The organism is Bernardetia sp. Wsw4-3y2 (assembly GCF_037126295.1).
In the GTDB taxonomy this organism is placed as follows: Bacteria; Bacteroidota; Bacteroidia; order Cytophagales; family Bernardetiaceae; genus Bernardetia.
In genome coordinates this window covers 4,727,672-4,784,278 of the sequence record NZ_CP147017.1, presented here as the reverse complement: position 1 = coordinate 4,784,278, position 56,607 = coordinate 4,727,672, and the positions used below count along the sequence as shown (strand labels likewise).

Sequence of the window (56,607 nt, the reverse complement as noted above, 5' to 3'; positions counted from 1 at the left end):
TATGGGAATAGTTATAAAATAATTGGTAAGAACTTAGAAAATCATATTTTCAAAATTCATACAAATACTTATCAAGAATTTAGAAAAGGTGATTCATTGCAAGTTGAGATAAAAAAGACTTTTTCATTAGATTAGTTATCAAAAGATTTTCGTATTTTGATGTTTACTTTACTACTTACACTACATTTTGCATCTTAAAAATACTATGAAAATTAAATCTTTAGTTTTAGTTTTTTCTATCTCATTTCCTTTATTTATTTTTTCTTGCCTTATTTCATCTTGTCAAACAGCAAAAAAAGCAGAAGATGCAGAGCAAGAAGATACAGCCGAAAAATTAGCTCAACTAGTACAAAAACACAAACAAGATTCTATACAAAATGCCTTTTGTGACTGTTTGGTAGAAGATAGCATAAGCAGAGAAGAACAACTCAAAAATATTGATAATTTTCTATCTCAAAAAGTAAATATAAATTTTCCTTGTGTTTTCGAAGAAGAAGTAAATTCTAATGTAGCAGAAACAGCCCTTATAAATATGGGGGTAGCTATAAGTAATCGTATTTTGCGTACAAAATTTAGAAAAAGACAGACAAAGACAAATACAATTCTTAAAAGTTATCCTATTTTAATGCTTTTTAATGACGATACAACCATGATTAGGCAGCTTGTTAGTCGTGGTGCAAACTTAGATATAAAAACAAAAGATATAGTTTCACTTCCAGAATATTATATCAGTCAGAATGAGTTACAAAACCTGCAGTTTTGTTTAGATTTGGGAGCAAAAGCAGAAGAGATGAGAATTTTTACAAGTAATGAAAAAATGATAGAAATTTTGATAGAAAAAGGAGCAAAGACTGAAAATATAGACAAAATCACCTTATTTGAAAGCGACAATTATAAAAAGGTAGCAGAAAAGTATAAAATTGACTTGAGTAAAGTCACTTGTATAGAATTCAATCAAATAATACAAATAAAAAAATTCAGTAAAATTAATTTTGAACGCACAGAATGGCTCTTAGCAAATGGAGTTTCTTCTTCTTGTATAAATAGTTATTTTTTAGAAAATGTAATTGATGAAAATTTTGATGGTAGAATTTTTAGTACAAGAACCAAGAGAAAACCAAATCAGCATACAAGAAAAGAATGGATAGAAATGTTAGGTAAATATGATGTAAACTGGAATCAATGCACTTCTTTTGGAAAAAATCCTTTAATACTTGCTGTGGAAAAACACGATAAAGAACTCATACAAATGCTTCTAAATCAAAATGCAGATATAAATTTTGCTTGTAATTTTGCAGGACAAAAGAAAACAGCTAAAGATATTTTAGAAAAAGAAATAAAATATGCAGAGGAAAACGAACTGCGTAAAAAAGAAAGAAAACAAGAAAATTACAGCAAAAAAGAAGCAAACAAACATGCTGATTATATGAAAAAGCTAGATGAAATTAAAGTATTATTAGAACAAAAATAATTTCATAAAAACCTTATAATAAATCTCTAAAAAATCCATTCAATGGTTCAATATCTTTTGTTTCTCGTTTCAGATTACTGGCATAAATTCCACATTCTGAAATTTGAGCTTCGATAAAAGAATGAATAAAAGCAGGAACTTCTATTCTGTCTCCTTCTTTTGCAATTAGTTTGTCTTCCCAAAGATTTTCGATAGCATCTTTGACAGATTTTTCTTCTTTTGTTTGCAGATTATTTACTAAATATTTGAACTCCATGGGAGCAGCTTCATTTCTTGTTTTGATGTAATAAGCAGCCAAAACAGGACGCAAAATATAGAAATATTTTTTGATAGAAATTTGATTTTCTTCTATCTTTGAAATCATTCCTTTTGCAATTCCGAGATAATGAAAAATAAGTGTTTTGGCAGAAAAATAGTCTTTTGAAAGTTGCCAAAGTCTATTTCTAAATGCTTCACTTTCTTTGCTTTGTCTGTAAATAATTGGTGATTGTAACCATTCAAAAGGAGTTGCATTTGATTTTACCAAAAGAGATAAGGCTTTTTTGATGTCCCAAGCAGATAAATCTACATCTTTATCAAAAAACTTATCAATAGAATCTAAAGGAGAATTGACAGATAAATACTTTTCTTTTTGGTGGACAAACAAAAAACGAACATCATAATCACTATCGGGCGAACCAAATCCCCACGCACGACTGCCACTCTCACAGGCATACAAAATTCTAATATTATTTTCTGTTTCTACCTTTTTCAGACATTCTTCAATATAAACTTGAATGTCTTTTGGAATAGAATTTTCTAAATTGGTTTGCATGGAAATTAGTTTTTAAATAGAGAATCTTCAAAATCTTTTTAGGGCAAATACACAAAATTCATTGCTAACTTTCTAAGATACTCTACATCATAAATAGTGATTAGTTATTAATGAAAAAGCATTACTTTTACATTAAATTACTTGTACCTACAAAGATAATAGAATAACTTTAGAAGTTAGATGTCAAAAATTAGAAATAACTTATTAGTTTTGTTGAAATTTTCTTCATTCCTTTTTTCCAAATTATGATTGCTCAAACATTAGAAACACCCTACTATGCCGTTGTTTTTACATCTATTTTAAATGATGAAATAGCCAAAAATCAATATTCAAAAACAGCTATTCGAATGGTAGAACTAGCAAAAGAACAGGAAGGTTTTTTAGGAGTTGAGTCTGCTAGAGAGGAAATTGGAATAACAGTTTCGTATTGGAAAGATTTGGAATCGATAAAGAAATGGAAAGTTCAATCTGAACATACTTTGGCTAGAGAAAAAGGGCGTACAGAATTTTATAAAGCCTTTAAAACTAGAATTGCAAAAGTAGAACGAGATTATGATTTTTTTATCTAATTGTTTTTGCTTTGCTATACCAAATAAACAAAGGCAAGAAAGTTATAAACTTATAATTGTAGAACAGTTTCTAATATCTAAGTGTTAGGGCATGATAATTAATTTCACTTCCTAATTGATTAATGCTTAAATTTACCTCATGGAAAAAGAAATGGAGAGTAAGAATAATAAGACGAATAAACAAAAAGTAAACTGGATAGAAAAACTCAAAACTCGTTGGCAAGTAAATTCAGCTTGGCAGGTTTGTGTTATTCTGATTGTTTTTGCTCTAACAGGTTTTACAGTTATGTATGGCAAACGTTGGTTTTTCGGAATCATTGGTTTTGATGAAACAACACCTTGGTATATCAAAACTATTGTTTGGATTATTCTTATTTTACCTATTTATCAAATTGTACTCCTTTTTTACGGTGCAATTTTTGGACAATTTAATTTCTTTTGGAACTTCGTAAAACGTACTTTTGGTAGAATTTTCTTTTTTCAAAAAAAATAGTTAAGAATCAAATACTAAGGCAAAAAAACACAATAAACCAGTTATGCAACGCAAAAAGTTAGATTTAGCACTACAAGGTGGAGGTTCTCATGGAGCTTACACATGGGGAATTTTAGAACGCCTTTTAGAAGACCGAAGAATAATTATTGATGGAATTTGTGGAACTTCAGCAGGAGCTATGAATGCAGTCATTACAGCAGCAGGATTACAAAAAGGAGGACGTTTGGGAGCTATTGCTCATCTAAATGACTTTTGGAGAAGAGTAGCACACCTTCAAAATTTTGGAATGATAAAACCAAGTGGTTTTGATAAACTCTTTAATAGTGGAATGTTAAAGTTATCTCCCATCTATAATATGATGGAAATGTTTATGATGCAGTATTCTCCTTATGAGTTTAATCCACTAAACATCAATCCATTGCGTTATATTTTGGCTGATATGGTAGATTTTGAAAAACTCAAAAATACACGTTACAATAAGCTATTTATTTGTGCTACCAATGTAAGAACAAGTCAAGCAAAGGTTTTTGATAATGAAACAATGTCTTTAGATGCTGTTTTGGCTTCTGCGTGTTTGCCTTTTCTTTTTCAAGCTGTTGAAATTGATGGAGAAGCCTACTGGGATGGTGGTTATATGGGAAATCCCCCTCTTTATCCACTTATTGATAATACTCGTACTTCAGATATTATGATTGTACAAATAAATCCAATTCGAATTCCACATGTTCCAAAAACAGTAGAAGAAATTAGAGATAGAATCAACGAAATTGCCTTTAACTCTAGCTTAATACACGATATTCGTCAGATAAATTTAGTCCGAAAAATGCTAGACCGAGGAATAAATATTGATGGAAAATTTAGAGATTTATTTATTCATAATATTGCTCCAGAGCGTTTGATGGCAAAATTGAGTTCAAAGACAAAAATGAATGCAGAACTTAGCTTTCTATTAAAACTCAAAAAATACGGAAAAGCTGCTGCCGACCGTTGGCTAAGAGAAAATTTTGATAAAATAGGAAATGAATCTACTTGTGATATTGAAGAAGTATTTTTGAGTAAAACAAAAATCCCTATTGCACAACATGATGTAGCAATAGATTTAGATGATACAATTTAGTCAAATCCAAAATCTAACTATTCTTTCCAACTGTTCTTTTTGAGACAAGAGTTGGATAAATCACATGTAACTTTTACATATCATTTTTAGAAATAATACTTGGATCTATAATAAAAAAGTCAATACATTCTTGTCCATTGAAATCTACTTTTTGAGCATATTCCCACACTGTTTTTATTTTTTTACTTTTTGTAACAACCCTGAAAGTAGCCGAATAATTATTTCCTGTTGCTAGTTTTTCTTTTGTAACTTGAGCAAGTTTTGGCAGGTCGTCTTTATGGATAAATCCACCAAAACCATTCTTTTTGATAAAATTAGCATCGTAACCAATTAAGTCTTCACCATATTCATTGACATAGACAATTTCTAATTTTCCCCCCAATGTAGCACGTCCTACTAATGCAGGTACTTCATCAAGAATACTCAGTAAGGATTCTAAGAATTTTTCTCTTTTTTCTAATTGATCTTGATGTTTTTTTAAATCGTTTATATTTTGTTGGATTAATTTTTCTTGCTCTTTTTGGGTTGTAATATCATCACTAACAGCTGTAATTTTGGTTACATTGCCATCTTGGTCTTTGATAGGAATATAAAATGTTTTGAGAAAAATAATTGATTTGTTTTTGGCTTTCAGTTTTACAATTCGTTCAGTATATTCTCCTTCTACAGTTTCTTTCCAAAGATGTTCGAAGGTTTCATTCCCCTCTAATTCCTCAAAATCAGAATAACTATGCCCCATGACTTCATCCTCATGATACCCTGTGATTTCTTCAAATAAATTATTAACTGTCAGAATATTTCCTTCTTTATCAAAATCGACAATGATATTAAAATCATTGATAAACTCATGAAAATCTTTAAACTCTCTTGTTTTGTAATCCAGTTCTTCCTGTGCTGTCTGCAAATATTCCATGCTAATACGCATTTCTTCTTCTTGCGCTGTCATTTGTTCTAACAAGTTTTCCAATTCAATTTGCTGATTTTTGGATTCAGTAACATCATAACTCAATTTAGTTACTTTTTGAAGCTCATTTTTTGAATTAAGAGTTGGTGTATAACTTCCTCGTACCCAAACTGTTTTTCCTGTATTGTATTTTCTTTCAAAAGTTCCCTCTACAGTTTTTCCTTCTCTCAACTGTTGCCAAAGGTTTAAGTATTCTTCTTTTAAAGCTGTTTGTTTTTCTATTAAATCAGAGTGATGTTTTCCTATCAGATCTTCTTTGTCTTCATACCCCATAATCTGCAAGAAATTATTATTTACTTGAAGTATTTTGCCTGTATTATCCATTTCTAACATAGCTACCGAATTATCAATTGCTCTTAATTGCTCCTGACTCTGACGACTTGCAGAGGTTGCTTTTTCTCTAGCTTCTTCAGTTTCTTTAAGCAATCTCTTTAACCTAGCATCTTGCTTCATCTGACGTGTAATATTATGTCCGATGGCAATATATTTATAAATTTTCTTATTTTTATCTCGTACAGGAGCAATAGTTAGGTCAATCCAAGAGTGGCTTTTATCTGGGCGTTTAGTCTTGAATACTAAATGTCCTATTTCACCAAGTTGTACTTGCGCCCATACTCTCTCCCACGATTGCAAATGCTCTTGTTCATCTATTAATGTTGATAATTTCAGTCCATCTAAATCATCTTCATATCTACGAATTGCATCAGTAACACGCTCATTAGCAGAAATAATACGTCCCTTACTATCAAGTTGAATAAGTAAAGCAGAAAGATTTAGAGCTTCCAACTGTGCTGTGACTTCGTTTTTGATATACTCTGTTTCACGCATTTGCTTGGCAAGTTCTTCCTGCGTGCTAGTTAGTTCTTCTACATTCTGACGCATCTCTTCCTCTTGAGAAGCAATTTGCTCTGCATTTTCTTGAGACTCTTCTAATAAACGTTTGTTTTCTTCCTGTGAACGAAGGGCAATCATAGTGGCTGCAATACGACTAGAAATTTCTTCTAAAAAACTACGTTCATGTTGTGAGAGAGGACGCAAAAGGGCAATTTCCAAAACACCTACCAAATCTTCACGCAGTTGCAAAGGCAAAAGCATAAGACCCTGTGGAGGAGCTTCGCCAATAGCTGATTTTATTTTAAAAAAATGAGGAGGAGGATTTTTGAGATAAATTGGATTTTGAGATTGGGCTACCTGTCCTACCAAACCATCTCCAATTAATATTTTTTGATTTAATTTTTCAACATCATCGTAGGCATAAGCTGCTGTTGCCTTTAAATAAGGTTCATGCTTATAAGAATCTTTGTGTAAAGAATAAAAAATACCTTGATGCGCTCCCAAATAAGAAACAACTTTATTGAGAACTTGCTGTGAGAGTATACTGAGTGATTCACTAGAAACCAAAATATCACTAATCTGTGCTACTCCATCACTTCGCCATTTATTTAATCTTTCATTTTCTACAAATGTAGTTAAGCTATTTCTCATATTTAAAAGAGCTTCTCCCATTACATCATTTTCAGCAGGTTGAAAGTCTGAATTAAGTTCGCCTTCTGCAATCTGATTTGCAAATTCTAAATTACCTGAAAAATTGAGTTGTTCGTTGAGATAAATCTTGTTTCGTGCATCTTGGTCAGTTTGTTTTTTAAGATAACCTGCAAAAAATACAGCTATGGCAAGTTCTGCACCACCTAAAAGAGAACCAAAAAAAGCAACTTGAGAATCTAAATTTTCTATGTTTAAAAAATAATTTTTAATTCCTTCTTGTCCAAAGGCACTATACAGCACAAAGCAAATAATATTATAAGCTCCAATTATGGAAGCATAAAAAACTAGAATACGCCAATTTTGATAAAATACTAAAACAGTTAGAGTAATAAAAAACACAAAATGAATATAGAAAGCTCCATGCAACTGTATCAAATACAAAACTCCCATAAGTGCCAAAACAGCCGTCAAGACATAACGAGAATCTTGAGGCATTACAAAACGTTTAATCAAATGATAGCTCAAAAAAGCTCCTGCACTAGGCAAAAACCAATATACTTGTACAAATTCATCGTAAAAAACAGCCAATACACCACTAAAGCCCATATAAATAAGTAAAAAACGTTCCATTACAGAATCAATATAATGGAAGGCTTCCTCTTCATAGGCTTCTAAGAGTGCATCATCTGGAACAAAATTTTCGACGTTGATATATTGCTTCATTTTATATTTTTACTATTTCTTTTTGTATGTGTAGTTTAATACACTGTTTCAAAAGTTTTACAATGTTTTTTGTGTGTTCAACTCCCCAGAGTTGAACGAAACGCTTCCTCAGAAGCGTGATTCAAGCAAATAAATCACGCTTCTGAGAAAGCGAAACATTCAGTTCTGAGGAAATGAATGCACAACAACATGCAATAAAGCTTTTGAAACAGTGTATTTAAGAACTTAATTTACAACTTCATTTTTTGAGTTCAAAATAAAATTTGATTTTATATCATAAATGTGAGCTTCTAAAATTAAAATACAAAAACAGCTCTAGCAAAATTTATCTTTTCACTAGAGCTGTTTTGATTTTTATCCTATAAAAATAAATTACTATTTTATTCTCCACTTCCGTTTGGTAAAACAGTTCCAAACAAGACTAAAGCTTCTGAAGAATTTGAAGCATTTGAGATAACAGTAATTACTTTTCTCTGTTGCCCTGCTTTATGAGCAGAGTTAAAACGAACAATTATTTTTCCTTCTTCATTGGGTGCAATAGGCTCTTTTGTCCATTCTGGAGCAGTACATCCACAAGTGGTTCGAATATCTTGCAGCATTAATGGATAATTTCCCGTATTTTTGAATGAAAAGACATATTCAACTATTTTACCTTCTTCAACTTCACCAAAATCATGTTCCCGATTTGCAAAAGTGAGTTGTGCTTGACGGTCGTCAGCTTTTTTGATAAAAGTAGTTGTTTCTTTCTTTGTTTCTGTATCTGTTTGTGCTTGAATAGATTGAACAGACAAAAAAGTAAAAATTCCTAAAAGCCATGCAAAAAATATTTTTTTCATAATTAGTTGAGTGTAATTTTATTCTTAATTAAAAGATTTATATTTAAAACCTTATATTCTTAAACTTTGTTTCTAATTTTAAAATTAATAAGAATAAGTCAATTATTTTGCCATAAAAATAAATTTAACATTTATAGTTATAGCTAATATACGCTTCTTATTTTATCTATCATTTTAACTATTCTATTAAAAGCTATGAAACCTATTTCTAAATTGATTTCTCGTTACTTACTTTTTTCTATCTCTTTACTTACTACTTCTTTTTTATTTACATCTTGCGAGCTAAATGACGAACGAGTAGGAGGCTTTCCACCAGAAGGACAAATTTGGGTAGAAGTTGAAAATCAAGACTATACCTTTTCAGATCCTAGTGGAACAATTCCTTCTCTTTTAAATACATATTCTGAGGTAGCAGGGTCTCTTTCTATTTATCGCTCTACTACTTCTAATTCAACTGTTATTAGTAATTTTCGTGTCCTTCTTACTCGTTTTGATTTTGATAATACTACTCCTAGAAAACTAGACAAAGAAAATGTACGTCTTGAGTTTTCTCAAGGTAATATAACCTACATAGGTGCTGCTGATAAAGGGGATGTTCAATTTGAAATTTTGAGTATAGAAAATGATGTAATGAAGGCTAATTTTAGTGGAACACTAGAACATAGAGAAAACCCAAATCAACAAATAAGAATAAGAAATGGAGCTTTACATATAAAAGTCAGGAGAGAATAAGCAGTCAAAACTCAAAAAAGACCTTAAAACAATCCTATTTTTTAGTTAAAAAACTAATAAAAAAACTATACTTCTCTAAAAATCAATACTTTATATCTTTAAAAAAGAAATAGTGTATTGATTTTTTTGTTTAGAATCAAATAATATTTTGTAGATTTGTGCTTTCTGAAAATAAGCTGAAATATTAATCAAAAATTAATCTTTTCATTTATGTTAGAAAAAATTAGTAAGGTCTAGAATACCTACTTCCACACTCACTAACATTATATTTTTTACTAAAATCCAATTATATGGACTTTAAACGTAATTCGCTATCCTTTCTTTGTGCTTCACTAATTTTTACTTGTGCTGCTTTTACAGTTTCTCCTTCAGAAATTACTAAGCCTAACTCTAAATCAACAAATAAAAATAATAAAACGAAAAAGGCAAAAAAACGTTCTCATAGTCTTATTGTTGCCTCTACCTCTTCAAATTCCAATTCTCATAACTCAGTCTCTTCTTTCAATTGTTTTCAAACTCCTTTAGATTTATTACCCACTTTTCATTTGGTAAATAAAGACACTATTCTTGCAGAAAGTACGACTGTAGAAACCATTTCTAATGATTTAGAAACTCAGCAAGATGAGCAAGAAGATCAAAACGACATTTTTGCTTTACTTGACGAAGAAGCAAATCAAAAAACAAACGAAAACAATCTTGAGTTAGATGTAGAAGAGGCTAACTTTTTTGACTTTTCTAGTCCTAACAATATTGCTGTTAGCCCACAGTTGTTAGAAAAAGTAGTTATTAGAGATAATTTTGTAACTTCATTAGTTGATATTGCTGTGGCACAAGAAGGTGTTCCGTATGTACATGGAGGAAAATCACCCAAAGGTTTTGATTGTTCAGGATTTGTATCTTATGTGTATAGTCAATTCAAAATCAATCTTCCAGCTTCTTCTAGCTCGTATGACCATGTAGGTAAAAAAATAAAATTAGAAGATGCTCAAGTAGGTGATATAGTTTGTTTTACAGGAAGAAATTCTCGTTCTGGACGTACAGGACATGTTGGAATTATTGTTGAAAAGAATCCAAATGAACCTATAAAATTCATTCATGCAGCATCAGGAAGCAGAAGACAAATTACATATAGTACAATGGAAAGTAGTTATTACAAACCTCGTTTTCGTTCTGTGCGTAGAATTTCTGCTCCAGTTTTGGAAGAGATTTTAGAAAATGAAACTATTGAAAGTGCTGAATAAGAAATTTTGATTTATTTGTTAGAGTATTTTTGTAGGTTACAAGTAATTCAATAAATGTTATCACGGTTAATTATTCATGTGTGTTCAGCTTCGCTGAACTACGTCGTTATCAGAACTGAACAAAAACGCTTCCTCAGAAGGGTGATTAAAGCACAAAGTAACGCTAATACACAAAAACACCTTATATAAAAATAACCGTGATAATGTTTAATGTAAATGCTTTTTCATTAATAACTAATCACTAAAAATTAATCACTATTTATGACTATTAATCAAATTCAAGACGAAATTATAGAAGAATTTGCACTTTTTGACAATAAAAACGACCAATACGGTTATATTATAGAATTAGGAAAAAAATTAGACAAATTACCTAAAAGTGAATATAAAGACGAAAATTTAATTAAAGGGTGTCAGTCAAAAGTATGGCTTACTGCCGAAAAGTCAGAAGAACAATCAGAACTACAAATAAAATACATTGCTGATAGCGATTCGACACTTGTCAAAGGTTTGGTAAGCCTTTTGATGCGTGTATTATCAAAACAACCAGCAAAGGAAATCGTTTCATCAGACCTTTATTTTATTGACAAAATTGGATTAGGTCAGCTTTTATCTATGAACCGTTCGAACGGACTAGCTTCTATGGTAAAACAAATGAAAATTTATGCGCTCGCTTTCCAAGCAGTTTAAATAAAAATTACGAATTATGAATTATGAAATGGATATTTAATTATAACAGAATCCATTTATAAGAAATAATTTTCCATAGATTTAATAAAAAATGCAAAATACAGAAAATACTACACCAACCGTATCAACAAGAGATAGAGTTATCAATGCTATTCAAAGCATCTATGACCCAGAAATACCTGTGGATATTTATGAGTTAGGTTTGATTTATGAAATTAATACTGTTGAGCTTGTTCCAAATAATGCAAGTGTTCATATTTTAATGACACTGACTTCGCCAAATTGTCCATCAGCAGAACAAATTCCTGCTGAAGTAGAAGAAAAAGTAAAAGCCGTAGTAGGAGTAAAAGAAGTAAATGTAGAACTTACTTTTGACCCTCCTTATGAAGCTGAGATGATGTCAGAAGCAGCTCGTTTGCAGCTTGGTTTTATGTAAGTGAGTTGTGTGTGTCGCTTCGTTAAAACACAAAAAAAGACAAACGTCTTGGCAACCACTTTAAATTTCAATTTCACAATTTTCAATTAATATATTATGTATCCAGAACATTTGACTACGCCTATGAAAGGCGAGCTCGTAAATATAGGTTTTAAAGATTTAACAACTCCAGAAGCAGTAACAACAACACTTTCAGAAGACGGAACTACACTTATGGTTATCAATTCTGTTTGTGGTTGTGCAGCAGGTGCAGCTCGCCCTGGTGTTCGTATGGCTTTAGAGAAAACTAATAAAAAACCAACTCAGTTGGCAACTGTTTTTGCAGGTGTTGATAAAGAAGCTGTTGATAAAGTACGTGAGCTTGCTCTTCCTTATCCTCCATCTTCTCCTTCAATTGCACTTTTCAAAAATGGTGAAGTAATCCATTTTGTAGAGCGCCATCACATTGAAGGACGTTCGGCAGAAGCAATTTCTGAGCATTTGAAAGCTGTTTTTGAAGAACTTTGCTAAGTCAGTTACCAGTTAATTACTGAATACAATTTCATGACTCATCCTGAAATAGTGTTACAGTTTGTTAGATAAATTATATATAAGGAGGCTGTCCGAAAAGGTCAGTCTCTTTTTTATGCAGCTATTTTGAGTATTTCTTTTTCTTGGTTGATTTTTTTGATGCTGCAAACAATTTTTTCCTTTGAGGAGTTTTTTGATGATAAAAAATGCCACAAAAAGACGATTTTTTAGAATTGACATTATTTTTTAGCTTATTGGTAGTTTTTGCCACCATTTTTCTAAAATTATGCCCAAGAGCCATCAGTAGAAACTCCATTTCTACTTTTTCTAATCCCTTAAAAGTAAATCGATTAAATTTATTGTTGTATTTGAGTTGCCCAAAAATAGCCTCCACTTCTATAGTACGTTTGCTGTGCTGTTCTAGTCCTTTTTCACTCATTAATAAATTTCTAGCTTTTTCTTTCAGTTGGTTTAAACGATGATTCACTTGTATTATTCTATTGCCTTCAGCTTTATGACATAAATTACGAAGAGGACAATCTTGACACCTTTTTACTTGATAATAAGACACGTGTGATTCATACCCATTACTTGAAGTACGTTTTCCACTCCTTATTTTCTCCATTCTTTGTCCCATCGGACATACATAAAAATCTAATTCTTTGTTGTAAAATAAATTCTGAACTAGGGTAAACGCACGAAACTTTTTATACTGTTTTCAGTGTGTTTAAACGCACTTTAATTATCAGAGCAGATTCAATCTGCAAAGCTAAAAACTAGCTTGATTTGCTTTAAACGAGTACAATTTTTTTCGTGCGTTTACCCTAATTAATTATTAATCAATAAATAAGTAAGCAAATCATTTATAGGTTAGCAAAATCTGTCTCACACCTCAAAGAAGTTTTGAAAGTTTAAATTTTCAGTTTTTAAATCTTTTTTAGATAGGATTTATTTTGACCATTTATTTTTTTATTCAAAACAAGTAGAATTAATGAATGGTTATACTTTCTTAGAGCAGGCAACTTGAGTTACTATATTTTGGAGGATTAAACTACAAATTGCTTAAGAAGGCTAAAAAAATAAATTTGCATTTTTAGCTATCTATAAAAATAGGACTAAAACCCTGTTTATTAATTTTACTTTTTTACTTAAAAAGTGTATATTATGAAGTTATATTGATTTTAAAATCCTAAAGAAATACTAAGATGGAAATATTTTGTGTAGTAATGGCAATAATAATTGCCCTTTTAGAAGTAGCTATGTTTTATGTAGCTTATAAGTTTTTAGATAAGAAATTTTTATGTGTTATTAGTTCAACTGTTTTGATAGGTTTTGGAATTGCACTTTTTACAAAAAGTATTTTAATGCTCGGTTATACTATTGGAGCTTACTTTTTTATAAGTTTTTTAGTAACTCTTTATGGTTGGCGTTCCCTCAAAGGCGAAACAAAATTGATGACAGTGGTCTTACATATTATTATGATAATTTCTTCTTTGACTTGTCTTTATTTTGAATTGTATACAGCCACAGTTTCACTTTACTTTTTGAATATTCTGATTTCTATATTTTTATTTAGAAAAGATATTTTTAGGTAAAAATTTAATTACTTAAATCAAACCATTCTTAATTTTGTTGGTATTCTTAACTACCAACAAATTTATTTATTATCAAAATCAAAAAAACAACAATGGCATTTTTAAGAGTAGAGCATATTGGTATTGCTATCAAAAGTCTAGAAAAATCAAATGAGCTTTTTGAAAAACTATTTGGAAAAGAACATTATAAAGTAGAAAAAGTAGAACGAGAAGGTGTAAGTACATCATTTTTTCAGTTGGGAGAAACTAAAATCGAACTTTTAGAAGCTACTACACAAGAAAGTGCCGTCTCAAAATTTATAGAAAAAAAAGGAGAAGGAATTCATCATATTGCTTATGAAGTAGATGATATTTATGCTGAAATGAAACGTTTAGAAAGTGAAGGATTTACACTCTTGAGTCAAGAACCAAAAACAGGTGCAGACAACAAACTAATTTGTTTTTTACATCCAAAATCTACAAATGGTGTTTTGGTAGAACTTTGTCAAGAACGAAAAAGTTAGAATAAAATTAATATTTTTGTAGGCTATCTATAAAAACAGGGTTAAAACCCTGTTCAATTGAAAAACTGCCTTTTGTGATTTTTTACAAAGATATGTTTTCAAAAATAGGCTATGAATTATAAATTGGACAGGGTTTTAACCCTGTTTATTAATGCTAATGCGTGAATTTTTCTAAACGAAGTCAAAATTTTGTCATTACAAAACAAATTTGTAACTTTAATTAGAAGTTTCTGTAAAGGAAAATCTAAAACAATCTATCCTAAAATAAAATAGTATTCTCTTGCTCATGATAAACTCTGAGATAAACTCTGATTCTGTTCTTTCTCCTAACGAACGGGTGATTGCTGCCATTTTAGCTGTTATCATTCATATTTTTTTGGCAATTATTCTGTTTGTAAAACCTGTTTGGGAGCGTCCTATTCCTGCTCCTGAGCCTGCTGGTATTACGATGGTTAGTTTTGGAAATGTAGCGACACCTACCGAAACACCTGCACCTTCTCAAACTGAATTTACGCCCTCTATTACAGAAACAGAAACTTCTGAAAACGAAACAGAACAAGTAGAACAAACCCAAGAAGTACAAGATATTACACCTCAAAAAGAAACTCAAACGCCAGATATTCAGACTACTAAAAATGACAATACAGTAAGCGTTCCTGAAACGAAAAAGGATAAAAAAGAGGAAAAGAAGGAAGAGAAAAAAGAAGAAAAGAAAACAGAGCCAAAAGAAGTAAAAAAGGAAGAAAAACAAGAAGTAAAGGAGGAAAAGAAAGAAGAAACACCAACTCCAGTAAAAGAAGAAAAGAAAAATGATGTTACCAATAACTCAAACGAAGATGGAGATTTGAAAACTAAAGACAAACAAGGAAATTCGGACGACCCAGAAGACAAAGGAAAAATAGGTGTGAAAGATGGGGCAGAGATTAGTGTTGTAGGTTGGAGATGGATACAAAAACCTCAACCCAACGATGCGCTAAACGAACAAGGAAAAATAGTATTTGATATTACTATTGACCAAAATGGAAATGTTATAAAAGTAGGATTAGTAGAAAAAAGCCCAACTATTGGAATTGCTACTTATACAGCCTATAAAAATGCAGTTTTAAACACAAAATTTGAACGTACACTTTCAAAACCTGCCACAGAATCAACGATAGGAAGACTGACATTCAATATTAGAGTCGGAAATTAATCTTTTTTTCTAGGACTTTCGAAAAAGCAAAATAGTAAAGAATATTTTTTTTTAATTAAACAGGTTTTAATCCTGTTTATGCTTTCTAATAAGCACAAGACAAAATCTTGTGCTTATTTTTTTTGATAAAAAATAATTTTAGCTTTGTTTTTATAGGGGATTTTGTAAAATTTTAATTATGTTTACATTACTAACCTAAAAAACACACGCATTTTTCTGTAATTATTGATTTTTATAGAAAAGTGGATAAAAAAACACACCATTAATTAATTTTGTGATTTTTCTAAAAAAAAATAAAACATGACTTCTATTCTCAAAAAAGTTAGTCTATCGCTTCTGCTTTCCCTACTGCCTTTATTTGCTTTTGCTCAAACAACTGAATCTACTTCTACTCTTAATAGTGGAGATACAGCTTGGGTTCTGATTGCAACAGCTCTTGTTATGCTCATGACTCCTGCTGGCTTGGCACTTTTTTATGGAGGACTTTCGCATAGCAAAAATACACTCAATACCGTCGGAATGAGTTATGTTTCCTTTTGTGTGGCTTCTGTAGCTTGGGTAATTGTGGGTTACTCACTTGCCTTTAGTGATGGAAACGGATTTATTGGCTATTTGGATAATTTATTTTTAGAAAATATTGGTATCAACGAATTAGCTGCTAATACTTCTATTCCTAAATTACTCTTTGTCGTTTTTCAAGGAACTTTTGCTGCTATTGCTGTCGCTATTGTGAGTGGCTCAGTTGTCGAAAGAGTAAAATTTTCTTTTTGGCTTGTGTTTTCTTTTATGTGGATTTTGCTTGTTTATAGTCCGATTACACATTGGGTTTGGGGAGGAGGTTTTTTGAGTAATAGTGGCGAATTAGATTTTGCAGGTGGAACAGTTATTCATATTAATGCAGGAGTGGCAGGACTTGTATTAGCTCTCTTGTTAGGAAAACGAAAAGATTTTGGTAAAACAACTGAAATGCCTATTTCTCTAACGCTTACTGTTGTTGGTTCGGCTCTTTTGTGGTTTGGTTGGTTTGGGTTCAATGCAGGAAGTGCTTTAGGCGCAAACGGAACGGCTGCAAATGCGCTCTTGGTTACAAATGTAGCTGCAAGTATTGGAGGACTTTCTTGGATAGCCATCGAATGGATTAATAAGAAAAAACCTAGTTTGTTGGGAGTGGCTTCAGGTGCTGTTTCTGGTTTAGTAGGCATTACACCTGCCTGTGGATATGTGAGTGTGAGTGGAGCGTTGGCAATTGGTCTTTTTTCTGGTCTGATAGGTTATTATGGCGTTATCAAACTCAAAAAAGTATTAGATTATGATGATACATTAGATGCTTTTGGAATACATGGGTTAGTTGGTATTTGGGGTTCTCTAGCTGCTGGTATTTTTGCAAATCCTGCTATTAATCCTGATGCTATTGGTGCTTTATATGGAAATATAGAGCAAATAGGCGTACAGTTATTAGCTATCCTAACAGTAATAGCCTATTCAGCTATCGCTACAACAGTTGTTTATTTTGTGAGTGCGTTTGTTACAAAAGGCGCACGAGTAGATGAAATTATGGAAAAAACAGGACTAGATGAAGCCTATCACGGAGAAAGAGGGTTTAATATTCAGTAATTGTTTTTTGTCGTTGGTGGGGACACCAACAACGGCATGGTAATTTTTGAAATAATTACGAATTAATCTAACAAACATACAACAAGTTCCTATTCAATTGTTATGATTGAATAGGATTTTTTTTATTGGAAAGGAATTGTTTTTTTTATAGTTTTATTCTAAATTAAAATCTGTTTGCTTACATATAGAGGTTTATAAAACAAATACATGAACAAAATTACAAAACCAAGTAGAATCCTCAGTCCTGCTTATCGCAAGATTAATGTGACTAGAAATGAAATAAATAATTTCAAAAGTGCATTGAATATCTGTTTGGAGCATATCAAAATAAGCGAAGAGAAAAATGAGAGTGAAGAGAACATAAAAAAATATGTAGGCGATTTTTTGCACCAAGCATTTTATCAAGAGTATTTAATCAATACAAAAGACAAAATTGATTTGGCTATTTATGCAGGAAAAGATGCTACTAGCAATATTAGTGTTTTGATAGAAGCCAAACGACCAAGCAATAAAAGTGAGTTCTTGAAAACAGATAATCTCAATAGAAAAGCATTACAAGAACTATTGCTCTATTATTTGAGAGAACGAGTAACATTAGAAAATAATCAAATCAAATATTTGATTGCTACAAATGGTAATGAATGGTATTTTTTTAAAGGAGAAGATTTTTACAATACATTTTACAAAAATAAAAAACTGCTCAAAGAATATAACGAGTTTGTAAACAAGCAAAAAGATTCTTCCAAAAATGAGTTATTCTACAATGAAATTGCTAAAAAATATATTGAAGAAGTAAAAGACGAATTGCCATTTCTATATATCGATATCAAAAAAGACTTTCAAGAATTTTTGCCTATCGAAAATACTGAGGATGACAAACTGGTTTCTTTGTATAAAGTATTTTCTCCGATTCATCTTTTGGCACAATCGTACGGAAATGATAGCAATCAACTCAACAAGCAGTTTTATTACGAACTTTTGCACATCATCGGACTAGAAGAAGTAAAAGAGAAAGGCAAAAAAGTAATCCAACGAAAAGAAAAAACAACACGAAATGATGGTTCACTCTTAGAAACGACTATTTTTATTTTGGAAGACAGAGATTATTTGAGAAAAGTAGATAATCTCAAAACCTACGGACAGAATAAAGAAGAACAATTATTTAATGTCGCTTTAGAGCTGTGTCTGACGTGGATAAACCGAATTTTATTCCTCAAATTATTAGAATCTCAATTGGTAGTTTATAATCAGGATTCGAAATATAAATTTCTGAATACTGATTTCATTACTGGTTATGATGATTTGGAAGAACTCTTTTTTTCTGCTTTGGCAAAGAAAATAGAAGACCGAAACGAGCGCATAAAAGAAAAATACAATCATATTCCCTACTTAAATAGTTCGCTTTTTGAACCCAATCAATTAGAAGATACAGCTCTGCAAATTTCGAATCTGAAAGAAATTGATTTAGAACTCTATGATAAAACGGTTCTGAAAAATAATTTGCAACGTCTTACGGGTGGCTTGCCTACTTTAGAATATATTTTTCGCTTTTTGGAAGCCTACGATTTTAGTGGAGAAAAAGGCGAAAAAGTAGATGAGAGCAATCAAGCCAAAACGCTTATTTCGGCTTCTGTGTTGGGACTTATTTTTGAAAAAATAAATGGCTACAAAGATGGCTCGTTTTATACGCCTGCCTATATTACGATGTATATGGCTAAAGAAGCATTGCGTAGGGCTGTCGTGCAGAAATTCAATACGCATTATACGTGGAAATGTAGCAATTTTGAGCAGCTAAAAGAAGATTTGAAGGATTATATACGAAATGGCGATAGAGAAACTATCCGAAAAGAAGCCAATCAAATCATTAATTCACTCAAAATATGTGACCCTGCTGTGGGTTCTGGACACTTTTTGGTAAGTGCTTTGAACGAACTTATCGCCATAAAAAGCGAACTCGGTGTTTTGATAGACAAAGACGGAAAACGTTTGAATGCTTATATTCAGATTGATAACGACGAACTGATTATTGAAGACGAAAACGAAGAAATATTTACTTACAAGCCCAAAAATAAAACAAGTCAACGCCTACAAGAAACGCTTTTTCATGAAAAACAAAGTCTGATAGAAAGCTGTCTTTTTGGTGTAGATATAAATCCAAATTCTGTCAAAATATGTAGGTTGCGTTTGTGGATAGAACTCTTGAAAAATGCGTATTATACTAAAGAAAATGAACTTCAAACGCTGCCAAATATTGATATTAATATCAAAACTGGAAACTCTCTGATTAGTCGTTTTGAGCTAGATGAAGATTTGAAAAATGCCTTCAAAAGCAAAGAAAATCCGTATAGTTTGAATGATTACAAAAATGCTGTTCAAGAATACAAAAACACCAATAATAAAGAGCGAAAAAGAGAAATTATCAAAATTATTGATACGATAAAATCAGCTTTTACAGGAACGCTAGACGGAAAATTTAAGAAAAAAATAGCATCTGCAAGAGGAAAACTAGAACAAAAACAAACCGAAGTACAAAACCTAGAAGCATTTGGAGAAAAAATAAGTAAAACTCTAAGTGCAGAACTCAAAAAACTAAAACTAGCTCTAAACAAAGCACAAGAAGAAAAAGAAGGGTTACTAAACAATGTAATTTATCAAAATGCCTTTGAATGGCGTTTTGAGTTTCCAGAAGTATTGAATCAAAAAGGAGAATTTGTAGGTTTTGATGTTGTGATTGGGAATCCTCCTTATGGTTATAGTTTTTTATCAGTTAAAGAAAAAAATATTTTCAAAATTCAATATGACTCTGTACATCAAAAAATGTTTGAAGTATCAACGTATTTCACTAAAAGAGGATATGATATTATAAAAAAAGAAGGAAGTATTGCATTTATTTGTCCTAATAATTTAATTTTTCAATTAACTTTTGAAAAATTTAGAAATTTTTTAGTAGAAAGTACAATCATAAACACTGTTATTAATCTTGGAGATAAGGTTTTTGATGAGGCAGATGTTCCTACTTGTATATTTATAGTTACTAAAGGAGTTAATAATCAGAATGAGTTTATTTATGGAGATATAAGGAAAAATGAGAGTATAAAAATAGATGGATTTCAAAGTTTTAATCAATACCAAAAATATAATCAAAATGATTTAAAATTAGGAGATGGGTTAGTTTTTGGAATCCCACAAAACTTATCTAAACTGATTGTAAAAGTGTCAGAACAATCAATACGTATAGATGAACTGGCTAATACAGTTTCTTATGGTATTGGTTCAGGAGGAGATAGTATTTTTAGAATAAAAAATGATAAAATAGAGGAATATCAAATAGAAGAGAAACTGCTTCACAAGGTTGTTAGTGGAGGTAATATAGTGAGATATAGAATTAATTATGAACAAGAGTTTATAATTTATACTGTAAAATCAACTAAGATTGAAAATTATAAAAACACATTAAAATATTTAGAACCTTATGAAACTAAGTTATCAAATAAAAGAGAAACTAAGAAAGGTACACTACCTTGGTGGTGTTTACACTGGCCCCGAAATATAAATTTATATTCTTCACCAAAAATTATATTAAGGCAAACAGCAGATACAATTATAGCAAGTTTAGATAACGAAGGATATTTTGTTATGGATAGTGTAATGATTATAAAAATAGATAATAAAGAAAAATATCCTTTACTATTAGGGATTTTGAATTCTAAGTTAAATCAATTTATCTATAAAACCATTACTCAAGAAACTGGGAGAGTATTTGCTCAAGTTAAACCTGCAAACATTAGAAAGTTATTTTTCCCATTAAATATTTCTGTCGAAATACAAACTCAGCTAACCAATCTAGTAACCCAAATCCTCTCCTCAAAAAAACAAAATCCGAATTCAGATACAACAGCTTTAGAAACTGAAATTGATATTTTGGTTTATAAACTCTATGATTTGAGTTATGAAGAGGTTTTGCTAATTGATTCAGATTTTGGTTTGAGTGAAGAGGAGTATAATAAAGTATAATGGTTTTTATCTCAACGACGGCTTTCGCCTCGTTGACGGTTGGTAAATATAAACCGTCGTTGAGGCTCAAATGCAGCCGTCAACGAGGATTTTGCCCATAAAAGACAAAACTTAATATTGTCTAATAACCTTATTTTGCAGACAAAATAACCCGTTTTGCAAATTAAGTTTGTTTAAATATTCATAACTATAGACTTTTGACCTATTAATCAGTTAATTAATTTTAATTCTTTCTAATATGAAAAAGTCAGTTGTTTATATTGTTCACACAGCATTTTGGGTGTTATACTTTTTATTGCTTTTGCTGATTATCGCTGCTGCGACAAAAGGGTTTTCATCAAATATACCTTTTGGATACATTGCCAAAGTAGGATTTTCATTTGTTGTGATTCCTTCTGTTATTACATTTTATCTGTGTTATTTCTATCTGTTTACAAAATACATCAAAACAAAAAAAATAGTTTCTTCACTTGTTTATGCTATCTTGTTTTCTGTTGGTTCGGCTCTTGTTGGGGGACTATTTTTAAGCCTGCTTTTTGGTTTAGATATGATGTTTAAAGGTGGTATAAGTTCTTTTCTTGCTCAACTTTTTTCTATGGTACTGATTGGATTGCTTGCAGGTGTAATGAGCATTATTATCAATGGTTTTATTACTTGGTATGATGAAATAAAATTAAAAGAAGAACTCATTATTAAAAATCATCAAATTGAATTAGCCTTAGTAAAAGCACAATTAGATCCCCATTTCTTATTCAACACAATTAATAACATTGATGCCTTGATACTCAAAGACCCAAAAATAGCTTCTGAATACTTAAATAAACTATCAGATATTCTTCGGTTTATGCTTTTTGAAACTAAAGCTCAAAGAATTGATTTATCAAAGGAAATTGAATACATAGAAAAATACATTGCGTTACAAAAAACAAGAACAGCAAACGAGAGTTTTGTGCATTTTACACTAAACGGAAACTTATCCAATCAAGTGATTCCACCCATGCTTTTAATCTCATTTATTGAAAATGCGTTCAAACACACAGCCAATAAAAAAATAGAAAATGCAATAACCATTTCCTTAAATATTGACGATAAAACAATAGTTTTTGAGTGTGAAAATAAGTACAACCCTAAAAACAAAATTCAAATAGAACATAGTGGCATAGGAAATAATTTGATTAGAAAAAGAATAGAACTTTTGTATCCCCAAATATAAACACGCTTTCAAATTATACATTTTTTTTGAAACACTATCTACATATTTTGAATAAGTAGATAGTGTTTGTTTTGTTAAGACAAATCTACATTTTTTTGCTTTAATATACGCTTGCATTTAGCTAAATAATCTTGACTATACTCCACACTCAAAACATTAGCTTCGTGAGCAAGATGATACTCTAAAGCACACTTGTAACACGAACCACAACGCCCAACCAACAATACATTACCAAATTTCATATTGGCACGAACTACATTAGGTTTGCGATAAGGAGGAAGCAAACAAGAACTAAGTTTTGATAGCAAATTAAGCGAATGCTTAATTAACACCTCAAAAGCGTGTTTGTCATTTCTCAAAAAAGAATGAATTTTAAAGTTAGGGATATAGTTTTTATATCCTTTTTCCAACTCTTCAAAACATTCTATTGAATCCGAAAAGTCGGTATCAAATTCAGAAACTTCAAATTTGTAACTATAATGATTACCAAAAGCAAATTGACTAATACCACTCAATAAGCCAAAATCTACCATCTTAGACAGAATTAAAGCGTTTTTGATAGGATGTTCTTTGTATGGCAGTTTGCCTTTGATGGTGCATTTTTCTACTATCAAAGGTAAACCTAACTCCTTAGCTATGTTTTGAGCGTGTTGTAATTCGTGATTATAGGCACGGTTCACACCTGACAAATGATAAAGAACAATATCAAATCCTTTTTCTTTTGCTAAATGAACGGCTGCAATACTATCTTTACCTCCTGAAAAAGCCAAAAGCAACTTATTACTATTCTCTATTTGAATAGTATTTAATTGGTGTTTAAATAGGTATTTAATACCGTTTATGGATTGATTATCCTTTTTGTAAAGTAGGCTAACAAAACCTTCAAACCCTTCCAAAACGGAAGGATTTGATATTAATGGTAGGCTACTCGTTTGTATGAATAAATTAGCGAAATATTCACTAAATATTCCTGTGAAGTTATTTAATTGCATTCTCTAAAAAGTCTTTGTATTGGATTGGTAGTAAGTTCATATTTGCCGTATCTCCTTTATAGAAAACTAAAACGTTTTGATGTAAACGCCCATTCTTACGTGATTTGTTAAAAGGTCTTGACATTCGGATAGGCAATGAGCCAATAGCATTGACAAGAATAAACTCATTATAGTATTCCAAACCAGCGAGTTTAAAAGCATCAATAGTTTCTTGTACTAGATTCTGATATACTCCTGTATCTTTGCATCTTACGTTTGACACAATAAAACAAGCAAAACGATTTTCTTTTAATCGCTTACAACTTTGTTTTATTATACTTCGGTAATTCCTAATAAATTCAAGTGTGGATTGTGTAGATAAGTCTTTTTTATCGTCTGAATATTTCTCTAAAGAGAAATAAGGAGGACAACTAAAGACAAAATCAAACATTTGCTCACTACCCAAAATTGATTCTAATTCCGTACTATCACCAGCTATCCAATTTGGTTTTGGGTATCTACCTTTTGTCTTTTTCCGAATAGTTCTCAAATTTGAATAGTTTGCTTTTACCTGTTCGGCTCTCAAATCTATTCCTAAATATTTTCTTTTCATTTGGGAAGCAACAACACCACGAACAGAGCCACCACAAAACGGGTCTAAAATACTATCATTTTCTTGCGAAAACCAAGTATAAAGAAGTTCGCACAAAAAGGGGTCAAATATACTTGTACCTGTGAAAGTGTGCATTTTCTTTCTTTCAGCTTCATTTTTTATTTCCTCCCAAGTAGGCTCTCTTTTCATTTCTTCACGCATTTTGTTACGAAGTTCATAAATATGCGTTCCTTGTGCAGAATAGGAATAGGCTAAACCTTCATTCCTTCCTAATTCTGACTTGATTCCAAGCTCTGAAATCCATTGTTTTTTTCTTGATTGCCAGTATCCTAATTGAGTGTTAAGAACACTAAAAGGAGGCGCACCGAAGCGATTTTGTAATACGCTCATGTTTTTTATTTTGGGTTTTGGTATATATAATAAGGCAAAAAATAAACCCAACACAAAGCATTGGGTATAAATCTACCTGTAAACTCTATTGTTAAAAATCACGGCTCAGGAACTACAATATCAGCTAAATACGGCTTTATTGTACGAACCGAAGAATACGTTAATTCACTCGTGTCCACATCTGATATATGCAAAAAAGTAGGGCGTTTTAAGCGTATTCTCTCTAAAAAAATATTGTGTAAAATCAAATCAGAACGCATATTTATATCTAAATCTACATTCTCTATAATGAGAAAAGTAGGCTTTACATATTTATCAAATAATGTCTTTTTGTCAGTCTCTACTTCAAACCAAAATTCAGGTTGTTTTGGCGAGTAGCTTTCACAAGTGTAAAGCTCACTAACAAGGGTGTTTTTTAGTGCTAACAAATCCGATAAATCCGAATTTGCATAACCAAACCCAGCAACTAAGTAAACACCTAAATCTTTTAAATATTCTGCATTCATAATTATACGGTGTAAAATCTACCTTCTACAATTCTATAAGCTATGCGAACATTTTCGCACATTTCATCTATATATTGATTTAACCCACTTGGGTCAGTATGAAACTGTAACGAACACTCAACAGTTACTTCATCACCCTGAGTGAAATTACCTTTCAACCTCAAATCTCCACCAAAAACATATTGCGTGCCAGCAGCATCTACTATTGGATATGGGGCGTGTCCGTGCCTTAATATTGCAATAGTCTCATCATCCCCACCATTAGTTATGGTAGCATTTGCACTTGTTATTTCTATTCCATTTTTCCATAACGAAATTGTAAGACGTATCAATCTATTGACTCCATTTGAATCTACATTAGTATTTGGAATAACATTATTGACAAGCTCAGCTTTGAGCTGATCAACACCAAATTCATACTCTCCACTCACAGGAATAGTATAAGTACGACCTAAATTAAAGGTGTTTCCTTCATCAACTATTTCGTTATTAAATTCAATAAAGGAACGTTGATTTGGTTGTGGAGGTAAAATCTGATTTACATCAATTCTACTTTCAAATAAACCCCCACCCGTTCCAGCATAATATTGAACAGGAAAACCCAAATCACGCCAAAGGTTGCCAACACCTCCTGAAACAATTGGATGTGGAGGGGAAAGATAAGACCATTCAAGATGCGAGTTGATAGGATTGATTCTAAAGGTTGGCTCATAGCCATTTCGGAAAGCTGCGAAACGAGCATCTATTTCAGATTTGGTATAGTGAAGATTTGAAATACCCAAGCGAGTATAAAGGATATCTTCTAACCTCAAAATGGTATTATACTGAATACCTCCTACTCCTCCTCCTCCAGCTTGTAAAATAGCTTTTCTTTCTAAGTGAACACTTCTTTGCGTGGTGTCTAAATAGGTAACATCTGTATTGTTTCTTACCGTTTCATTGACTATAAACCAAACATCGTTTACAGATGCTGTGATACTTTGTGCATCTACATAAAACACCTCATTATTATAGAATAATGTTCCAGCCGTTAAAGTTGTTCCATTGAAAACACAACCAGTCAAAATACAAGCCGTGTTTGGAAAAATAAGACCAGCGATAACAGCGTTCAGGCTTTCAATATGACCTTCCTGTATATGCTCATAGTCATCAAGACTATTTGGATGCCCTCCAGTAAATAGTTGTAATTTTTTCATAATCTAATAGTAAATAATTTGGTACGTTTTATCAGCAAGTCGGTATCTATCAATAACAGCTTTCAATTCATTTTCATCAATAACACCTTGCAAAGCAATAGGAACATTAACAATAAAAGTAGCTCCAAAAGAAAACAATTCATTTTGAAAAACGGAATAGTTTTGAGGGTTTCCTTCTGATAAGAATTTCCAATAATTTGAAGGATAACCAAACCCAGTTTCACTTATGTAAAATCTATATTCTTGCGCTATGGTAAGATTAAAAAACACATTATCAATAAAAATTCCTGCCTGACTGTTATTAAATCTTTCGTTCAAAAGAAACTCAAAAACGGCAGTTTGTGAGTTGTAAGATGCTTCTTTTCTTGCTTGCCTTGCATAGATTAAAAAATTAGAATGAAGGGTTTGTAAAGGAGTAAGTAAAGTAGCTATCCAAACACGCCAAAAAGCAACATTCTTAAAAGCTGTTGGTAGTAACCGATTTACCAAGAGTTCAATATTTAATAAATATCTATTCATCGTTATTGATTCGTTTCAGGAATGAAAGTAAGCGTTCCTGTCAAGTTATTTTGAGTATCATTCAATAAAGGATATTCGTCATCTTTAATTTTTGCGTACCCACTTTGCGTGATATAGATTCGTTGTGTTGCTTGCCAAGAACTACCTTGCGAATCTGGGCGACCCTGAAAATTGATAATTTCCACATCGCTAACACCCTGTACATTTTGAATAGAATCTATCAGTTTTATCAAAAAGAATTTACCATCAAACGGTACGTTCGCAATGTATTCATTGACAGCATCAGCAACCTTAATTTGAAGGTCAGGTAATGGATAAATGGCATTGTAATAAATTTTAGCATACAAACGAAGAAAATCGGCTGGCAAAGAACGTGTACCTATAAATGAACCTGCAAACATTAAACTTCTTATATACCCATTAAAAGCTGTTATTTCGTTAGTATCTAAGGCTCTTAATTCATTCGTTTGTTCATCAATCGTAGCAACTTTTATGATAGCATTTGCATTCTCATTCCCCAAACGTACAATAGAAGCACGCTTAATAATACGATTATCTAAATTAATAGTATCATAAACCAAACGCCCCTCTGTAACAACAGGAATATCAGAATACTGAAACTCGTATGCACGCTCTACATACCAAGCCTCTGAACCAATTACATTCGCTGCATTAATCGCATCAATATCAATACGAAGCATATCAAAAATAACCTCAATGGTATAAATGCATGCAGCAACAATATATACCCACAACCTCCAAACCGACACTTGACTATTACTAGATAGCACGTCTAACTCAGATCTTCCTGCCTTTTCAGTATAAATTTCTGCCTGTATTTCTGCTATGCTTCGTGCCATGTTACTTTGATTTAGATTTAGATTTAGATTGCTCTTGCGTTGGTAGAATGAAAACAAAAGGCTCTGTAATTAATCCAAAAGCTCTTTTTAGAGAATCCTGTAAAATATTTTCAGCATCTATCATCAAAGTGTGATTTTTAAGGATTTGCCACATATCCCACTCACCAATCATTTCCTGTTCATTGTTTTCGTTCATTTTCGGTTTTCCTTTTTCAAGAAAAACAGGAAATTGATTTTCATTTGAAACCTCTAGATATTTACTAATTTTTGTATCTGAAAAACGAGTAATTGTGTGTACAACTACCTCAAAACGCATTATCTTATTAAGATAAGCTGTGTTTTGATTTACAATTTGCACTTCTGTTGTTACAGATTCTGTTTTTTCTATTATGATTTTTTCCATTATTGTGTATTTTAAGGGCGATTTACAAGACCTAAATTATATAAGACATCTGATAATTCTGCATTAGTTGGGTTAGTAGATAAAATTTGTTGTGGGATTGGAGTGACTCCGTGAAACCCTAACTTACCGTTTTTAGCTTCTATCATTTTTTTGAGAATAGGGTTTGTACCTGTTTGCTTTACCCAATTATATATATGGACTCCTGCACCTTCTTTACCTTTTCCAGATACATCTGTTTTTGGTCTTCCATCCTTTATTTCTACATAATTTGTTAAAGGAGTGTTATCGTCTGAATTGGTAGGCTCAGGGTCTGCATATCCTTCTAATAGTAAAGGAAGTCCAGATTCTAGCCTATTTATGATAGAATTCGAAACTATTATTTTTTTTGTAATATAGATAGTATTAGAATCTACTAACACAACATTAGCCCCTAAAATCCTCAATGCAATACCCACCTTTCCATCTAAGAGTAAGTATTCATTTGAGAATCCGAACCCTAAATTCGCACTTGTTTTTGATTGCATCTTTTCTGCGTAAACTATACCGTTGGCATCGACCCCTAAAACCTCCACATCAGAAGTATTTTTTACAGAAAATATACGCCCTGTACTACTACTTGCTTTTATTGCAAATACACCTAATAAGTTTAAAATAGAATTTAAAAAATTAAATCCACTACTAGCTGTAAATTTCCCATCTACTCCTCTTGTTTGTACATCGCCTGTTGCACCAGCAGCCGTACCAGCTTCATTTATCTTACTTTCAGTAGTATCAATAAAATCAGTCGAAAACTCACGGTGTTCAACTGCTTTTGTTTTTTCAGTTGAACCAGTGCTTTGTCCTTTTATATAAGCATTAAGTTTAGTTCGTAAAGCTGCCCAAGTTAGAATTGCCATAATTAATAATAGTCTTCTGTTTCGTAATCGTTTTCATCGTAATCTAAAGAGTAAACAGGTATAAATTCATCGCCTGTACGCACTCTGTAATTTCTTTTCTTGTACTCATTTTTAATAACTACACTTTCGTCAAGTGCAGTTTTTGAAATGAGCAGCTCCGTTTCCCCTTCCAAAAAAACGTTCATATTCTCTAAATTCGGATTGTCTAAGAGTAACTGAAAAACAGCCTCAAAACTTCCGTATTCTTGAATAGCAATATCTATTATATTTTGTCCTTCCTCTACTATCATTCTATTTTTAGATTATTATCCGTGATAGATATTTTCTTAGGAAATATTTTATCTCTCTCTAATTGCAAGCGAATTTCCCTTTTAAAATCTTCATTCAAAGGTGCGTTTTGACTTTGCCTAAGACCAACACCACACAAAGGATATTCTCTAAAATCCCCTTTTTGAGAAAAACAAATCGTTTCAATTTCTTGATTTTCAGAATCGCCAATATCAAAATCGCCATTAAAAATAATAGACTCGTGCGTGTTGGTAGTATATAAAATATCTTTTCTCATCAGTGTTTTACTTTTTTGTTTTCTAATGAATTTCGGTTTGTTGTTCCTGCGCTTGTCTGCATTGGTGCAAGCATTGGAGAAACTACATTATTTGCTGGATGCGTATGTGTTTTAATGAGCGTTAAAGCACTGGTTACAGTTTGTTCAATACTATTTAAACGTTCCATCAAATACTCAATTTTGATAAGTCCTCCATTATCGGTTTCAGAAGTTTGAAGATAAATTTCTTCGACTTCCGAAAACATAGAAACAAAACCACTATTTGCTCCCAACATCGTAACCACGACATGCGAACCTACCTTTGGCACTATCCAAAAACCGTTTGTTTGTTTTAATTGGATAGCACAAATACGAACATCAAATAATTCAGCCCCCTCCAAAGGCTGTACATCACACAAGCGATTAACCTTATCCACTTCTGTAACTTTTGCCAAAAACGATTCTACCGAAGCATTACCGTTATCAGTCATTTTTTGTACTGCTTGTTTTATAGTATTCATTAGCTTACTTTTTTATCCAATTCTACATTCTGTCTATACCCATTCATTCCAAAAGAATAAGACACAGATTTTACAAAATATTCTCCGTTACGTTCCTGGATATTTGGGTCTGTTAATTCCACTATATCACAAAACCGAACGAACGGTTCACCAAAGGATTCAAAAGAACCTCTAAACCCTTCATATTTCAGAAGGTCTATTTGCCTAATTGCTTCTTCTTCTAATTGCGCTTTACTCAAATCAACTTTATTGATTGTGCGTAATTCGCCTTCCGTGTCTCCTTTCGTTACCTCAATTTTACTATTATCCTTTGAGGAAATAGAAATTGCTTTTACTTTGATTTTAACCTCATCTTTTCGTTTGTATTCCAAATCCGAATCAATGATATTTTTTTCAAAGTCAAAAGAATGCTTTTTTCTATCATCTGCAGTAAGCAAATAAGGTGTTCCTACATGCAAAACTCCATTTCTGAAAAACGTTTTGAGAGAATAGTTTTTATCCAATTCCTCAAAAACATTTGCTAGTGTTGCGTTCTGAATGCGAAACTTTCCCAAATCAGCCTCAAAGGTTTTTAATTCGCCTTTGTAATAATCAGAAAGCAAACTTTTAACCGTTGCGTTTCTTTGGCTCAACCCCTTTACTTCGGTTTGTTTTAAATTCCACATTGCATCTTCACAATATAATTTTAGTGGGCGTTTTGGCTCAATACGTGTCAAAAAACCCTCAAAAACTAATTCAAACGCATAGTCATATCCCAAAAAAACACGCACAACCGAACCAATTTGAAAGATAGCATTTGCACCCTGCACAACATCCTTTCCTTTCCATTGTAATTTTTTAGGAATCGTTATAGTACAGGTATCTGTTAAACTATCCCAAGAACTTTCAATTTGAACTTCATTGATAAAGTCAAACTCAAAGTTTCCTATTTGAATATAGCTAGTTAGTTGTTTCATATCTCGCCATTATTTAATTCAATAGGTTCATCACTAACAGCCGAAATGCTATATACTTGCGTGCCAATAAAACCTTGTTTAGTAGGAAAATTGTAACCTTCTATTACAATTTCATAGACACCCAAACGATTTAAAGGCTCAGAGATAACCTGTAAACTAACAGGTGCAATCAACACTTTTTCTAAGGCTTTTACCTCTATTTCGGGATATTCCTTTTGATTATCCGAAATGATAGAACCACTAATATTCACTATATAGTCCCCAAGGCTAACGTACTCTTTTACAGTTCCTTTTCTACCCTGTATTTCTGTTTTGACTATGTTTTTAGAGTTGGAAATATCTATCAAGGCATTTTCCAAAACCACCTCATCATAAGTAATTGTATCAGTTCTTGTATCGTAACTACCTGCCTTAAAAATCAAAGGCGCATATATTGGCGTTCCTAATTTTGAAAGCATAATTATTCAATTACTAATTGTGAATCATTGACAGCCGAAGCCAACGCTTCGGTTACTTGCCTTTTTATCTCTCCCATTCCCTCACGAAGATTAGTAGTAGAAACCGTAATTTCGCCTACCAATGTGTTTATGGTAATAGTAAAGTTTTTCGGTGCTTGCGATTGAACATTAGAAACTGTATCAGTTCCACCACTTCCACCAGCTCCCAATCCACTAAGCGAATTACTAAGGTTTTGATTTGTGTTTGTTGGTTTTTGCCCAGCGTCATACATTCCCCAGTCAAACGCATCTGAATTGCCATCTGCATTTGCAACTCCTTTGGTAAGATTACCCAGCGTGTCTAATAAAGAAGTTCCTTTTTTAGATTGCGATTCTTGAAAATCTGCAGAACCTTCGGCATAACCTTTTTGAGCAGATTGTACAATATTTGGCATTTGTTCGGCAATGATAAGACTAGGATTAGCCAATTTTAATGCGCTTGTGGCAGTATCCATAAACCCACTACCTACCTTTTTCAGAGAGTCAAACGCACCTGAAAAGTCGCCATTTGATAAGGCTTCAAATGCACCTACCAAACCACTTACCATATCCATAACGCCCCCAATAGCTGTTTTACCAACTTCATAGAAGCCCATAAAAACCGTTTTTCCTACTTCCCAAATCGCAAACAAACTACCTCTAAAAACTTCACTTTTCGCATAAGCGTAACCAAACAAACCAACAAGAGCCGTAACACCTAATCCAATAAGAAACATAGGATTAGCCAAATTCATAAGTACAAAACCAGCCGTAACCAAACCAACACCAATAGCAACGCCTTTGAAAGCATCGGCAATAACTACCCAGTTATTGTTTACATAATCAAAACCAGTCTTGACAAGTGTAAAAAACGATTTTATAGGAGGTACAAGTTTTTCCCTTGCAAATGCTCCAATAATAGGAATAGCATTTTGGATTTTGTCTAAAAAGGTCATTTCATTTGGATTGAAATCCCCTAAAACAGAATTTACCAATTTGTACCATTCTAGTTTTAGAGAACCAAAAATGTTAGTGGCACTATCCGACAAGAAACCGAATACTTTACTAAACTTACTCGTTTCTTTTGCCAAATCTTCCTGTAAAGCTAATTGTCGTAATTGACGAGCAATGAAAGGATTTGATTTATCAATCAGCTTGTCAAATTCTAAATTCATTGTAGCAAGTGTATCAATGAATTTATTACCAGCATCTTCCCCAGCTCCTCCAAAAATATTTGCAATAGCTTCTTGTCGTGTTTGTTTATCTACACCTTGTAAAGCCTTACTAATATCTTGAACAGCATCAAAAGTAGAAAGACTACCATCACGCAAACCCAACATTGTTTTTTGAACATTCAACCCTCCTTTTGAGAGTTTTTGTAAAGCATCGGAAGTAGCCTTTGGCATTTCTTGTAACCTCAAATTAGCCTCCTTTAGCGCATCAACTCCTTTGTCAGAGTAGATACCCATTTTTGGCTCTAAGGAAAGAAAGGCTATACTTTCTTTTGCTGATAATCCAACAGCAGCAAGTTGTGTAGGATATTCTTTTAGTTTATCCAAAAATTCCCCTCCTGCATCTGCACCAGCAAGAAAGCCAGTTTGAATAAGGGAAGTTGTAACCTCTCCACTTAAACCACTATATGCCTGTGAAAATGCGTTGGCTGCTGTCGTTAGTTCGTTAGCATCTTGTTTAAAGGTTTTTGACGTTGCACTAAGTTTTATACTCGTATTTTCGGCAGCTTCGCCAGTAAGTCCGAAGGTTTGGGAAACTTGTTTTTGAATATCTAAGAAAGCGTTACTTTCTTGTACCAAATCCGACAAACCCAAACCAACAGCAGCCACACCAGCCAATGCTCCACCAACTAACAAACCTTTGCCAAAACCGATAGCATTATCTTTTAGCTTATCAAAACTATTCCCAAGTGAAGAAATAGAAAAAGCTGTCTTTTTAGATTGTGCTACAAATTGACCAAGTTCATTCCTAAGTTTTCCGTTTTCATCTCTATAACTTTTTGCAGCATTTTCAGCCTTGCCAAATGGTTTGGAAGCAAGGTCTTTAAGAGCAATCGTTATATCGTAAAAAGAAGCCAAAAGAAATTATTTTTTAGATTTTAATCCTAAGTGATGATACATAAGCCATTCCGTATCTGCCAATCTTAAAGCAAACTCTAAATCAGATAAGGAATAAGGGTCAGCAATATGCTGGTAGTGACTAATAAGAGCAGCTTGCTTTCTGTGCAAGTCTTCACCTTGCTTTGGCGAAACTCTTAAAGTTTCGCTGCTGATGCGTTTGGGAACTCTACAAGTCTTTGTAACTCCTGACCAGCCGAAACTGTAGCCTGCCAATTATCTAAAATTTCACTATCTGAATGTTCTTTGATAATTGTGTTTTGAGCTAAAATTTTAGCAGCTGACAAAGGGTCTGAAACTGATAATTTCGCCACAACAGAAGCTGTTTTAAAATCCAAACCTTTGAAATAACCAACTAAAAATTCTTTAGTCGTTTTTACATCTTCGTTTGGTACTATTGTGATTTTATAAACCGTTCCATAGGTAGATTTAAGTTCTTTTTCCAGTTTCTCTAATGCAGTATCTACTTTATTTAGTTCTGCTTTTTCTTCTTTAGTTGCCATTTTACAAATAGAGTTTAAAAGGTGTTTGAAATGATTTTAAAACGTGTTTTTGAGAATGATTTTTAGGATAGAATTTAAACGATAGCCTTACCGTTCCATTCAATAAAACCAACCGACAAGGTTAAATCTTGCTCAATAGATTTATCATTCTGACCAGCAGAACGCCCATTATTTGTAAATACACATTCTCGTAATGTATCGGTTACGGTATCTCCATTTTTTTTTAGATATGAAACGATTACAGAAAATGGCTCAACATCTTGCAATCTTCCTGTGCTAGAAATATCTTGAAGGCGTTGTATTTCCTCCATTTGTAGGGTTACCGAGCCTTCCGAAGTGATATTTCCTTTTGCTCTACCAACAGGGCGATTACCTGCACCGTAAATCATTTCCGTTTCTTCTTCTTCTGTATATTCAATACTTGTAACACCGTAAACATCAAGACCAGCAACATTAAATTCAATGTTTGCCCAACCGTATAGGTTACCGTTTATAAGTGGAGTTGCCATAGTTTTTTATATAAAATGATAAAATAAATTATCGTAATTTCTAATTCGTAATTTTTAATTGATTAACTAAGCTACATTTGCAGTAAAACCAATTTTCACTTTTAGTTGCCTTGCAACACCCACAGGCTGCACACTCATTTCAATCTGAATTTCAGAAGCAGAAAGTACGTTTTGATTTGGGTCAATGAAAATGCTAAAATTTGACACTTCCCCATCTCGCTGCATTTGCTCAAGAGCTTTGCGAGATGTAACACTAAGACGACTTATATCTTTTGCCGTAAGCGTACCGTCAGGATTTAGATAAACAGGTGCATTCAAAGAAGGCAATAGTAAAATTCTAGTTTGTCGGATTGCCTTGTCAAGTGTTCGGTTGTTTTCAATGTAAGCAAAATCAGAAGTGAGAGCCGTTGCCGTTGGCGAATCATTCAAGTACGAACCACTAAGACCTGTGTATTTTCTTACGAAAATGTACCCTTTTTCAGTAAGCGTGTTCAAATCTGTTGTTGTTAATCCTACAATAGAAGTAGTAAGACTATTAATAGCAATTTGAGGGGAATTCATACCTTCCAAATTACCTACATTGATATTTTCCACCCAACCGATATTCTCGTTTACTTTTGAGTAAGCCGTTGCTCCAAGCGCAATACCAACACGAGGAACAAAAATAGTATTCGTAAGCGTATCGCCTGTAATAACTTTTTGAGGTGCAACAATACAAACCGAAACATCAGAACTTGAAAAAGTACGGCAGTCAGGAAAACTTGAAAGTGTAGCAAAAAAATTGGTATGACCTGCATAGATAATTTGCAAAGGCATATTTTCGGCACGAAGCGCATCAGCCTGTGTTTGAATTGTTGAAATATGAGCCTGTGTTACTTCAATAGAAGTAGTAAACATTTCATAATCAACATCGCCAATCAATACAATTCCTAATTGTCTAATTTTTCCTTCTGCAAATCTTTGAAGCTCTATAATCTCCGAAAAAGTCGGAAAAACAGTAGGCTCATGAATATCTATATAAAGCGTTGCACTCGGCTGTAAACTGAAAAAATCAATTACGAACTGTTTATATTTTCCCCAAAGTGTTGTGCCAAGCTGTGTTTCGGCATCTTTCACATTGGTAGTTACAATTCGTGTTTCTGTTGTATCCAAATCGTAAATTAATAGACCCGAAGTAGCATCTTCCGAAGCTGGTAGCCTTCCAAGATTTCCATCTGTTCTTTCAAAAATAATTTCTGCCATAACTTTTTATGAATTAGGATTATCTATTCTGACAATCCGTGTTGGTGTTGTAGTTGTATTTAATAGAATATCAGGGTTTGCCTCAATTCTATCTTTTGCCGTATCTGTACTTGTATCTACAAATTCACATTCATAGTCTTGTACGATTACATAGACAGCATTAGGGTTTTGATCTTGATTCAATCTTGTACGGCTTAAAGAACCAAAAAAAGTTCCTTCAAAACCCTGCAAATTCTCGTGAACCGTTTGAGCAATATCAAAACATTGTAAAGCCGTTTCTTGTGTCGCACTTCCTTTTCTTGTATCTCCAATGAAAGAAGTAGCAATATGAACTTTGATAGTTGCTGTTCCTTTTTGAGTGTTTTGAGTTGTATTATCGAAAGAGCAATCAAACTCTAAAAAAGCCAAAGGAAAATCATAAACCGTTTCTTGTCCCCAAGTAGCGAACTGATTACGGAATAAGTCTATTGACTTTAATTCCGTAATCGTTGCTAGTTTTTCAGAGAGGGCTTTGTATAATTCTTTAATCATAATAAACTAAATCCATGTCGTTTACAATGTCTATAAATACTCTTTTTCCTGATAAAAGCCAGTTCGTTGGAATAGGATAAAATTCTTTGTAAGCATCTGTTGAGTTGTATACCTCAAAGTCTCCATTCTTATCTCTCCCCCAAGTTTTGCCTGTCAAAGGACAACCTTCTGTATCTTCTTTATCATTTCCTATGTGAATAAGAACCCACAAATAGTTAGGTATATCTTGTATGTGTAATGTTCCTTTATGCCAATTCTTGCCAAACTTTTTAAGATAATTTAGATGTATCCTACCCTCTTCACGAAGTTTTATTTCATATCTACCTGCTGGGATAGCTGTCTTTCCTTTTATCTTGTTTTTACGAAGTGCATCTTCTAAAACAAACCAAGTTCTACCACCTACAGAGAGGGTTGATAAAGTTGTGTTTTTAGTTTGTTGAAACCTGAAAAGACGAATAATTAAATCCGTATCTTCAGACTCCAATTCTTTTTCTTCTTTTGGCTCTTCCTGCTCCTTTACCTCTAAACTGTTGGGTTTGTTAGGTTGTGTAAGTTCGGGTACTCGCTTTTTTTTTCAAGCAGAGCAGTTGCAAGTACATTACTAAAATCAGAACTTTCGGCATTGTCGTAGGTAAGCTGCATTACTTCTTTTTGAGCAAGTGCCATTTGCTTCTCTTCTTCTGATAGATGAGTGTTTTTAGCAAACTTTGCAGCCAGTCTATCTCCAAAAATTTGGAATAATAGTTTTACAAGGTCATCTCCATGTTCTTCAAAAATAGCCTGTACTTGTGCGCCATTATTTGGGTCTTTATCCACTAATGCAAGTATCAGTTTTTTGGCTACTGTAAAGAGAATCATATAGTCGTATTTGAACTTATCCAAAAATTGTTCGGCTATCTTTTCAGCAGAACTAAAAATAAAGTTTGTCCAAAATGCTTTAAATCCACCTACCCTAATATTTACGCTAGTAGCAGCCATAGCAAAAAACATAAGACCAAATCCAATATTCCTATTGGTGTGATTTTCGTTTTGAGATGTATGATTGTACTCTTGTACGCTTTCATAAATCGTATCTTGTACAGGTGCGATTTCTACTTTTTCAGTAGGTGCAATTTTGATACGTTGTGTTTCTTCGGTTGTTAGACAACTTACTAAACCTATTACACTAATTAGTGCAATAAATAGAATTTTAAAATAGTTTTTCATAACGGTTGAAAGTTATTTGAAATGAATAAATGAATACTAAATAAATACAGATTGAAAATTGAAATTTTACTTTTTATCCTCTAAAGACTTAGCAATACGCTCTAAATACTTATTAGTTTGCTCGGTTTTTGCCGTATTGTTTATATTGTTTTTTTCAAGTTGAGCAACAATTTCTTTAGTGTTGTTAGTAAGCCGTTCCTCTACTATCTTTGTAATATTGAAAGTTTCCTGCATTACCGTAACCGTTACATTAAGTCTAGTAAGTGCAATATTATATTCTTTCAAATCGCCTACCTTGTTAGTAAAGTCTTTTTCAAGTTGCTCAAGTTTCCCTTTAAAAGTAAACCATCCACCAACGGCGATAAAAGCAATACCTGCTAGTGTTATCCAATCGCCAGCAGTAAGTTGTATTTGTGTTAAAAACATCGTCAAAGGAAACATAATAAGTGAGAATTTTGAATAAATAGCATTTACACACTTGTTAAATGCTATTTATTTAGTGAATGATTAGGCGATAGGCTTAGAAACTATTGCACCAATAGCACGTTGTTTCAAAGGCAAGGCAATAAAACGATTTCTAAAACCTGCCGTGTTTGCACGTTGCTCAGGGTCAATGGCAGCTTCTCGGTAGTGCATCGTTGGCTCTGTCATTCCTTTGAATGTATCAGGTGCATAGAAAGCAAAAGAACAGTATGAATCAGTATCTCCCAAAGCTGCATTAAAGTCTAGTTTTACATTACTAGCATTGTAAACAGGATTGAAAGAATACTCTAAAATATTGAATCCATAGAGTTTCAAAACAGTACCTTCTTTTGTATTTGTGTATTGTAGAGAAAAGGCATTATCCAATTCTAAAAGTTGTGCAACGTGTTCAGGGTGCAAAACTAAATAGCGATTTTCAGTAGGAACACCCAAAAGGTCAAATAATTTTTTAAGGGAAATGATGTCTTTTTTAGTAATAGACTTTCTTTCTATTGTTCCGTTATCCGTTCCACCTGTTGCCTCTACAATAGGTGTTGCCGTGGTATTTGCTGCTGGTGCTAAGGCGTGAGCTGCCTTTTTTGCGTGTGATTGGTCTAAAGCATTTCCGTGAGCATCAGTAACCTCACCCATTACATCATAGGTAACCGCATAAAGTTGTTCCTCTCTAACTCGTGTATTTTTTGTATCAAACTTATCTAAAGAGATAACAATATCATCGTCATCATAATCTACTACTGGAATTGGATAAGTGCTGTTATTGATAAGCACTTCGGGTTCTAATCCAATATCATTAATATGAATAGTTGCATTGTCTTTTACGAGTGAAGACTTATCAGGAATAACGGCAAGAAAAGAAGTAGAGTGCTTTAAAACTCGCAATACTTCGGCTGTAAATAGTTCTTTATGTACTGGCATAATTTATAAAGTCAAATGAGAAAGTAAAAAAAAGTAAGTGGGATATTTTTGAGTAAAAAAAAGGCTTTTAATTATTTAGGTGCTGGCACTCCAAACTTACCTTCATAGAGTTTGCTAAATTTCTCAAAGTCATTAGCTTGTAATTCTTGCAAACCTTTAGGGTCATTTGTTTGGTAATCATCCCAAGAAAGTAAAGCCGTTTTTTCTTGTGTATTTCCTGTCTGTAATTGCTTAATAGCATCTAAAAGAGAAAGTGTTGGGATTTCTGTTTTTTTACTTTCTTCTTTCTTGCCTTCTGTTTTTTCAGAAGTTGTATCTCCCAAAAGCGACAGAGCAGAATCAAAGTCAATAGCTGCCAAAGTAGCAAACGCCTTCTTTTTCTCTTCACTATCAAACTTCACATACTTTTCAATTACTTTTTGAGTAGTTGCGCTAAGTTTTTGAGTAAGCTCATTTTGTAATTTATCAAATGCTTCAATCGCCTGTGTTTCGGTAGCATTTGATGCTAAACCTAATTTTTGAAGTAATTTTTCCATTGAAATTAAATTTTTGGTTTGTTCCTCTACTTTGGGTAAAGCTAAATCTACCGTGTCTAGTGGGTTGGATAAAATAGTTAAGTCTGACATACTAAGCTCTTGCATATTTTCATCGTACAGGCGAACAGCATTTGAGTTGCTAGGCATTTCTACAATAGAAAATTCTACTAACTTACATTTTGTTACCGTTGCATAACGCTGACCTTTTGCTAAATCCTTTGGGTCGTCTGACGTTTCCAAAATTTGAATACCTATTGAGAAGGCATTTAAAAAGCCTTCATCAAATTTTCTTTTTATATCAGCAGCATAATTATTTCCCTCATAAAATTCAATATCCTTAGCTACTAACTGATTACCAACAATAGCAACATCAATCCCTTTTCCTACTAAGCCTTGATAACGATTGTGATTGTACAATACGATAGGATTCTTTTTGTAGGCTGTTAAATCAATGCCTTTTGTTAGGACACGATAGCCATAACTATTGATAGATTCATCGGAAAGAATTAGTTTTTTCATTTATGCGTTGCTTAGTTTATCATCTAACTACTAATTGAGATAGCAAAGTAAAGGGATTACTTTCGCATTTTTATTTACAAAATCGTATAAAATTGGTAAATTGCTTATATTATTAGTTATTCTTGTTGTTATTCGTAATGGATTAGCAAAACTTTACCTACTTACCTAAATTTGTTAGCAAATGATACTAGCTATGGAATTACCTTTTAGTCAATTTTTGGAAAGAATCAATTTGAAAGAACTATTACCTCGTGGATATGCTAAAATAGTAGCAAATGAGTTTGGTTGTTCTCCTGAAAAAATATATTCTATTTCGGCTGGGCGTACAAAGAACAATGAAATACTTTTACACCTACTAAATATGGCAGAACAAGAATATAATAGAGTCATAGAAATTGAGCAAAAACTAACAAAATTAGAAAACGCCATAAATAGCCCTTTAAGCGTTCCAATTTCTTAGCTATCCATTTTACCAAGTGCAAAATAATTTTGCATTCTAAAAGAAATTAAACAGTAGTTAAACGGTTTTCACAATGGATAAACAAGATGTTGCTAAAATACTTTTCGTTAATGCTAATTTAAGTGGTAAAGAAATAGCCGAAAAGTTCTCGGTTTCTGAAAACACAATTTCTACATGGAGAGAAAAAGGAGAGTGGGATGATGCAAAAAAAGCAAAAGGCAATATTAGTAAGATGCGTTTTGATGGCTTGTGTAATTTATACGCTAGATTTTTTCGCTTGTCAGGAATGAGTGATAAAGATTATGATGAAGATAAAATTTCAAAAGTAACAGCTTCTATCAAAAGATTAGAAGATAGGATTCCAGCTATTGCATTTGAACAGGTAGGACAAGAATTTATATTATTCTTGTACGAAACTCAAACGAATGAAACGGCTGAGTTAATTCAAAACATCTATTCTGATTTTATTATTTACTTGACAAGCGAACGCCATGAAAGAAGCTGAAAAATTAAAATTACGTGAAAGTTGGTCGGCTATTGTAGAGCGTACAAAAAAAATACAAGCAAAACCCACAAACGAAAAAAAGAAAAAAGAGAGAATAGAGAGAGCCAAAAAGGACTACTCTTATTTTTGTGAGTATTATTTTGAACACTATTGCTTGAATGAAAAAGATGAGTTAGTTCCCAACGCTCCTTTTCATAACAAACTAGCCAATCAATTTTTAGAGGACAAACAAATAAAAATTATTGTAGAGTGGTCAAGAGCTTTGGCAAAAAGTACGCACGTAGATTTGTTTATTCCTTTATGGTTAATGATTCAAGATGAGAAACAAATAAATACGCTTGTTTTAGTAGGTAAAAACCAAACCAGCGCAACGATACTTTTACAAGGTTTACAAGCTGAATTGCAATACAATGAACGTTTTATAGAAGATTTTGGTAAGCAACATTCACACGGAAACTGGTCTGATTCTGATTTTACTACTAAAAACGGTATTTCATTTATGGCGTTGGGAATGGGACAATCTCCAAGGGGATTGAGAAAAGGAAGCAAACGCCCAGATTTTATTATCTGTGATGATTTGGATTATGAAGAATTATGCAGAAATGAAATACGAGTAGAGGAAGTTGTACAATGGATTTTGAGAGCGTTAATTCCTTCTATGGATATAGGAACGGCACGTTTTGCCTTTGTAAATAATAGGATTTCAGAAAAAGGGATTTTAGCAAAATTAGTAGAACGGAATCCACATTGGAAACACTCAAAAGTAAATGCTTTAGATGATAAAGGCAATCCATCATGGAAAGCAAAATATACAAAAGCATATTATACACAACTTAGAAAAGATATTGGTACAAACGCCTTTATGACCGAGTACCAAAACACACCAATAACAGAAGGCAATACCTTCAAAAAAGATTGGATTGCGTGGCGTAAAATTCTACCTCTAAAAGATTACCGAGCTATTGTTTCTTATTGTGACCCAAGTTTTAAAGCTACCAAAACGGCAGATTATAAAGCCATTGCAACTATTGGTTTGCGAACTGATGGCACGTATGATTTGATTGATTTATGGGTTCGGCAAAGAAAGTCTATTAATGATATGGTAAGTTATCATTACGATTTACACGAACGTATTTTGGCAGAAGGCGCAACGGCTCAACATTATATGGAAGCTAATTTTATTCAAGATATGCACCTCCAAAACTACACTACTGAAGGTAAAAAACGAGGGTATCAATTAGCCATACGAGCAGACAAACAGGCTAAAAGCGCAAAAGAAAGTCGTATTGAAGCAATGTCCCCACTTTATGAAAATACTCATATTTATCATAATGAGGAAAAACAGAAAGATAATGACTTCTTAACTTACATTGACCAACTCTTAGCATTTGGGAGTAAAGGGGCGCACGATGATGCGCCTGATGCTGTGGAGGGTGCAATATCTATGTTACAAAAAGCAAGAGCAAAAGACTTTAAGCCAAGAACAGGAAATTTTGTTACTAAATCTATTCGTAAATTTTTTAGATAAATAACTATGCAATTCTTACTAGAAACTGATTTTGATGTTCAAATAATGACTATGATTTTGAACATTCAAACGAATGAAGACCCTTTAATTTTAGACAATGCCGAATCTGCCAGCATCTCGGAGATGATTAGCTATTTATCTACTCGTTACAATACGGAAGAAATATTTGCAGCTACTGGCGATGATAGGCACAGGTTGATAGTAATGTATTTGGTAGATATGGTAATCTACCATACAGGCGCACGCAACATACCGAAGCAAAACATTGAATTAAGAGGTATAAGATATGAAGCTGCCATAAACTGGCTAAATAAGGTAAACAAAGGATTATTAAACCCTGATTTACCAAAACTTACTGACGAAAACGGAAACACTAAAACTACTTTCCGTTGGGGTTCACAACCATTAAGAAGTAGATAAAACTTACAATTATGTTACAAAAATTAAAATCCTTGTTTGGTATTTCTACTTTAGAAAAAAACCAAATGACAACGCTTTCTGATAGGGATAAAGAAGAAAAAAAAGGCTTTCGTTATCGTATCAAAAGCAAGCCAGTAGCTGTAACTTTAGGGATGAAGGAGTTTAAACAAGCTCTTGAATTAGCTAAAAAATTTGATAAACCAAAATGGAATGCTTTAATAGACCAGTACGAAGTAGCTTTATTTGACTGTCATTTATCTGCTCAAATTTATAATAGAAAACAGAAAGTTTTGAAACAAAAGTTTGCCATTTTTGAGAATGAAAAAATCAATGATGAAAAGACAAAATTAGTTCAAAAACCGTTTTTCTATGATTTTATTGATTTGTCTTTAGATGCCCTTTTCTTTGGCAATTCTTTGGTAGAGTTTTCTAGTATGAATGACCAAGGCGAATTTACAGAAGTACACCTTATACCAAGACAACATGTTTCGCCAAGTGATGGTGTTATTTATTTTAATCTTTCCGACCAAAGAGGTTACGATTACAGAGATAAAAAAGTAAAGGAAAACGCTTTTTTGTTTGAAGTAAATAACGGTGATTTTGGTTTGTTAGCAAAAGCAACACCACAAGCAATACGAAAAACCTACTCTTTAGAAGATTGGAGTATAAAATGCGAGAAATTTGGACAGCCATTTATTGCTCTTTTTACTGATGAGCAAGACAAAGAATTGCTAGACGAGTATCAAAATATGCTTACAAATATGGGTGCAAATGGTTACGGTATTTTTGGTAGTAAAGATAGAAATATGATAGAGTACATTGAGGCAAATAGTGGTCAAGGTGCATATCAAACTTTTTCTGAATTGATAAAATTCTGTAATGAAGAAATTTCAAAACTAATTGCTGGTGGAACAGGAACAACCGATGAAAAGGCTTTTGTAGGTACGGCAGAGTTACACGAACGAATGCTAAACGACATTGTAGATGCTGATATGCGTTATACAGAAAGTCTAATTACCTATAATCTAATTCCGTTTTTGGTTTCTCATGGTTATCCTTTAGAAGGTTGTGAGTTTCGTTTTGTTATGCCTGAAAAGGAAAAAGAACAAAAAAAAGACAGCCCAAACACAACCGAAGAAAAAAAGAAGGAACAAAAAACAGATAACGAACTATCTGTAAAAAAGTCTTTCGGTACAATTATACTACCGACTAATTCGGATGATTGTTGTACCTTAAAAGACGATGACAAAGCAGAATTTGACATCAATCTAGCAAGTTTCATAAAGCAAATCTTTGAAGGAAAACTAAAGAAAGGCGAAATTTCAAAATCTGTATTTCGTATTTATAATGAGATTTTACAAGCTGCAATTAGTGAAGGCTACGAAAACATACCAGACTCTGATAAAGCATTTTACAATGAATTATCATACAACCAAAGTGTTTTTGCAGCCTTCAAAACGCATTCAATCGGTGCGAAACTTGCCGAACAACTGACAGACGAAAATGGACAACTTCGCACCTTTTCAGAATTTCAAAAAGCCGTAAATCCTTTGTTAGATAACTATAACAAAAATTGGCTAAGGGCAGAATACAACACTTCCGTAGCCAGTGCACAAGCTGCAAAGAAATGGCAGCAAATCCAAAGAGATAAAGATTTGTTTCCTTACTTACAGTTTAAAACCCAAAACGATAAGGCAGTACGTGGAGAACATAAACGATTACATAATATTATTCGAAAAGTAGATGATTCATTTTGGAACACTCATTATGCGCCATTAGCTTATAATTGTAGATGTTATGTAATACAATTAGAAGAAGGAACAGAAACAAAATTACCTAAAGACCTTCCACAACCAAAAGAAGGCTTTGAGGAAAATGTAGGAAAAACGGCACGCATTTTTGATGTTAAAAAAAGTAGCTATTCCGAAGGAACGACACTAAAAAAAGTTACTTCTTTTCTTAAAAATGTTGCTAATATTGTTATTCCAAAAAAAGAAGAGTAAAACAAAAACGGCTTTCTAATTTCTTAGAAAACCGTTTTTGTTTTTCTTGTAAAAAGAAGTATTATTGTGATAGGATAAAAACATCCTGCTATTAAAAACATCCTATCTAATACAATAATGAATACTTTAAACTACCTAAAAGTAGGCTTATTACTAGCCTTGCTTTCATTTTCCTATGTTTCAAATGCTCAAATAAGTCTAAATGATGGCTTAAAACTAGGAAAAAAATTTGCCAAAGATGCTAAAGCTAATAAAAAAAGTAAATTAGCTGAACAGTACACTATAAAGGAAACCACATCGGAAGGTTTAGAACTGATAATGATGCGAGTTCCTATTGATAAAATCAAAAGCGATGCAAAAAATTCTATTATAGAAGCTCAAAACGGTTTACAAACAGCTTACACTCGTTATAAATCTAAAATGTCTATTGAAAACGTAGATAGAATAAGACAAGATATTAGTAGAATAAGAGCAATAGATAGAGATTGGCTAGTAGCTAGTTATGAAAGCGAATCTGAATTTTATCAATCTTATGAGAAAAAAAGAGTAAAAGAAGAGCGAGAAGCTGAAAAAAAAAGAAAATTAGATGAATTAGAAAATCAGCGAAAAAGAGTTGATAGCCTAAAAAAAGCAAGTGAAGAAAAAGAATATCAAAACCGAGTACGTGGTTATCATTTCGTAAATAAAGAAGATTTACAAATACTAGAAACAGCTCAAAATAATAGTAAACAGTTAGGAAAAGTTAGTTTATGTAGTTATATCAAAGTTTTAGATACTACAAAAGTAAACGGATATGTTGAGATAAAAGTAGATGATATAACAGGATATGTATTATCTGAATATTTAGTAAACGACTTAGATAAAATTACTGTTCCTTATGCCGACATACAGAGTGCTAAGAAATCCATGTTTACCTCAGTTAGCAAGACAGTTTCCGAAGAAGAAGCGAAAGAATTACGAAGACTTGCTAAAGAACAGGAAAGACAGCAAAATAATATAAATACAGGAAGAAAATATTATCGTGGCCCTAGAGGAGGTTGCTATTATATTGATTCAGGTGGCAACAAGCAATATGTAGATAGAAATATTTGTAATTAATGTTATATAACAAAAAGCCATAATTATTGAATAAGTTACAGCTTTTTGTTATCTTCATAGAAAAATTTTCAATTATGAAAAAACGAGATATAAAACATTTAGGTAACGATATAGCCAAAAAACAAGCCGAACTAAAGAAGTATCTAGTAAAAGACTTTCCTAGATTGGTAGCTAATGATGCCTTGCAGACTTTTGATGATTCTTGGGATAAACAAGGATTTACAGACGAAAAAGGAACGTTTAAGAGTTGGGAAGAACGAAAAAAAAATGACGGCTCAAAAAGTGATTCTAATAGAGGAACTTTAATTGGAAAAGGAAGTGGGATATTAAGACGAAGTTTGGAAGCTAAAAGCATAACTACAAATAAAGTTGTTATTGGCACACCTGTCAAATATGCACAGGCTCACAATGAAGGCGCAGAAATAGAACAAACTATTTCCATAACTCCAAAAATGAGAAAGTTTGCGTGGGCTAAGTTTTACGAAACAAAAAAACCAAGTTGGAGAGGCTTAGCACTTACAAAAAAGAAAGAAATAAACCGTACTTTGACTATACCAAAACGTCAGTTTATGGGTAATTCTAAACCTCTGACAGATAAAATTAGAAAGCGATTAGATACTAAAATGAATAAACTATTCGAATAAAAAAAAGCCTTCAAATTTTCACTTTGAAGGCTTTTTTAATAGCGTTTTAAGGTTTTACCCAATCTACTATTTTAGATTTGTTATTTACTGAATAAACAGGCTTATAACCTAATACTTGCAAATGCTGCAAATACTTTGGTATCTCCTGTGGAGGTAACGAGTTTTTGAACTTTACAGAATAAAAAACAGGATAATTGTTTTTTTCTACTTCTATTACACCTTGTTTTTGTGTATTTAGCCAGTCTTGAACTTCCGAAATGTATTTATCAAAAAAAGAAATCGTTTTTGTTTTCGCATACCATTCAGATAAATCAAACCACGCTTGTACAAGTTCAGGTGTCCAATTTTGTTTTTTCAAAATTTGCTTTTCCTTCGTTGTGAAATCCTTAGCGTATTTAAAACCTTTGTTTCGCTCATATACTTTGCGCCAAAGGTTTGCATTATTCGCCAAAACTTCATTTTCTTCAGGAGAATTAGTTTGTTTCAAAACAGCGTAAGTATGCTCATTTATTTCAATCCGTTTCTTTCCGAAATTTTCAGAAGTTAGAATATGAGTATTGATTAACGTAAATAAGTCAATCAAATGCACTACTTTCATATTCTTTTTGAGTGCTATTTGAGTAAAGAAGTCTTCGCTGGTATCAAAAAAAAGCAGCGTTTTTACGCTGCCTGATTTCTTAGATTTTATGTAGTAACGCATAGATTAATTAGTTTTAGTCATAAATTCAGTAACATCAAATTCAATCTCATTTCCATCGTCATCAAAAACAGAAACTTTCCAATCCTTCCTGTTCTTTCTTGCCTTTGCCTTCAATGTACTTTCTCCAATTCTCTCAAATTGTGTAACGAGTGTGGTTAATTCTTTGTAAGTATATGAATTTAAGCCTTTTTTGAGGTAGCCTAATTTCTCCACACACGAATAAATGCGTTTCATATCAGCTTTGCCGTCATCCGTATTCATATCAAATGCCTCACGACAAATACCAATTATCATTCGACGCATATTATTCCCTTCTTGCTGCTCATAGTCAAAAGCCGTTTTGCGAAAAGGTCTTGCATTTCGTTTTTGAGAAATATTTGAAGTCTGATTATGAAAATCTATAAACTTCTGTATTTCATCGCTAGTCATTTCCTTTGTGCTTTCGGTTCTGCCTTCGGTATATTCAAAAACAATTTCCTTTTTATTATCTCGTAAATTCTTACGATTTAGGATTGAATTAAATATCCGTATTTGGGTGTTGTTTGGGCTATTCACTTTCTACCTCCTTTCCTATATTATTTCCCATATTATTTAAAAAGCGAAGAAAAGCATAAATATTTGTAAATACATTTCCGTTTTCTTCAATTGGACTGCCAGCCAAATAATGCAATAAAGAACCTGCTAAAAACAAATGATAGTTTTTAACATCAGATTTTGTCAATCCTTTATCTCTTATTTTGAAAAACTCTTTTGTCCAATCTTGCACATAAATGCCCTTTTGCCTTGCATATTCTAATACTTTTTCAGAGTAAATATTTACAGTTGTTCTGTTGTATCCCTCCGAAGATGCAATAAGAAGTTTTACTATTAGAAATTCCTCTGAATTTATCATGAGCTTTTTTGATTTAGAGTTTGATTGAATGGTATAGAGTGAGTTTGTCCTTGTTGCGCTTTTTGAGGTGCATCAAAGATTTTGTAAGGTTCGGTATGTCCGAAGCGTGAAGCTGCCTTTGCTACTCCTTTATGAACCGTAATTTTTATATCTACCATATATTCAATAGCTTTTCCGTATTCGCCTTTCGGCTTTCCTCCCTTAGACCAACTTATTATGAGAAATGCTTTCTTTGGGTATTTTTCAATAAGGAGTTTGTATTGTGCAGTAGTCAGATTTGCGTATTGAAGTGAATCAATGATTACAAATTTTGCACGGTTTTTTTTGAGTTTTTCCAGCATCTCTTCAAACGTATCACGGTCTCCAAACATCAACTGGCTTTTTTTCACTTCATGTATATCACAAAACTGACAAACCTTTTGAAGGCTTCGGCTTTCGCCTTGCTCACAAGAGTTGTAATATACTTTACCGTGTTTGGCTAACTCTTTAGTTAGCTTAATGCAAAATGTAGTCTTTCCACTTCCACTATCTCCATAGATTAAAGCCGTAAATCCGACTTCGGGTTCGCCTATTGCTTTTTTCCATTCCTCGCTAATTGGAATGGTTACATACTCTTTTTTCAGCAGAGTATGATGCGAAAATGTCTTTCCCATAGTTTTTGATTTTTATTGATTTGATAATTGATTAATTAGAAAATTTAGTATGTCTTAATAGAATATATTTCTGTCAGTGAACTCAAATAATTCTTCTATTTGATTCATTGCGTCAACCAATCCGAAAAGACCATTATCTTTAAGACACCCTTTTATACAAAACTCTTCATTGTCATACCTGCATTTTAAACTAATGTAGTTGCCAATTACAAGCTCTGATTCAACCAAAAAGACTTGCTCACCTACATTAATAGTTTTGTTAGTAATTGGAATTCTCTTTTTACATAAAGCAACTTTTTTTATTATTGTCGTTTTCTTTTTTACCTGCTCTGATTGTTCGCCAAGATGCTTTGGTATATATAGTTTTGACATTTGATTAAAATTTATTGATTTGATAATTGATTAATTAGAAAATTTCCTTTTGTGAATTGTAGGTTTTCATTTCTTCTATTCGAAAAGGAATTTTTCGTTTTCGGAAATCTTTGGCCATTTTTAAGGAATATTTTTCAAAATCTTCTAATTCCTTCCACGCCTTGTTTCCACTTTTTTTATTTTTTAGGTTAGCTTTTAAATACTCTCTGTATAGGTATTTATATTGCTCAGAATGATATATTTTATGTTCATCCCAAAAACAATTTCTATAATCAGTTAAGAGTTCTCTTAGGTAATTTTCATTCTGAACAATTACTAAATATGACCTATATTTAATTTCATAATCAGTTCCATATATACCATTCACTTTCCTGCATAAAGCAGTCATTAAGTCCATATTTGACATTAAATCAGATAAATATTCCTCAAATAGATAGTATTTATCATTTATCAAAAGTAGTTTGGTGCAGCCATCTGATTTCCAAACGTGATACTTTTCATTGCTTAAATAAGCAAACCAAGGATGAATACAAGTATTTACATCTACTCCTTTTTTATCAGTTATTTTCATTTGATAATTGATTAATTAGAAAAGCTCCTTTTGTACATAGTTTTTGAGCTGTGCAATCATATTTTTTAGAGCTTTTTGTTTTTCTAGTAGCTCGTTTAATGTCTGTTGTTGTTTTGGGTGTGATTCATCACACTCATAGCTAAAATAATTTGTTATTAGCTCAACTAATTCACTAGAAACCTGTACAAATTCACTCATTAGAAAATTACGATATACTGCAAAAGTCAGCTCTAAACTATTGCTTTCATCTTTTGCACGAATTACATACGAATCACCGACTACATAAATGAGATATTTATCAGCGTCGAGTAAGCTGTTTAATTTTTCGTGCCTATAGACAGGTTTTGCATTTGGATTGTGAGTAACAACCTTTGGCGTTTTTTTGAATTGTTCCTCCATAGCTTTGTACTTTTGTTGTAATGGAATTATTGCTGTTGCAATAGGTTGTATTTGCGTTTTGAAGTTCTTAGGTGATACATACTGTTCTTTGTAATATCCCATAAGCGATTATTTGTAGCACAGTAATCGTAAATCCTTTAGAGCTTCCAGCATTGGAGTAGTCATAAAACCAGTATCAGAACTTTTATTAATTGGCAAAGAAAAAGCAAGAGCAGCCGTTTCCGAAGCTGATAAAGTAAGACGATGTTTTGGTTTTTGGATAAATCGTATTTTGTACAACTTGCTAATAAACAACTCCTTAATTAAGAGGTATTGAAGATTTTTGCATGTATTCATACTTAAATCCATTTCTAATGTTTCCTCACAATCATCACTCAAAAGTTCTATTTGCTTTTTTGTAAATTCAATGGATATTTTCCCTGTGCTTGTAATTGAATATTTCATAAATAAGGATTAAAAAAAAGCCTATTAAACAGTATTTAATAGGCTTTTTTGAAGTGTTTAAATGGGTTTTGAATTACGATTTTGCATCGTAGGTTTTGACAAAGAATTTTGTAGAGCTATCTCTTATAATAAGACCACACTCATCAAAAACATCTTTTTCCATTTTACCTTGTCCTAACAACTTTTTTAGATAGTTTTTATCTATCTTTCTAGTTACCTTTTCAGCCTTTTCAGCGTGTCTTTTTACTAAATACTCCTCCAGTAGTTCAATTACATCTTCGTCAGTTAATCCGTCTTTTATTTCAATAGCAAGGGGAGTTTTTCGGTAACCGAACTCTCCAAGAGAATCAAATGTAGATTTTTCAGAGCCTATTTTTTTACAAAACTCTTCCATATATTCCTCTTCTTTTTCCATTGTCGTTTTTAACTGCTCTAAGAGTGGTGAGAATTTCGTTTGTAAAGCTGCAACTTCGGTTTCTAAGTTTCCAGTTATAAGTTGGTGTTCAGCTTCTGCATTGCGATACTTAGCTAGTGATTTTTCGGCTTCGGTACGATTGTAAAGTATTTCTACTTCGGTTGTTTCTACTGTTTTTGTTTCCATAGTTGTAATTGAAATTTATAAAGTGAATTTGAAATTTTATTAAAAAAGAAGACTATAAACAATGCTTATAGTCTTCTTAATCGCTTAGAGAGGGTGTCATGATATTTCAGGCTGCTCATTTAGAGCTATCAAATAAGCCGTTCCTTACCTTTATTTCCTTGCTATAATTAATTATGAATAATGAAAAAAGAATTCTAATTTTTCTTGATAGTATGCGTTTTGGTAAACAAATGATTTTTTGATTTTCTGTTTTCTACTATCAAAGAAATCAAATACAAAAGGCATCATATCGTATCTTGAAAAGTCTAAATGTAGAAATTCATAGAATAGCTTAAAATCCTGAATTTGATGAAGTGTATAAGTAGAATCTGTATCAAAATCGTAAAAATGATATTCATTTGTTTCTAAGTTAAGCACTAACATATCGTTGATGATAAATTCATCACGCTTCTCAAATTGTTTTCCAAACCATTCCTTAAATAAATTCAGTTTCTTAATTTTTTCACGTTGGTGTGGAGGAAAACCTTTATCTTTTAAATACATATCCATAGCATAATGATAGAATGTATAGAATGTATCATCGTTATACCCTGCCAACTCATAAACTAATAATTGGCGTTCTTCGATTGTCAAATTTTTAGTTTTCATATTAGTTGGAAAGGTTTAAAGATTGTAAAACTTCTAAAGTGATTTTTTCGCCTTTGGCAACACGAAGCGCATTGATAATAAGGTTTTTGAGAGTACCAAAACAAGTAACATTGCTTTTCACAAAGTGTAATTCTTGTTTATCTGCAATACCGTACTGCTCACAAACAAACTTTATTTCTTCCCAATCTAAATTTGGGATATTTTGCCAGTATTCAATGCGCCTGTGTAACTCAGGAAAAGCCATTTTATCACGGCTTTTCATTTTATCTAAATGTTCCTTCATTTTCTCTACTCCAAAAACACCTATACCCAAATTAGGTACTCTATCAAAAACCAACTGTATAATAGGATAGATGTCATTTCTAACTTTACCTAAATCGTCCAAAATCCATAAAGGCTTTTCTAATTTCCTTAGATTGTCAGCTATTCTATTTACCTTATCTTCCTTTGTGCCATTTAATCCTATTCCAAAAGATTCTAAAGTGGAATTTAGAAACCCTTTTTGTGTCATTAATACATCACAAAGAACATAACCAACGTTATCCCCTTCACTTGCGTAAATCCTTAATGCTTCTGTCTTTCCTGCTCCTGTCTTGCCATAACCTGCTAAAAAACGGTGATTCTCTTGCGCATCTTCACAAATATCATGTATTGTCTTTAATCCACGAGTTTCAAATACTTGCCATTCTGATTCTGAATAATCTACTCTAATAAGATTATGAGATGCTAGTTTGCGCCAAAAATCATCACTTATCTTATCCCATTTTCTTTTTGGACTTACAATATTGGAAAGGTTAGCTGAGGAAATACCTAATTTATCAGCAAGTTTGTTTTGACTTTCTCCTTTTTTAGAAAGTAGGTTTTGGATTCGAACTAAAATTTGTTCCTTAAATTCTGTTTTCATACTTTTGTAGTGTTTAATTTTTCGTTGATTTGATAATTGGACACTAAGCCGACCTGTACAGTCGGCTTTTTTATTTAGTATACAATATCAGCAGTAAATAAATAATTAAGAGGCTTCTTTTGGTTTGTAAATACTCGGTTTGAAAGTTTCCTTTTTCGGTGCAAAGTAGCCTTCATTTTTAGTCTTTACTTCCCTTACTTTTGGAGTGGATATATCAATTACTTTCATAGAAAATTCATTGATTTTATCCTTTACAATAGCTTCGTATTGCTGTTTTTGTCGGTAGAATTTGCCTAAATTCTTAGTGTCCTGTTCGGTTCTTTCTACCATTGCTGTATTAACTTTCATTTCTTCCGTGAGCAGCTCGGCTTCGCAAACAAAGTTTGCACCTTGAAATACCCAAACTTTATTATCAAGAAATGGCAGTTTATAGGCTTGTATCTTTTCGGATTTGAGTTTGAAGAACCACGAATCAACATCAAATGGCATTAAGAAACGTTCTGTAAATCCATCAAAATATTGATTTCGTCTTACGGTTGTTTCTACTTTTTCGCCTAACCAGTAAGCCAAATTCATATAGCTTACTTCCTGCATTTTCTCACGATTTACGCCCTCAAAAAATCGTTCTAATCTACTCTTTTGATATTTCTCTTGTATATCGTTATTGTAGTCAGATATTAGAGAAGAAACCATATTTGATAGTTGATATTGATTGTATTTGTGCAGCTTCTTATCAGTGTTCAAACGATTTTCAAGTTTTTGCAAAAATGGTCTTGCCTTAAATCCTTTTGTTTCGCCTTCAAAGTTGTATTTGAAGTTCCTAATATTCCGTTCTGCATGTTTTTCCTGTGCATTTCCACCACGAGCGAACCGAACAAAAGGAAAAATGACACCTTCTTTTAAGTAGGTTTCCTTTGCAGTATTAGCCAAATGTTGTTCGGCTTCCACTTGCCAAGGAACGATGTTTTGAAGTCCGTTTTTGTGTAGAAATTCAAACGTATTGACAATACAGTTTTTGAACAAATCAATGTTCTTTCCACTTTTAAACTCTCCGTTTTTCTTGCTATCAAATTCATACGAATAGCCTATAATTGCCGTTGAATGAACATCAAAAACTAAGTAAGCCCAACATTGAATACCATTTTCAAGAGTAAAGCGCATTACCTTGTCATCCATTGAAAGTTTAGCCAATGAAAAACTAGCTTTATTTCGGTGCGTAAACGGACTTTGAGTAGAATTGTGATGCAATGCACTTGTATATTTCTTTTCCAATGCCAAACGAATAGGGCGTTTTTTAAGCAAGTCATAAACGGCATCGTTACTAATTTCTACACAATCAGCAGCCGAATAAACTTCTCCTGTATCTGTTTTAATTAGCTCGCCATCATTAGAAAGGAATTTTTTGTACTTCTTATGAAGTGAAGCTGCTGTTGGTATGCGTTCGTAAGTAGAAAAAGCCAAGTATAAGAGTACATTTTCGGTTGTTCCTTTTACCAATCTTCTGTTTTGATTACCAGCAACCTCCCAAGTAATAGCCTTTGTTCCTTCGTTCTTAAAATCGGTTATTTTTTGCTGCAAATAGCGCATATTCGTGCCGTTTCCAATGCCTTTAATTGTGTTTTGATTGACTTTTAAGTAGTCTAAAACTGCCAAATAGACAGCTTTTTTACTCTCAAAACCCAGTTTTTTAGCATCTTTCTTTCCTTTTATTTCAATCAGAAAGCGTAAAATACCTGCTGCACGTTTTAAACAAACAGCTAATTCGGCATCGTACTTTATTGTAAAGTATTCTAAATCAATTAGCTTTTCGTAATAGCCAAAATATTGAGGCAATTTACTTGTTTGTGCCTTATTGTAAGATAGTTCTAATTCGGAATAACTCGGTAAGTCTTTTTTGTAGTCTTTTCGTTTGATGCGTTCGTTTGCCTTCAATATACTTTCATAGAATACCCAACCTTTATGGGATTGCTCCCAAGCTCCTTTTGAAACATTAGGAGTAATAGTAGCATCTGAATAAAATTGTTCTAAGAAAGTATATGAAACGGACAAACGCCCTTGTACGATTTGTACATTGTCGTTATAGTCCATAAATAATTGATTAATTTTTTGAAATGAATTGAGCGTGAAGGGGAATCGAACCCCAAAAGAACCGTTCACGCTTTTTTTACTATATTTAGGTTTCAAATTCCACTTTGTTTAACCTAAATTTTATAGTAAAATGATTAATGTAGTTGATAAAATGCCTCGTTACTCAGTTAGAAAAGACAAATTAGCTGACTTAGTAAAATCAGGTATCAATAAAGTTTTTGACGATATCTATAATCAGATAAAAACTAAAACTTATAAATGCCCTAACCCTAATAATAGTACAGCAATAGTAACATTAACTGTTTTGGGCGACCCTATGAATAAGTCATCTATTGAGATAAGTATTGAAACTGATGATACTGAATTAAAAGAATTTTTACTTAATCATTTGAAACTTTAATGCCCTCTATTGCTTTTTCAAAAACTGACTTTAATTCATGTAAAATCATTGATGTTGTTTCTTTTACATCTGGAATTTCCACTTTAATAGTAGATTCTGATGTTTGCTCTTCCTCTGATTCAATAGAATTAATATTGGTATTGGATAAATATACATTCTCTACAACAAAAGAGATATGTAAATGAGTGTGTTTTTTCGCCATTTGAATAGTATTTAAAAGGGTTTTAAATTGAATAAATATGTAGTTTCTGAAAACGTTATACAGTTACTTTATCACACTCTCTAACAAGACTATCGATAGTTTCCATCTTTTCAGAGTGAGTAAAATAACGAGTTGCTCGGTGTGAAATAAGAGAACAATAACAAATAAGGTCTTGATGCGTGTGTACAAGTACTTTTACCAACCTTGTATATTTGCTGATTATAGAATAAAACGCTCTTAGTAGATAGTCTTTATCGCTATAATCAATATCTAAATTTTGATATTCAGGAAGTCTTTTTAAGCATTTTGATTGAATAAGACGAAGTATTTTATAATCGTCTGAGATTTCTCTCATATCTATAAAAAAGACTTTGCTATCATACTCAAATTTGATAATTGCACGAGTAACACACACTTGAATTTCTTCTATTTGTAAAGCATCAACTTTTATATTTTTTGCTTTTGCTCTATAAGGGTTGTTTTGAGTTTTCATTTGTTTAATTTTTATTGATTTGAAATTGATTTGATTGAGGGCGTTAGAGAATCGAACTCTAAAAAAACCGTTCGCCCTAAAAATCCTATCTGACAAAATCAAATAGCATTTTCTATCCTATCTTTAAATTTTACCTTCATTTCAAAGAACTATTTATAAAGTATTCCGTACATTTGGGTACTAATTATCTTTAAATTAATACTCCATATATTATGAATACTTCAAATCTTAAAGCTACAAGGCTCATTTGCTTGTGCTGTACTTTTCCTTTAGCTCCTCCTCTACTTCTTTTAAGCGTTCAGCATATTCTGCCTTCACTCTCTCAATTTTTTTTCTACTACCGTACTGACCTGCCATAGTGTTTTTCACATTCTGTTCAGTGCATCCTAGTACGTTAGCTATCTGCTTATAGGAAGGAGTATAATCATCTCTTTTTTTCATAGCAGACTAGTTAATGGTTATTACTTTGTTCCGTACTCTATTAGTACAGCTCAAAGGTATATAGAATTTTTGGAATTCCAAAAATTTTAATTGATTTATTGTGTATTTATAATGATTCTAAATAATGACTATTGGAAAAAAGATAAGAAGCCTTAGAAAGGGTAGAAAGTTAAACCAAAAACAACTTGCTGATATGGCTGGGATAAGTGATAGCTTGCTTTCATTTTATGAAATAGGAAAACAAAAGCCATCAGAGGAATTTTTGGAGTTTATGAGCAATGAATTTAATGAAGATTTGGAATTATTAAAATCTTTGGAATCTTTGGAAATAAACTCTAGTGAAATTGGAAAAATAAGCAATGTAATAAGCAACAAATTAGGCAACATTGAGGGTACAGAAGCCTTACATTCGTGTCAAAGTGAAGTAAGTCGTTTAGAGGGTTTACTTGCCGAAAAGGAGGAGCTAATAAAAGAATTAAGGGCAAGAATTACCGATAAAGAAGAT

67 protein-coding genes (2 of these 67 only partly in view) are annotated in these 56,607 nt (G+C 32.4%); 25 read left to right on the top strand and 42 right to left on the bottom strand.

Translation table 11 applies throughout. The features are described from left to right. Together V9L05_RS20150 and V9L05_RS20145 are read left to right on the top strand one after the other, a co-directional pair. Positions 1-135, top strand: partial view of an ABC transporter ATP-binding protein gene (locus V9L05_RS20150; RefSeq protein ID WP_338813683.1) — the end only. The gene continues 822 nt to the left of window position 1, outside the view; 135 of the gene's 957 nt are visible here — the last part of the coding sequence; its start codon lies off the left edge, out of view; the stop codon is at positions 133-135. Between the two features lie 70 nt (positions 136-205). After that, positions 206-1,471, top strand: coding sequence for a hypothetical protein (locus V9L05_RS20145; protein WP_338813682.1), 1,266 nt, complete (start codon positions 206-208; stop codon positions 1,469-1,471). 13 nt (positions 1,472-1,484) lie between these two features. Here V9L05_RS20145 and V9L05_RS20140 read toward each other — a convergent pair whose 3' ends face one another. Continuing rightward, complete coding sequence (locus tag V9L05_RS20140) at positions 1,485-2,285, bottom strand: nucleotidyltransferase domain-containing protein (protein WP_338813681.1); 801 nt, start codon at positions 2,283-2,285, stop codon at positions 1,485-1,487. A 245-nt stretch (positions 2,286-2,530) separates the two neighbouring features. Here V9L05_RS20140 and V9L05_RS20135 point away from each other — a divergent pair, with 245 nt between their 5' ends. The 3 genes from V9L05_RS20135 to V9L05_RS20125 all read left to right on the top strand — a co-directional run bounded on the left by V9L05_RS20135 (position 2,531) and on the right by V9L05_RS20125 (position 4,464). Then, positions 2,531-2,854, top strand: coding sequence for an antibiotic biosynthesis monooxygenase (locus V9L05_RS20135; protein WP_338813680.1), 324 nt, complete (start codon positions 2,531-2,533; stop codon positions 2,852-2,854). Between the two features lie 139 nt (positions 2,855-2,993). Then, on the top strand, positions 2,994-3,347 hold the full coding sequence (locus V9L05_RS20130) for a DUF6787 family protein (protein WP_338813679.1): 354 nt from the start codon (positions 2,994-2,996) through the stop codon (positions 3,345-3,347). 43 nt (positions 3,348-3,390) lie between these two features. Continuing rightward, entirely contained in the window at positions 3,391-4,464 is a 1,074-nt protein-coding gene (locus tag V9L05_RS20125; protein ID WP_338791689.1) for a patatin-like phospholipase family protein, read from the top strand. Positions 4,465-4,537: 73 nt separating this feature from the next. Here the strand turns inward: V9L05_RS20125 and V9L05_RS20120 are convergent, their stop codons facing one another. Together V9L05_RS20120 and V9L05_RS20115 are read right to left on the bottom strand one after the other, a co-directional pair. Then, positions 4,538-7,636, bottom strand: a complete 3,099-nt coding sequence (locus V9L05_RS20120; protein ID WP_338813678.1) for a PAS domain S-box protein — start codon at positions 7,634-7,636, stop codon at positions 4,538-4,540. A 380-nt stretch (positions 7,637-8,016) separates the two neighbouring features. Continuing rightward, complete coding sequence (locus V9L05_RS20115; RefSeq protein WP_338791691.1) at positions 8,017-8,472, bottom strand: DUF1573 domain-containing protein; 456 nt, start codon at positions 8,470-8,472, stop codon at positions 8,017-8,019. A 195-nt stretch (positions 8,473-8,667) separates the two neighbouring features. Here V9L05_RS20115 and V9L05_RS20110 point away from each other — a divergent pair, with 195 nt between their 5' ends. The 5 genes from V9L05_RS20110 (at position 8,668) to V9L05_RS20090 (ending at position 12,081) form a co-directional block, all read left to right on the top strand. Continuing rightward, entirely contained in the window at positions 8,668-9,204 is a 537-nt protein-coding gene (locus V9L05_RS20110; RefSeq protein WP_338791692.1) for a hypothetical protein, read from the top strand. Positions 9,205-9,494: 290 nt separating this feature from the next. Next, on the top strand, positions 9,495-10,445 hold the full coding sequence (locus V9L05_RS20105; RefSeq protein WP_338791693.1) for a C40 family peptidase: 951 nt from the start codon (positions 9,495-9,497) through the stop codon (positions 10,443-10,445). 261 nt (positions 10,446-10,706) lie between these two features. Then, positions 10,707-11,135, top strand: a complete 429-nt coding sequence (locus V9L05_RS20100; RefSeq protein WP_338813677.1) for a SufE family protein — start codon at positions 10,707-10,709, stop codon at positions 11,133-11,135. Positions 11,136-11,226: 91 nt separating this feature from the next. Then, positions 11,227-11,571, top strand: coding sequence for an iron-sulfur cluster assembly protein (locus V9L05_RS20095; protein WP_338791695.1), 345 nt, complete (start codon positions 11,227-11,229; stop codon positions 11,569-11,571). A 96-nt stretch (positions 11,572-11,667) separates the two neighbouring features. Next, positions 11,668-12,081, top strand: coding sequence for a BrxA/BrxB family bacilliredoxin (locus V9L05_RS20090; protein ID WP_338791696.1), 414 nt, complete (start codon positions 11,668-11,670; stop codon positions 12,079-12,081). A gap of 121 nt (positions 12,082-12,202) precedes the next feature. On the opposite strand, the gene V9L05_RS20085 is transcribed toward V9L05_RS20090, so the two are convergent. Further along, on the bottom strand, positions 12,203-12,718 hold the full coding sequence (locus V9L05_RS20085) for a transposase (RefSeq protein ID WP_338813676.1): 516 nt from the start codon (positions 12,716-12,718) through the stop codon (positions 12,203-12,205). Between the two features lie 568 nt (positions 12,719-13,286). Between V9L05_RS20085 and V9L05_RS20080 the strand changes: the two genes are divergently transcribed. The 6 genes from V9L05_RS20080 (at position 13,287) to V9L05_RS20055 (ending at position 22,212) form a co-directional block, all read left to right on the top strand. Continuing rightward, a complete protein-coding gene (locus V9L05_RS20080; RefSeq protein ID WP_338813675.1) occupies positions 13,287-13,676 on the top strand; it encodes a hypothetical protein in 390 nt (129 codons plus the stop codon). A gap of 92 nt (positions 13,677-13,768) precedes the next feature. Further along, entirely contained in the window at positions 13,769-14,179 is a 411-nt protein-coding gene (gene mce / locus V9L05_RS20075; RefSeq protein ID WP_338813674.1) for a methylmalonyl-CoA epimerase, read from the top strand. 286 nt (positions 14,180-14,465) lie between these two features. Continuing rightward, entirely contained in the window at positions 14,466-15,371 is a 906-nt protein-coding gene (locus V9L05_RS20070) for a hypothetical protein (RefSeq protein WP_338813673.1), read from the top strand. 300 nt (positions 15,372-15,671) lie between these two features. After that, complete coding sequence (locus V9L05_RS20065) at positions 15,672-16,985, top strand: ammonium transporter (protein ID WP_338813672.1); 1,314 nt, start codon at positions 15,672-15,674, stop codon at positions 16,983-16,985. Positions 16,986-17,192: 207 nt separating this feature from the next. Continuing rightward, positions 17,193-20,999, top strand: coding sequence for a TaqI-like C-terminal specificity domain-containing protein (locus V9L05_RS20060; RefSeq protein WP_338813671.1), 3,807 nt, complete (start codon positions 17,193-17,195; stop codon positions 20,997-20,999). 238 nt (positions 21,000-21,237) lie between these two features. Further along, positions 21,238-22,212, top strand: coding sequence for a histidine kinase (locus V9L05_RS20055; protein ID WP_338813670.1), 975 nt, complete (start codon positions 21,238-21,240; stop codon positions 22,210-22,212). Positions 22,213-22,286: 74 nt separating this feature from the next. On the opposite strand, the gene V9L05_RS20050 is transcribed toward V9L05_RS20055, so the two are convergent. The 24 genes from V9L05_RS20050 to V9L05_RS19935 form a co-directional block, all read right to left on the bottom strand. Further along, the gene (locus V9L05_RS20050; protein ID WP_338813669.1) at positions 22,287-23,204 is read right to left on the bottom strand and encodes a 7-cyano-7-deazaguanine synthase; all 918 of its coding nucleotides are present in this window, start codon (positions 23,202-23,204) and stop codon (positions 22,287-22,289) included. After that, positions 23,191-24,186: a DNA methyltransferase gene (locus tag V9L05_RS20045; protein WP_338813668.1), complete on the bottom strand. Its 996-nt coding sequence runs from the start codon at positions 24,184-24,186 to the stop codon at positions 23,191-23,193. Before V9L05_RS20045 ends, V9L05_RS20050 begins: the two co-directional genes overlap by 14 nt. A 98-nt stretch (positions 24,187-24,284) precedes the next feature. Continuing rightward, positions 24,285-24,692, bottom strand: coding sequence for a hypothetical protein (locus tag V9L05_RS20040; RefSeq protein WP_338813667.1), 408 nt, complete (start codon positions 24,690-24,692; stop codon positions 24,285-24,287). Between the two features lie 2 nt (positions 24,693-24,694). Next, positions 24,695-25,888, bottom strand: a complete 1,194-nt coding sequence (locus V9L05_RS20035) for a hypothetical protein (RefSeq protein WP_338813666.1) — start codon at positions 25,886-25,888, stop codon at positions 24,695-24,697. A gap of 3 nt (positions 25,889-25,891) precedes the next feature. Next, entirely contained in the window at positions 25,892-26,407 is a 516-nt protein-coding gene (locus tag V9L05_RS20030) for a hypothetical protein (protein ID WP_338813665.1), read from the bottom strand. 2 nt (positions 26,408-26,409) lie between these two features. Further along, positions 26,410-27,267, bottom strand: coding sequence for a hypothetical protein (locus V9L05_RS20025; RefSeq protein WP_338813664.1), 858 nt, complete (start codon positions 27,265-27,267; stop codon positions 26,410-26,412). Position 27,268: 1 nt separating this feature from the next. Continuing rightward, the gene (locus V9L05_RS20020) at positions 27,269-27,670 is read right to left on the bottom strand and encodes a hypothetical protein (RefSeq protein WP_338813663.1); all 402 of its coding nucleotides are present in this window, start codon (positions 27,668-27,670) and stop codon (positions 27,269-27,271) included. An 11-nt stretch (positions 27,671-27,681) separates the two neighbouring features. Further along, positions 27,682-28,566, bottom strand: coding sequence for a hypothetical protein (locus V9L05_RS20015; RefSeq protein ID WP_338813662.1), 885 nt, complete (start codon positions 28,564-28,566; stop codon positions 27,682-27,684). A gap of 2 nt (positions 28,567-28,568) precedes the next feature. Next, positions 28,569-28,856 (bottom strand): hypothetical protein, encoded by a 288-nt coding sequence (locus tag V9L05_RS20010; protein ID WP_338813661.1) that lies wholly within the window; start codon positions 28,854-28,856, stop codon positions 28,569-28,571. After that, the gene (locus tag V9L05_RS20005) at positions 28,853-29,131 is read right to left on the bottom strand and encodes a hypothetical protein (RefSeq protein ID WP_338813660.1); all 279 of its coding nucleotides are present in this window, start codon (positions 29,129-29,131) and stop codon (positions 28,853-28,855) included. The genes V9L05_RS20010 and V9L05_RS20005 overlap by 4 nt, the downstream gene beginning before the upstream one ends. Beyond that, positions 29,131-29,631: a hypothetical protein gene (locus tag V9L05_RS20000; RefSeq protein ID WP_338813659.1), complete on the bottom strand. Its 501-nt coding sequence runs from the start codon at positions 29,629-29,631 to the stop codon at positions 29,131-29,133. The genes V9L05_RS20005 and V9L05_RS20000 overlap by 1 nt, the downstream gene beginning before the upstream one ends. Continuing rightward, positions 29,631-30,587, bottom strand: coding sequence for a hypothetical protein (locus V9L05_RS19995; RefSeq protein ID WP_338813658.1), 957 nt, complete (start codon positions 30,585-30,587; stop codon positions 29,631-29,633). Before V9L05_RS19995 ends, V9L05_RS20000 begins: the two co-directional genes overlap by 1 nt. Beyond that, complete coding sequence (locus V9L05_RS19990) at positions 30,584-31,045, bottom strand: DUF6046 domain-containing protein (RefSeq protein WP_338813657.1); 462 nt, start codon at positions 31,043-31,045, stop codon at positions 30,584-30,586. The genes V9L05_RS19995 and V9L05_RS19990 overlap by 4 nt, the downstream gene beginning before the upstream one ends. Before the next feature lie 2 nt (positions 31,046-31,047). Then, positions 31,048-33,153, bottom strand: coding sequence for a phage tail tape measure protein (locus V9L05_RS19985; RefSeq protein ID WP_338813656.1), 2,106 nt, complete (start codon positions 33,151-33,153; stop codon positions 31,048-31,050). A gap of 6 nt (positions 33,154-33,159) precedes the next feature. After that, positions 33,160-33,303: a hypothetical protein gene (locus V9L05_RS19980; RefSeq protein WP_338813655.1), complete on the bottom strand. Its 144-nt coding sequence runs from the start codon at positions 33,301-33,303 to the stop codon at positions 33,160-33,162. A 26-nt stretch (positions 33,304-33,329) separates the two neighbouring features. Beyond that, positions 33,330-33,695, bottom strand: a complete 366-nt coding sequence (locus tag V9L05_RS19975) for a hypothetical protein (RefSeq protein WP_338813654.1) — start codon at positions 33,693-33,695, stop codon at positions 33,330-33,332. Between the two features lie 74 nt (positions 33,696-33,769). Beyond that, on the bottom strand, positions 33,770-34,204 hold the full coding sequence (locus tag V9L05_RS19970) for a hypothetical protein (RefSeq protein WP_338813653.1): 435 nt from the start codon (positions 34,202-34,204) through the stop codon (positions 33,770-33,772). A 66-nt stretch (positions 34,205-34,270) separates the two neighbouring features. Continuing rightward, the gene (locus V9L05_RS19965) at positions 34,271-35,446 is read right to left on the bottom strand and encodes a DUF2586 family protein (protein WP_338813652.1); all 1,176 of its coding nucleotides are present in this window, start codon (positions 35,444-35,446) and stop codon (positions 34,271-34,273) included. Positions 35,447-35,452: 6 nt separating this feature from the next. After that, a complete protein-coding gene (locus V9L05_RS19960) occupies positions 35,453-35,977 on the bottom strand; it encodes a hypothetical protein (protein WP_338813651.1) in 525 nt (174 codons plus the stop codon). Next, complete coding sequence (locus V9L05_RS19955; protein WP_338813650.1) at positions 35,970-36,461, bottom strand: DUF5675 family protein; 492 nt, start codon at positions 36,459-36,461, stop codon at positions 35,970-35,972. Before V9L05_RS19955 ends, V9L05_RS19960 begins: the two co-directional genes overlap by 8 nt. A gap of 38 nt (positions 36,462-36,499) precedes the next feature. Further along, complete coding sequence (locus tag V9L05_RS19950) at positions 36,500-37,183, bottom strand: hypothetical protein (RefSeq protein ID WP_338813649.1); 684 nt, start codon at positions 37,181-37,183, stop codon at positions 36,500-36,502. Positions 37,184-37,249: 66 nt separating this feature from the next. Beyond that, positions 37,250-37,624 carry a hypothetical protein gene (locus V9L05_RS19945; RefSeq protein ID WP_338813648.1) on the bottom strand — a complete coding sequence of 125 codons (375 nt, stop codon included), beginning with the start codon at positions 37,622-37,624 and terminating at the stop codon, positions 37,250-37,252. Positions 37,625-37,690: 66 nt separating this feature from the next. After that, positions 37,691-38,581 carry a hypothetical protein gene (locus tag V9L05_RS19940; protein WP_338813647.1) on the bottom strand — a complete coding sequence of 297 codons (891 nt, stop codon included), beginning with the start codon at positions 38,579-38,581 and terminating at the stop codon, positions 37,691-37,693. Positions 38,582-38,652: 71 nt separating this feature from the next. After that, positions 38,653-39,636: an HK97 family phage prohead protease gene (locus V9L05_RS19935; protein ID WP_338813646.1), complete on the bottom strand. Its 984-nt coding sequence runs from the start codon at positions 39,634-39,636 to the stop codon at positions 38,653-38,655. Positions 39,637-39,817: 181 nt separating this feature from the next. On the opposite strand from V9L05_RS19935, the gene V9L05_RS19930 reads away from it, so the two are divergent. From V9L05_RS19930 to V9L05_RS19900, 7 genes are all read left to right on the top strand, one after another. Next, complete coding sequence (locus V9L05_RS19930; protein ID WP_338813645.1) at positions 39,818-40,096, top strand: hypothetical protein; 279 nt, start codon at positions 39,818-39,820, stop codon at positions 40,094-40,096. Positions 40,097-40,169: 73 nt separating this feature from the next. Continuing rightward, a complete protein-coding gene (locus V9L05_RS19925) occupies positions 40,170-40,601 on the top strand; it encodes a hypothetical protein (protein ID WP_338813644.1) in 432 nt (143 codons plus the stop codon). Next, the gene (locus V9L05_RS19920; protein ID WP_338813643.1) at positions 40,588-42,129 is read left to right on the top strand and encodes a hypothetical protein; all 1,542 of its coding nucleotides are present in this window, start codon (positions 40,588-40,590) and stop codon (positions 42,127-42,129) included. Before V9L05_RS19925 ends, V9L05_RS19920 begins: the two co-directional genes overlap by 14 nt. A gap of 6 nt (positions 42,130-42,135) precedes the next feature. Then, entirely contained in the window at positions 42,136-42,549 is a 414-nt protein-coding gene (locus V9L05_RS19915; RefSeq protein ID WP_338813642.1) for a phage protein Gp36 family protein, read from the top strand. A gap of 11 nt (positions 42,550-42,560) precedes the next feature. Then, complete coding sequence (locus tag V9L05_RS19910) at positions 42,561-44,552, top strand: DUF935 family protein (RefSeq protein ID WP_338813641.1); 1,992 nt, start codon at positions 42,561-42,563, stop codon at positions 44,550-44,552. Positions 44,553-44,669: 117 nt separating this feature from the next. Further along, on the top strand, positions 44,670-45,650 hold the full coding sequence (locus tag V9L05_RS19905) for a hypothetical protein (RefSeq protein ID WP_338813640.1): 981 nt from the start codon (positions 44,670-44,672) through the stop codon (positions 45,648-45,650). Between the two features lie 74 nt (positions 45,651-45,724). Then, positions 45,725-46,294: a phage virion morphogenesis protein gene (locus V9L05_RS19900; protein WP_338813639.1), complete on the top strand. Its 570-nt coding sequence runs from the start codon at positions 45,725-45,727 to the stop codon at positions 46,292-46,294. A gap of 46 nt (positions 46,295-46,340) precedes the next feature. On the opposite strand, the gene V9L05_RS19895 is transcribed toward V9L05_RS19900, so the two are convergent. The 12 genes from V9L05_RS19895 to V9L05_RS19840 all read right to left on the bottom strand — a co-directional run bounded on the left by V9L05_RS19895 (position 46,341) and on the right by V9L05_RS19840 (position 54,566). Further along, positions 46,341-46,994: a hypothetical protein gene (locus tag V9L05_RS19895; RefSeq protein ID WP_338813638.1), complete on the bottom strand. Its 654-nt coding sequence runs from the start codon at positions 46,992-46,994 to the stop codon at positions 46,341-46,343. A 3-nt stretch (positions 46,995-46,997) separates the two neighbouring features. Then, on the bottom strand, positions 46,998-47,549 hold the full coding sequence (locus V9L05_RS19890; RefSeq protein WP_338813637.1) for a hypothetical protein: 552 nt from the start codon (positions 47,547-47,549) through the stop codon (positions 46,998-47,000). Then, positions 47,542-47,886 carry a hypothetical protein gene (locus tag V9L05_RS19885; RefSeq protein WP_338813636.1) on the bottom strand — a complete coding sequence of 115 codons (345 nt, stop codon included), beginning with the start codon at positions 47,884-47,886 and terminating at the stop codon, positions 47,542-47,544. The genes V9L05_RS19890 and V9L05_RS19885 overlap by 8 nt, the downstream gene beginning before the upstream one ends. Beyond that, positions 47,883-48,539 carry an ATP-binding protein gene (locus tag V9L05_RS19880; RefSeq protein WP_338813635.1) on the bottom strand — a complete coding sequence of 219 codons (657 nt, stop codon included), beginning with the start codon at positions 48,537-48,539 and terminating at the stop codon, positions 47,883-47,885. The genes V9L05_RS19885 and V9L05_RS19880 overlap by 4 nt, the downstream gene beginning before the upstream one ends. A gap of 54 nt (positions 48,540-48,593) precedes the next feature. After that, on the bottom strand, positions 48,594-48,911 hold the full coding sequence (locus V9L05_RS19875; protein ID WP_338813634.1) for a hypothetical protein: 318 nt from the start codon (positions 48,909-48,911) through the stop codon (positions 48,594-48,596). 34 nt (positions 48,912-48,945) lie between these two features. Continuing rightward, positions 48,946-49,482, bottom strand: coding sequence for a hypothetical protein (locus V9L05_RS19870; protein WP_338813633.1), 537 nt, complete (start codon positions 49,480-49,482; stop codon positions 48,946-48,948). A 15-nt stretch (positions 49,483-49,497) separates the two neighbouring features. After that, complete coding sequence (locus V9L05_RS19865; protein ID WP_338813632.1) at positions 49,498-49,983, bottom strand: hypothetical protein; 486 nt, start codon at positions 49,981-49,983, stop codon at positions 49,498-49,500. A gap of 6 nt (positions 49,984-49,989) precedes the next feature. Continuing rightward, positions 49,990-50,325 (bottom strand): hypothetical protein, encoded by a 336-nt coding sequence (locus tag V9L05_RS19860; RefSeq protein ID WP_338813631.1) that lies wholly within the window; start codon positions 50,323-50,325, stop codon positions 49,990-49,992. A gap of 73 nt (positions 50,326-50,398) precedes the next feature. Then, positions 50,399-50,926: a host-nuclease inhibitor Gam family protein gene (locus V9L05_RS19855; protein WP_338813630.1), complete on the bottom strand. Its 528-nt coding sequence runs from the start codon at positions 50,924-50,926 to the stop codon at positions 50,399-50,401. Positions 50,927-51,097: 171 nt separating this feature from the next. Continuing rightward, complete coding sequence (locus V9L05_RS19850) at positions 51,098-51,574, bottom strand: hypothetical protein (protein ID WP_338813629.1); 477 nt, start codon at positions 51,572-51,574, stop codon at positions 51,098-51,100. Between the two features lies 1 nt (position 51,575). After that, positions 51,576-52,478 carry an AAA family ATPase gene (locus V9L05_RS19845; RefSeq protein ID WP_338813628.1) on the bottom strand — a complete coding sequence of 301 codons (903 nt, stop codon included), beginning with the start codon at positions 52,476-52,478 and terminating at the stop codon, positions 51,576-51,578. 105 nt (positions 52,479-52,583) lie between these two features. Next, positions 52,584-54,566, bottom strand: coding sequence for a hypothetical protein (locus V9L05_RS19840; RefSeq protein WP_338813627.1), 1,983 nt, complete (start codon positions 54,564-54,566; stop codon positions 52,584-52,586). A 130-nt stretch (positions 54,567-54,696) separates the two neighbouring features. Between V9L05_RS19840 and V9L05_RS19835 the strand changes: the two genes are divergently transcribed. Further along, positions 54,697-54,966 carry a hypothetical protein gene (locus tag V9L05_RS19835; RefSeq protein WP_338813626.1) on the top strand — a complete coding sequence of 90 codons (270 nt, stop codon included), beginning with the start codon at positions 54,697-54,699 and terminating at the stop codon, positions 54,964-54,966. On the opposite strand, the gene V9L05_RS19830 is transcribed toward V9L05_RS19835, so the two are convergent. Continuing rightward, positions 54,947-55,168 carry a hypothetical protein gene (locus V9L05_RS19830; RefSeq protein ID WP_338813625.1) on the bottom strand — a complete coding sequence of 74 codons (222 nt, stop codon included), beginning with the start codon at positions 55,166-55,168 and terminating at the stop codon, positions 54,947-54,949. The two genes, V9L05_RS19835 and V9L05_RS19830, sit on opposite strands and share 20 nt — an antisense overlap. Positions 55,169-55,223: 55 nt before the next feature. Then, positions 55,224-55,661: a hypothetical protein gene (locus tag V9L05_RS19825; protein ID WP_338813624.1), complete on the bottom strand. Its 438-nt coding sequence runs from the start codon at positions 55,659-55,661 to the stop codon at positions 55,224-55,226. Between the two features lie 634 nt (positions 55,662-56,295). Between V9L05_RS19825 and V9L05_RS19820 the strand changes: the two genes are divergently transcribed. Further along, positions 56,296-56,607: the 5' portion of a hypothetical protein gene (locus V9L05_RS19820; protein WP_338813623.1), read on the top strand. Its footprint extends 90 nt past the window's final position; only the first 312 of its 402 coding nucleotides appear in the window; its start codon is at positions 56,296-56,298; the stop codon falls past the right edge of the window.

Bases quoted from the DNA above. Each gene is read 5' to 3' on its own strand.
- V9L05_RS20145 (WP_338813682.1), top strand. From the start codon at position 206: ATGAAAATTAAATCTTTAGTTTTAGTTTTTTCTATCTCATTTCCTTTA.
- V9L05_RS20140 (WP_338813681.1), bottom strand. From the start codon at position 2,285: ATGCAAACCAATTTAGAAAATTCTATTCCAAAAGACATTCAAGTTTAT.
- V9L05_RS20135 (WP_338813680.1), top strand. From the start codon at position 2,531: ATGATTGCTCAAACATTAGAAACACCCTACTATGCCGTTGTTTTTACA.
- V9L05_RS20130 (WP_338813679.1), top strand. From the start codon at position 2,994: ATGGAAAAAGAAATGGAGAGTAAGAATAATAAGACGAATAAACAAAAA.
- V9L05_RS20125 (WP_338791689.1), top strand. From the start codon at position 3,391: ATGCAACGCAAAAAGTTAGATTTAGCACTACAAGGTGGAGGTTCTCAT.
- V9L05_RS20120 (WP_338813678.1), bottom strand. From the start codon at position 7,636: ATGAAGCAATATATCAACGTCGAAAATTTTGTTCCAGATGATGCACTC.
- V9L05_RS20115 (WP_338791691.1), bottom strand. From the start codon at position 8,472: ATGAAAAAAATATTTTTTGCATGGCTTTTAGGAATTTTTACTTTTTTG.
- V9L05_RS20110 (WP_338791692.1), top strand. From the start codon at position 8,668: ATGAAACCTATTTCTAAATTGATTTCTCGTTACTTACTTTTTTCTATC.
- V9L05_RS20105 (WP_338791693.1), top strand. From the start codon at position 9,495: ATGGACTTTAAACGTAATTCGCTATCCTTTCTTTGTGCTTCACTAATT.
- V9L05_RS20100 (WP_338813677.1), top strand. From the start codon at position 10,707: ATGACTATTAATCAAATTCAAGACGAAATTATAGAAGAATTTGCACTT.
- V9L05_RS20095 (WP_338791695.1), top strand. From the start codon at position 11,227: ATGCAAAATACAGAAAATACTACACCAACCGTATCAACAAGAGATAGA.
- V9L05_RS20090 (WP_338791696.1), top strand. From the start codon at position 11,668: ATGTATCCAGAACATTTGACTACGCCTATGAAAGGCGAGCTCGTAAAT.
- V9L05_RS20085 (WP_338813676.1), bottom strand. From the start codon at position 12,718: ATGGGACAAAGAATGGAGAAAATAAGGAGTGGAAAACGTACTTCAAGT.
- V9L05_RS20080 (WP_338813675.1), top strand. From the start codon at position 13,287: ATGGAAATATTTTGTGTAGTAATGGCAATAATAATTGCCCTTTTAGAA.
- mce (WP_338813674.1), top strand. From the start codon at position 13,769: ATGGCATTTTTAAGAGTAGAGCATATTGGTATTGCTATCAAAAGTCTA.
- V9L05_RS20070 (WP_338813673.1), top strand. From the start codon at position 14,466: ATGATAAACTCTGAGATAAACTCTGATTCTGTTCTTTCTCCTAACGAA.
- V9L05_RS20065 (WP_338813672.1), top strand. From the start codon at position 15,672: ATGACTTCTATTCTCAAAAAAGTTAGTCTATCGCTTCTGCTTTCCCTA.
- V9L05_RS20060 (WP_338813671.1), top strand. From the start codon at position 17,193: ATGAACAAAATTACAAAACCAAGTAGAATCCTCAGTCCTGCTTATCGC.
- V9L05_RS20055 (WP_338813670.1), top strand. From the start codon at position 21,238: ATGAAAAAGTCAGTTGTTTATATTGTTCACACAGCATTTTGGGTGTTA.
- V9L05_RS20050 (WP_338813669.1), bottom strand. From the start codon at position 23,204: ATGCAATTAAATAACTTCACAGGAATATTTAGTGAATATTTCGCTAAT.
- V9L05_RS20045 (WP_338813668.1), bottom strand. From the start codon at position 24,186: ATGAGCGTATTACAAAATCGCTTCGGTGCGCCTCCTTTTAGTGTTCTT.
- V9L05_RS20040 (WP_338813667.1), bottom strand. From the start codon at position 24,692: ATGAATGCAGAATATTTAAAAGATTTAGGTGTTTACTTAGTTGCTGGG.
- V9L05_RS20035 (WP_338813666.1), bottom strand. From the start codon at position 25,888: ATGAAAAAATTACAACTATTTACTGGAGGGCATCCAAATAGTCTTGAT.
- V9L05_RS20030 (WP_338813665.1), bottom strand. From the start codon at position 26,407: ATGAATAGATATTTATTAAATATTGAACTCTTGGTAAATCGGTTACTA.
- V9L05_RS20025 (WP_338813664.1), bottom strand. From the start codon at position 27,267: ATGGCACGAAGCATAGCAGAAATACAGGCAGAAATTTATACTGAAAAG.
- V9L05_RS20020 (WP_338813663.1), bottom strand. From the start codon at position 27,670: ATGGAAAAAATCATAATAGAAAAAACAGAATCTGTAACAACAGAAGTG.
- V9L05_RS20015 (WP_338813662.1), bottom strand. From the start codon at position 28,566: ATGGCAATTCTAACTTGGGCAGCTTTACGAACTAAACTTAATGCTTAT.
- V9L05_RS20010 (WP_338813661.1), bottom strand. From the start codon at position 28,856: ATGATAGTAGAGGAAGGACAAAATATAATAGATATTGCTATTCAAGAA.
- V9L05_RS20005 (WP_338813660.1), bottom strand. From the start codon at position 29,131: ATGAGAAAAGATATTTTATATACTACCAACACGCACGAGTCTATTATT.
- V9L05_RS20000 (WP_338813659.1), bottom strand. From the start codon at position 29,631: ATGAATACTATAAAACAAGCAGTACAAAAAATGACTGATAACGGTAAT.
- V9L05_RS19995 (WP_338813658.1), bottom strand. From the start codon at position 30,587: ATGAAACAACTAACTAGCTATATTCAAATAGGAAACTTTGAGTTTGAC.
- V9L05_RS19990 (WP_338813657.1), bottom strand. From the start codon at position 31,045: ATGCTTTCAAAATTAGGAACGCCAATATATGCGCCTTTGATTTTTAAG.
- V9L05_RS19975 (WP_338813654.1), bottom strand. From the start codon at position 33,695: ATGGCAACTAAAGAAGAAAAAGCAGAACTAAATAAAGTAGATACTGCA.
- V9L05_RS19970 (WP_338813653.1), bottom strand. From the start codon at position 34,204: ATGGCAACTCCACTTATAAACGGTAACCTATACGGTTGGGCAAACATT.
- V9L05_RS19965 (WP_338813652.1), bottom strand. From the start codon at position 35,446: ATGGCAGAAATTATTTTTGAAAGAACAGATGGAAATCTTGGAAGGCTA.
- V9L05_RS19960 (WP_338813651.1), bottom strand. From the start codon at position 35,977: ATGATTAAAGAATTATACAAAGCCCTCTCTGAAAAACTAGCAACGATT.
- V9L05_RS19950 (WP_338813649.1), bottom strand. From the start codon at position 37,183: ATGAAAAACTATTTTAAAATTCTATTTATTGCACTAATTAGTGTAATA.
- V9L05_RS19945 (WP_338813648.1), bottom strand. From the start codon at position 37,624: ATGTTTCCTTTGACGATGTTTTTAACACAAATACAACTTACTGCTGGC.
- V9L05_RS19940 (WP_338813647.1), bottom strand. From the start codon at position 38,581: ATGCCAGTACATAAAGAACTATTTACAGCCGAAGTATTGCGAGTTTTA.
- V9L05_RS19935 (WP_338813646.1), bottom strand. From the start codon at position 39,636: ATGAAAAAACTAATTCTTTCCGATGAATCTATCAATAGTTATGGCTAT.
- V9L05_RS19930 (WP_338813645.1), top strand. From the start codon at position 39,818: ATGATACTAGCTATGGAATTACCTTTTAGTCAATTTTTGGAAAGAATC.
- V9L05_RS19925 (WP_338813644.1), top strand. From the start codon at position 40,170: ATGGATAAACAAGATGTTGCTAAAATACTTTTCGTTAATGCTAATTTA.
- V9L05_RS19920 (WP_338813643.1), top strand. From the start codon at position 40,588: ATGAAAGAAGCTGAAAAATTAAAATTACGTGAAAGTTGGTCGGCTATT.
- V9L05_RS19915 (WP_338813642.1), top strand. From the start codon at position 42,136: ATGCAATTCTTACTAGAAACTGATTTTGATGTTCAAATAATGACTATG.
- V9L05_RS19910 (WP_338813641.1), top strand. From the start codon at position 42,561: ATGTTACAAAAATTAAAATCCTTGTTTGGTATTTCTACTTTAGAAAAA.
- V9L05_RS19905 (WP_338813640.1), top strand. From the start codon at position 44,670: ATGAATACTTTAAACTACCTAAAAGTAGGCTTATTACTAGCCTTGCTT.
- V9L05_RS19900 (WP_338813639.1), top strand. From the start codon at position 45,725: ATGAAAAAACGAGATATAAAACATTTAGGTAACGATATAGCCAAAAAA.
- V9L05_RS19895 (WP_338813638.1), bottom strand. From the start codon at position 46,994: ATGCGTTACTACATAAAATCTAAGAAATCAGGCAGCGTAAAAACGCTG.
- V9L05_RS19885 (WP_338813636.1), bottom strand. From the start codon at position 47,886: ATGATAAATTCAGAGGAATTTCTAATAGTAAAACTTCTTATTGCATCT.
- V9L05_RS19880 (WP_338813635.1), bottom strand. From the start codon at position 48,539: ATGGGAAAGACATTTTCGCATCATACTCTGCTGAAAAAAGAGTATGTA.
- V9L05_RS19875 (WP_338813634.1), bottom strand. From the start codon at position 48,911: ATGTCAAAACTATATATACCAAAGCATCTTGGCGAACAATCAGAGCAG.
- V9L05_RS19870 (WP_338813633.1), bottom strand. From the start codon at position 49,482: ATGAAAATAACTGATAAAAAAGGAGTAGATGTAAATACTTGTATTCAT.
- V9L05_RS19865 (WP_338813632.1), bottom strand. From the start codon at position 49,983: ATGGGATATTACAAAGAACAGTATGTATCACCTAAGAACTTCAAAACG.
- V9L05_RS19860 (WP_338813631.1), bottom strand. From the start codon at position 50,325: ATGAAATATTCAATTACAAGCACAGGGAAAATATCCATTGAATTTACA.
- V9L05_RS19855 (WP_338813630.1), bottom strand. From the start codon at position 50,926: ATGGAAACAAAAACAGTAGAAACAACCGAAGTAGAAATACTTTACAAT.
- V9L05_RS19850 (WP_338813629.1), bottom strand. From the start codon at position 51,574: ATGAAAACTAAAAATTTGACAATCGAAGAACGCCAATTATTAGTTTAT.
- V9L05_RS19845 (WP_338813628.1), bottom strand. From the start codon at position 52,478: ATGAAAACAGAATTTAAGGAACAAATTTTAGTTCGAATCCAAAACCTA.
- V9L05_RS19840 (WP_338813627.1), bottom strand. From the start codon at position 54,566: ATGGACTATAACGACAATGTACAAATCGTACAAGGGCGTTTGTCCGTT.
- V9L05_RS19835 (WP_338813626.1), top strand. From the start codon at position 54,697: ATGATTAATGTAGTTGATAAAATGCCTCGTTACTCAGTTAGAAAAGAC.
- V9L05_RS19830 (WP_338813625.1), bottom strand. From the start codon at position 55,168: ATGGCGAAAAAACACACTCATTTACATATCTCTTTTGTTGTAGAGAAT.
- V9L05_RS19825 (WP_338813624.1), bottom strand. From the start codon at position 55,661: ATGAAAACTCAAAACAACCCTTATAGAGCAAAAGCAAAAAATATAAAA.